41 protein-coding genes and 2 other RNA genes are annotated in these 45,749 nt (G+C 66.4%); 23 read left to right on the top strand and 20 right to left on the bottom strand.

Going from position 1 to position 45,749, the window contains the following annotated elements; all coding sequences use genetic code 11:
• Positions 1 to 388: 388 nt before the first annotated feature.
• Positions 389 to 928, bottom strand: a complete 540-nt coding sequence (locus XcodCFBP4690_RS19960) for a DUF2059 domain-containing protein (protein ID WP_104543787.1) — start codon at positions 926 to 928, stop codon at positions 389 to 391.
• 90 nt (positions 929 to 1,018) lie between these two features.
• On the opposite strand from XcodCFBP4690_RS19960, the gene arfB reads away from it, so the two are divergent.
• The 6 genes from arfB (at position 1,019) to lepB (ending at position 7,291) form a co-directional block, all read left to right on the top strand.
• A complete protein-coding gene (gene arfB, locus XcodCFBP4690_RS19955) occupies positions 1,019 to 1,450 on the top strand; it encodes an alternative ribosome rescue aminoacyl-tRNA hydrolase ArfB (RefSeq protein ID WP_047694425.1) in 432 nt (143 codons plus the stop codon).
• Between the two features lie 2 nt (positions 1,451 to 1,452).
• On the top strand, positions 1,453 to 2,082 hold the full coding sequence (locus tag XcodCFBP4690_RS19950; protein ID WP_104543785.1) for a lysophosphatidylcholine acyltransferase: 630 nt from the start codon (positions 1,453 to 1,455) through the stop codon (positions 2,080 to 2,082).
• Between the two features lie 112 nt (positions 2,083 to 2,194).
• Positions 2,195 to 2,464, top strand: a complete 270-nt coding sequence (locus XcodCFBP4690_RS19945; RefSeq protein WP_104543783.1) for a hypothetical protein — start codon at positions 2,195 to 2,197, stop codon at positions 2,462 to 2,464.
• 199 nt (positions 2,465 to 2,663) lie between these two features.
• Positions 2,664 to 3,674 carry an isoaspartyl peptidase/L-asparaginase family protein gene (locus tag XcodCFBP4690_RS19940; RefSeq protein WP_167394721.1) on the top strand — a complete coding sequence of 337 codons (1,011 nt, stop codon included), beginning with the start codon at positions 2,664 to 2,666 and terminating at the stop codon, positions 3,672 to 3,674.
• A gap of 380 nt (positions 3,675 to 4,054) precedes the next feature.
• The gene (gene dcp, locus XcodCFBP4690_RS19935; RefSeq protein WP_104543781.1) at positions 4,055 to 6,235 is read left to right on the top strand and encodes a peptidyl-dipeptidase Dcp; all 2,181 of its coding nucleotides are present in this window, start codon (positions 4,055 to 4,057) and stop codon (positions 6,233 to 6,235) included.
• 426 nt (positions 6,236 to 6,661) lie between these two features.
• Positions 6,662 to 7,291, top strand: coding sequence for a signal peptidase I (gene lepB / locus XcodCFBP4690_RS19930; RefSeq protein ID WP_104543779.1), 630 nt, complete (start codon positions 6,662 to 6,664; stop codon positions 7,289 to 7,291).
• 89 nt (positions 7,292 to 7,380) lie between these two features.
• On the opposite strand, the gene XcodCFBP4690_RS19925 is transcribed toward lepB, so the two are convergent.
• Complete coding sequence (locus XcodCFBP4690_RS19925; protein ID WP_104543777.1) at positions 7,381 to 8,310, bottom strand: oxidoreductase; 930 nt, start codon at positions 8,308 to 8,310, stop codon at positions 7,381 to 7,383.
• Positions 8,307 to 9,374 carry an MBL fold metallo-hydrolase gene (locus XcodCFBP4690_RS19920; protein ID WP_104543775.1) on the bottom strand — a complete coding sequence of 356 codons (1,068 nt, stop codon included), beginning with the start codon at positions 9,372 to 9,374 and terminating at the stop codon, positions 8,307 to 8,309. Before XcodCFBP4690_RS19920 ends, XcodCFBP4690_RS19925 begins: the two co-directional genes overlap by 4 nt.
• Before the next feature lie 96 nt (positions 9,375 to 9,470).
• Between XcodCFBP4690_RS19920 and XcodCFBP4690_RS19915 the strand changes: the two genes are divergently transcribed.
• A complete protein-coding gene (locus XcodCFBP4690_RS19915; RefSeq protein WP_104543773.1) occupies positions 9,471 to 10,103 on the top strand; it encodes a TetR/AcrR family transcriptional regulator in 633 nt (210 codons plus the stop codon).
• Positions 10,104 to 10,414: 311 nt separating this feature from the next.
• Here XcodCFBP4690_RS19915 and XcodCFBP4690_RS19910 read toward each other — a convergent pair whose 3' ends face one another.
• The 4 genes from XcodCFBP4690_RS19910 to XcodCFBP4690_RS19895 all read right to left on the bottom strand — a co-directional run bounded on the left by XcodCFBP4690_RS19910 (position 10,415) and on the right by XcodCFBP4690_RS19895 (position 14,608).
• On the bottom strand, positions 10,415 to 10,777 hold the full coding sequence (locus tag XcodCFBP4690_RS19910) for a VOC family protein (RefSeq protein ID WP_104543771.1): 363 nt from the start codon (positions 10,775 to 10,777) through the stop codon (positions 10,415 to 10,417).
• A 73-nt stretch (positions 10,778 to 10,850) separates the two neighbouring features.
• Positions 10,851 to 11,576, bottom strand: a complete 726-nt coding sequence (locus XcodCFBP4690_RS19905; RefSeq protein ID WP_104543769.1) for a helix-turn-helix domain-containing protein — start codon at positions 11,574 to 11,576, stop codon at positions 10,851 to 10,853.
• A gap of 246 nt (positions 11,577 to 11,822) precedes the next feature.
• A complete protein-coding gene (locus tag XcodCFBP4690_RS19900; RefSeq protein WP_104543767.1) occupies positions 11,823 to 13,085 on the bottom strand; it encodes a cation:proton antiporter in 1,263 nt (420 codons plus the stop codon).
• 566 nt (positions 13,086 to 13,651) lie between these two features.
• Positions 13,652 to 14,608 carry a LysR family transcriptional regulator gene (locus tag XcodCFBP4690_RS19895; RefSeq protein ID WP_104543765.1) on the bottom strand — a complete coding sequence of 319 codons (957 nt, stop codon included), beginning with the start codon at positions 14,606 to 14,608 and terminating at the stop codon, positions 13,652 to 13,654.
• Between the two features lie 119 nt (positions 14,609 to 14,727).
• Here XcodCFBP4690_RS19895 and aceB point away from each other — a divergent pair, with 119 nt between their 5' ends.
• The 4 genes from aceB (at position 14,728) to XcodCFBP4690_RS19875 (ending at position 21,565) form a co-directional block, all read left to right on the top strand.
• On the top strand, positions 14,728 to 16,344 hold the full coding sequence (aceB, locus tag XcodCFBP4690_RS19890) for a malate synthase A (RefSeq protein WP_104543763.1): 1,617 nt from the start codon (positions 14,728 to 14,730) through the stop codon (positions 16,342 to 16,344).
• A 162-nt stretch (positions 16,345 to 16,506) separates the two neighbouring features.
• The gene (gene aceA, locus XcodCFBP4690_RS19885; RefSeq protein ID WP_104543761.1) at positions 16,507 to 17,802 is read left to right on the top strand and encodes an isocitrate lyase; all 1,296 of its coding nucleotides are present in this window, start codon (positions 16,507 to 16,509) and stop codon (positions 17,800 to 17,802) included.
• Positions 17,803 to 17,992: 190 nt separating this feature from the next.
• A complete protein-coding gene (locus tag XcodCFBP4690_RS19880; RefSeq protein WP_104543759.1) occupies positions 17,993 to 19,069 on the top strand; it encodes a GGDEF domain-containing protein in 1,077 nt (358 codons plus the stop codon).
• Between the two features lie 3 nt (positions 19,070 to 19,072).
• On the top strand, positions 19,073 to 21,565 hold the full coding sequence (locus XcodCFBP4690_RS19875; protein ID WP_104543757.1) for a putative peptide modification system cyclase: 2,493 nt from the start codon (positions 19,073 to 19,075) through the stop codon (positions 21,563 to 21,565).
• A gap of 23 nt (positions 21,566 to 21,588) precedes the next feature.
• Here the strand turns inward: XcodCFBP4690_RS19875 and XcodCFBP4690_RS19870 are convergent, their stop codons facing one another.
• On the bottom strand, positions 21,589 to 21,900 hold the full coding sequence (locus XcodCFBP4690_RS19870; RefSeq protein ID WP_104543755.1) for an NHLP-related RiPP peptide: 312 nt from the start codon (positions 21,898 to 21,900) through the stop codon (positions 21,589 to 21,591).
• A 78-nt stretch (positions 21,901 to 21,978) separates the two neighbouring features.
• On the opposite strand from XcodCFBP4690_RS19870, the gene XcodCFBP4690_RS19865 reads away from it, so the two are divergent.
• Complete coding sequence (locus XcodCFBP4690_RS19865) at positions 21,979 to 23,139, top strand: putative peptide maturation dehydrogenase (protein ID WP_104543753.1); 1,161 nt, start codon at positions 21,979 to 21,981, stop codon at positions 23,137 to 23,139.
• A 94-nt stretch (positions 23,140 to 23,233) separates the two neighbouring features.
• Positions 23,234 to 23,309, top strand: a non-coding RNA gene (locus tag XcodCFBP4690_RS19860) — sX9 sRNA.
• Between the two features lie 82 nt (positions 23,310 to 23,391).
• On the opposite strand, the gene XcodCFBP4690_RS19855 is transcribed toward XcodCFBP4690_RS19860, so the two are convergent.
• The 4 genes from XcodCFBP4690_RS19855 to XcodCFBP4690_RS19840 all read right to left on the bottom strand — a co-directional run bounded on the left by XcodCFBP4690_RS19855 (position 23,392) and on the right by XcodCFBP4690_RS19840 (position 30,617).
• Positions 23,392 to 25,473: a S9 family peptidase gene (locus XcodCFBP4690_RS19855; RefSeq protein ID WP_104543751.1), complete on the bottom strand. Its 2,082-nt coding sequence runs from the start codon at positions 25,471 to 25,473 to the stop codon at positions 23,392 to 23,394.
• 98 nt (positions 25,474 to 25,571) lie between these two features.
• Positions 25,572 to 27,599 carry an acetyl/propionyl/methylcrotonyl-CoA carboxylase subunit alpha gene (locus XcodCFBP4690_RS19850; protein ID WP_104543749.1) on the bottom strand — a complete coding sequence of 676 codons (2,028 nt, stop codon included), beginning with the start codon at positions 27,597 to 27,599 and terminating at the stop codon, positions 25,572 to 25,574.
• Positions 27,600 to 27,832: 233 nt separating this feature from the next.
• A complete protein-coding gene (locus XcodCFBP4690_RS19845) occupies positions 27,833 to 29,443 on the bottom strand; it encodes a carboxyl transferase domain-containing protein (protein ID WP_104543747.1) in 1,611 nt (536 codons plus the stop codon).
• A 10-nt stretch (positions 29,444 to 29,453) separates the two neighbouring features.
• Entirely contained in the window at positions 29,454 to 30,617 is a 1,164-nt protein-coding gene (locus XcodCFBP4690_RS19840) for an isovaleryl-CoA dehydrogenase (protein WP_104543745.1), read from the bottom strand.
• Between the two features lie 128 nt (positions 30,618 to 30,745).
• Here XcodCFBP4690_RS19840 and XcodCFBP4690_RS19835 point away from each other — a divergent pair, with 128 nt between their 5' ends.
• The 3 genes from XcodCFBP4690_RS19835 to XcodCFBP4690_RS19825 all read left to right on the top strand — a co-directional run bounded on the left by XcodCFBP4690_RS19835 (position 30,746) and on the right by XcodCFBP4690_RS19825 (position 32,348).
• The gene (locus tag XcodCFBP4690_RS19835) at positions 30,746 to 31,363 is read left to right on the top strand and encodes a TetR/AcrR family transcriptional regulator (protein WP_104543743.1); all 618 of its coding nucleotides are present in this window, start codon (positions 30,746 to 30,748) and stop codon (positions 31,361 to 31,363) included.
• Positions 31,364 to 31,449: 86 nt separating this feature from the next.
• Positions 31,450 to 31,824, top strand: coding sequence for a DNA-binding protein (locus tag XcodCFBP4690_RS19830; protein WP_167394720.1), 375 nt, complete (start codon positions 31,450 to 31,452; stop codon positions 31,822 to 31,824).
• Entirely contained in the window at positions 31,821 to 32,348 is a 528-nt protein-coding gene (locus tag XcodCFBP4690_RS19825) for an RES family NAD+ phosphorylase (RefSeq protein WP_104543741.1), read from the top strand. Before XcodCFBP4690_RS19830 ends, XcodCFBP4690_RS19825 begins: the two co-directional genes overlap by 4 nt.
• Positions 32,349 to 32,550: 202 nt before the next feature.
• Here the strand turns inward: XcodCFBP4690_RS19825 and XcodCFBP4690_RS19815 are convergent, their stop codons facing one another.
• From XcodCFBP4690_RS19815 to XcodCFBP4690_RS19800, 4 genes are read right to left on the bottom strand one after another with little or no spacing between them, the layout of a single operon-like run.
• Complete coding sequence (locus tag XcodCFBP4690_RS19815; RefSeq protein WP_104543737.1) at positions 32,551 to 32,886, bottom strand: DUF3325 domain-containing protein; 336 nt, start codon at positions 32,884 to 32,886, stop codon at positions 32,551 to 32,553.
• Positions 32,883 to 34,508 carry a PepSY-associated TM helix domain-containing protein gene (locus XcodCFBP4690_RS19810; protein WP_104543735.1) on the bottom strand — a complete coding sequence of 542 codons (1,626 nt, stop codon included), beginning with the start codon at positions 34,506 to 34,508 and terminating at the stop codon, positions 32,883 to 32,885. Before XcodCFBP4690_RS19810 ends, XcodCFBP4690_RS19815 begins: the two co-directional genes overlap by 4 nt.
• On the bottom strand, positions 34,505 to 34,813 hold the full coding sequence (locus XcodCFBP4690_RS19805) for a DUF3649 domain-containing protein (protein ID WP_104543733.1): 309 nt from the start codon (positions 34,811 to 34,813) through the stop codon (positions 34,505 to 34,507). The genes XcodCFBP4690_RS19810 and XcodCFBP4690_RS19805 overlap by 4 nt, the downstream gene beginning before the upstream one ends.
• Positions 34,814 to 34,835: 22 nt before the next feature.
• Positions 34,836 to 35,480, bottom strand: a complete 645-nt coding sequence (locus tag XcodCFBP4690_RS19800) for a DUF4198 domain-containing protein (protein WP_104543731.1) — start codon at positions 35,478 to 35,480, stop codon at positions 34,836 to 34,838.
• 282 nt (positions 35,481 to 35,762) lie between these two features.
• Here XcodCFBP4690_RS19800 and XcodCFBP4690_RS19795 point away from each other — a divergent pair, with 282 nt between their 5' ends.
• The 3 genes from XcodCFBP4690_RS19795 to XcodCFBP4690_RS19785 all read left to right on the top strand — a co-directional run bounded on the left by XcodCFBP4690_RS19795 (position 35,763) and on the right by XcodCFBP4690_RS19785 (position 38,420).
• Positions 35,763 to 36,281, top strand: coding sequence for a c-type cytochrome (locus XcodCFBP4690_RS19795; protein WP_104543729.1), 519 nt, complete (start codon positions 35,763 to 35,765; stop codon positions 36,279 to 36,281).
• Between the two features lie 61 nt (positions 36,282 to 36,342).
• A non-coding RNA gene (locus tag XcodCFBP4690_RS19790) (sX9 sRNA) lies at positions 36,343 to 36,418 on the top strand.
• Between the two features lie 283 nt (positions 36,419 to 36,701).
• Positions 36,702 to 38,420, top strand: a complete 1,719-nt coding sequence (locus tag XcodCFBP4690_RS19785) for an ExeM/NucH family extracellular endonuclease (RefSeq protein ID WP_104543727.1) — start codon at positions 36,702 to 36,704, stop codon at positions 38,418 to 38,420.
• A gap of 93 nt (positions 38,421 to 38,513) precedes the next feature.
• Here the strand turns inward: XcodCFBP4690_RS19785 and XcodCFBP4690_RS19780 are convergent, their stop codons facing one another.
• Positions 38,514 to 38,900 (bottom strand): MerC domain-containing protein, encoded by a 387-nt coding sequence (locus tag XcodCFBP4690_RS19780; RefSeq protein ID WP_104543789.1) that lies wholly within the window; start codon positions 38,898 to 38,900, stop codon positions 38,514 to 38,516.
• A gap of 61 nt (positions 38,901 to 38,961) precedes the next feature.
• Between XcodCFBP4690_RS19780 and XcodCFBP4690_RS19775 the strand changes: the two genes are divergently transcribed.
• Positions 38,962 to 40,287, top strand: coding sequence for a GTP-binding protein (locus XcodCFBP4690_RS19775; RefSeq protein WP_104543725.1), 1,326 nt, complete (start codon positions 38,962 to 38,964; stop codon positions 40,285 to 40,287).
• A 181-nt stretch (positions 40,288 to 40,468) separates the two neighbouring features.
• Here XcodCFBP4690_RS19775 and xopR read toward each other — a convergent pair whose 3' ends face one another.
• Together xopR and XcodCFBP4690_RS19765 are read right to left on the bottom strand one after the other, a co-directional pair.
• Complete coding sequence (gene xopR, locus XcodCFBP4690_RS23300; RefSeq protein WP_104543723.1) at positions 40,469 to 41,725, bottom strand: type III secretion system effector protein XopR; 1,257 nt, start codon at positions 41,723 to 41,725, stop codon at positions 40,469 to 40,471.
• Positions 41,726 to 41,818: 93 nt separating this feature from the next.
• Entirely contained in the window at positions 41,819 to 42,694 is an 876-nt protein-coding gene (locus XcodCFBP4690_RS19765; RefSeq protein ID WP_167394719.1) for an EamA family transporter, read from the bottom strand.
• A 66-nt stretch (positions 42,695 to 42,760) separates the two neighbouring features.
• On the opposite strand from XcodCFBP4690_RS19765, the gene XcodCFBP4690_RS19760 reads away from it, so the two are divergent.
• The 3 genes from XcodCFBP4690_RS19760 (at position 42,761) to XcodCFBP4690_RS19750 (ending at position 45,441) form a co-directional block, all read left to right on the top strand.
• The gene (locus tag XcodCFBP4690_RS19760; protein ID WP_104543719.1) at positions 42,761 to 43,423 is read left to right on the top strand and encodes an alpha/beta hydrolase; all 663 of its coding nucleotides are present in this window, start codon (positions 42,761 to 42,763) and stop codon (positions 43,421 to 43,423) included.
• 78 nt (positions 43,424 to 43,501) lie between these two features.
• Positions 43,502 to 44,596 carry a cell division protein ZapE gene (gene zapE / locus XcodCFBP4690_RS19755; protein ID WP_104543717.1) on the top strand — a complete coding sequence of 365 codons (1,095 nt, stop codon included), beginning with the start codon at positions 43,502 to 43,504 and terminating at the stop codon, positions 44,594 to 44,596.
• A 383-nt stretch (positions 44,597 to 44,979) separates the two neighbouring features.
• Complete coding sequence (locus tag XcodCFBP4690_RS19750; protein WP_104543715.1) at positions 44,980 to 45,441, top strand: MarR family winged helix-turn-helix transcriptional regulator; 462 nt, start codon at positions 44,980 to 44,982, stop codon at positions 45,439 to 45,441.
• On the opposite strand, the gene XcodCFBP4690_RS19745 is transcribed toward XcodCFBP4690_RS19750, so the two are convergent.
• Positions 45,438 to 45,749: integrase core domain-containing protein (locus tag XcodCFBP4690_RS19745; protein ID WP_146091983.1), on the bottom strand; the 312-nt coding region annotated here is incomplete at its 5' end. The genes XcodCFBP4690_RS19750 and XcodCFBP4690_RS19745 overlap by 4 nt on opposite strands.

Genomic DNA, 45,749 nt, shown 5'->3' with positions numbered 1-45,749 from the left:
CGCGGTCACTCAGACCTGTGGGCTATCGGTCGACCACGCCGGCTCTCGACGCCTAATCTGGCAGATCGCCAAGAGATAAGGGGCTCAAGCACGCGAGCGGGAAAGGGGCTCGGGCGCGCGAGCGGAAGAGGCGCTCGAGCGCGACGCCCAATGCTCGCCTCCCCGTGCTGCTTCCTTCCCCCGCCTGCGGGGGAAGGTGCCCGAAGGGCGGATGGGGGCCGGCTCGTAACAGGCGCTCTCCCGCAAAGAGAAGAACGCACCGTGTTCTTCCGTCACCGAACAGGTAGAGCACTGCCGTCACCAACAAGGCAGTCCAATCCCACATCCACACCCGTCGCAGCGATCACGCGGTTCCCACTCCCCAATCTCGATTCTCCAATCCCGCCCCTCAAGGCTTCTTTGCCGGGGCAGGCGTATTGACGATCTGCTCCAGATCCTTCTGCAGATCGGCAAACAGGGGCAGCATCTTCTGCTGGATGGCACCCATCAGGTTCTGGGTCAGCGCCGGGGTCTTGTCCAGCAGGCTCTGGCTGGCCGAACTCTCGTAGAACTCGGCCATCGCCAGCACGTCCTCGCGCGAAAACGAGCGCTTGTAGATGTCCACGTACATCGGCCGCAGCTCCGACCATGACAGCGCCTTGCGCACGGTCTGGCGGGTGCGCTCCTGGATGCGCTGCAGCTGTGCCTGCTGGGCGGCATCGAGCTGGCGCTGCGCGGTGAGCTGGGCGAACTGCTGCTGCTGCATCGCCTCGATCTGCGGCAGCATGGTGTCCAGCATGGTCTGGGCGCGCGAGGCGGCCAGCAGGCGGTTGACGTCGGCATCGGTGGGCGCCTGCGCCTGCGCGGCCGGGGCGGCCAGGGCCAGCAGGGCGAGCAGCCCCAGGCGGCGCGCAAGGGCGCGTACGGCGGCGAGCGAATCGGGTGTCATCGGAGCATCCTGCAGTGGGAACCGGCCGCAGCATACGGGAAGCCGGCGTTTGCGCGCGCATGCATGCCGCTGCCGATACAATCGGCGCGTATGGCCAGCGACCCGATCCAGATCACCCCCAGCCTGACGATTCCGCCCAGCGAACTCGTCGAACGCTTCGTGCGCGCCAGCGGCGCCGGTGGGCAGAACGTCAACAAGGTCTCCACTGCGGTGGAGCTGCGCTTCGATGTGGCCGGCTCGCCGTCGCTGCCCGAGCCGTTGCGTGCGCGGTTGCTGTCGCGGCGCGACCGCCGCATGACCGCCGAGGGCGTGCTGGTGATCGACGCACAGCGCTTCCGCACCCAAGACCGCAACCGCGACGATGCGCGCGAGCGGCTGGCTGAGATCATCAGTGCGTGCCTGTCGGTGCCCAAGCGCCGGGTCGCCACCAAACCGAGTCATGGTGCCAAGCTGCGGCGGCTGGATGCCAAGCGTGAGCGCAGTCAGATCAAGCGTGGACGCTCGGCGTCCCACTGGGAGTAAGCGTGAGTCAACCCGACCCGTCGTTGCCACCGGTAACACAGGCCAACATCCTGCTGCAGCCATCCCCGCCCAGAATGCCGCGTGCGCACGGCCGCTTCGGCCGCTGGCTGGGCCGCACAGCGCTGCGTCTGACCGGCTGGCGCCTGCTCGGGCGGCTGCCCGACGAGCCCAAGCTGGTGATGATCGTGGCGCCGCATTCGTCCAACTGGGACGGCTTTTTGGGCTTTGCGGCCAAGTTCGCGCTGGGCTTCGAAGTGCGCGTGCTGGGCAAGGCGCAGCTGTTCTGGTGGCCGCTGGGCCCGCTGCTGCGCAAGCTCGGCGGCATTCCGCTGGACCGCAGCTCGCCGCAGGGCACCATCGGCCAGGCGGTGCGGCTGATCCGCAATTCCGAGCAGATGTGGTACGTGATCACCCCCGAAGGTACGCGCAAGCGGGTGGAGCAGTGGAAGGCCGGCTTCTGGAAGATCGCCTCCGACGCGCAGGTGCCGATCCTGCCGGTGTATTTCGACTACCCCAGCAAGACCGTGGGCATCGGCGAGCCGTTCTGGACCGGCACCGACATGGCGGCCGACATCGCCGCCATCCGCACCTGGTACCGCCCGTGGCGCGGCAAGCACCGCGATACGTTGTAGGACGAGTCGCGGCACGTGCGTGTGAGTCCACCCAGTGCCGCGGCTGCTTGGAAACACGATGCGGTGCGCGGCAAGGCAATCAGGCCTGCGAGCACAGGAAGAGAGTGTTCGAATGAACATCACCCTAGAACAGTTGTTCGCATTCGCGTTGTATGAGCTCCGGCGCCTGCTGGCCGGGCACCTCGGAAGCCAGAGTGAATCGCCTCCATCGGTGCGTGCCGCCGCGCACCTGGCGTATGCACTGCACAACGATGCGGAGGCGGTGCTGCAAGGCCGGTCGTTCGATCCCGAGAGTGAGGTCACCAGGCTCGGAGCGGTGGATCGCATGTTGGGGACGAGGTTTCAGCAACGACTGTCCCATGCAATGCGCGATCTTCCCTGAAAGACGCGCAGGCCAGATGTTGTTCATTGGTTGGCTGCTTCAGCTTTTGCGTGATTCGTGCAGCACCCCACTTTGGCGCTGCGGTTACTTGCAACCGAACGTCTCGCTCGAAGCCGAACATGTCCTGCTCGCTTGCGACAGAGAGCAGGCCCGTGCCCGCCCCACCGAGTATCTTGATCACTTGCAAGGAGGAAACACCATGATCAGCTTATCCGTCCGTGCGCTCTGCCTGTCCTTGCTGCTCTGTACCGGCCCGGCGCTCGCAGCCACGCCGATGCTGGTGATCCACGGCGGTGCGGGCGTGGAGAAATCCAGCCTCTCGCCCGACGAACAAGCCCAGGCCCGTGAGGCGATGCAACGCGCGCTGCGCGCCGGGCATGCGGTGCTTGATCGCGGCGGCAGTGCGGTCGATGCAGTGGCCGCCACCATCACCGTGCTGGAGGATGCGCCGCAGTTCAATGCCGGGCGCGGTGCGGTGTTCACTCACGACGGCAAGAACGAGCTGGACGCGGCCATCATGGATGGCGTCAGCGGCAAGGCCGGGGCGATTGCCGGCGTGCACACGGTCAAGAACCCGATCCAGCTGGCGCGCCGCGTGATGGACCGCTCCAGGCACGTGATGCTGGTCGGCGACGGCGCCGAGCAATTCGCGCGCGAGCAGGGCGTCACCCTGGTCGATCCAAGCTATTTTCGCACCGACAAGCGCTGGCAGCAGCTGCAGAAGGCGCTCAAGGCCGAGGCCGGCGACCGCCAGGCGCAGGCCGCGCTGGAGCTGGAGACCGCCAGGCATTTCGGTACCGTCGGCGCGCTGGCGCTGGACCGCGACGGCCATCTGGCCGCCGGCACCTCCACCGGCGGCATGACCAACAAGCGCTACGGCCGCGTCGGCGATGCGCCCATCATCGGCGCCGGCACCTATGCCAATGCGCAGTGCGCCGTCTCCGGCACCGGCTGGGGCGAGTTCTACATCCGCGCGGTGGCGGCCTATGACATCTGCGCGCGCATGAAATACGCCGGGCACTCGTTGCAGCAGGCGGCCGAGGCGGTGATCGACCAGGAAATTCCCAAGGCCGGCGGCGATGGCGGCGCCATTGCGCTGGACGCGCAGGGCAACATCGCGTTTCCGTTCAATACCGAAGGCATGTACCGCGGCTGGATCGGCGCGGACGGCACCCCGCATGTGGCCATCTTCAAGGACGAGGCGCTGTAAGGACGCGCTGCGTGCCGGTGCGGGGCGCTCGCCGCCTGGCAGCATTGGCGCAGCTGGTGCCGACGACCTCCAGCCGGCGGCTGTCTCCAGCCCCCGCCCGCCGGCTGCCTTGCGTGCGCGGCAGCCGCCGCGGACAGCCCCGCCTCGCCTGCAGCCGAACGACCTCGCCCAGCCACTCTGCCCGCAAGTCGCGCACCGCAAGCTCGTCGTAGCTTCCCCGCTCCCGCTCGTGGCTCCACCCTTCTCCCGCCTGCGGGAGAAGGTGCCCGAAGGGCGGATGAGGGCGCCGTTCAGCGGCCCCAGCCAACGGCACATGCCGGAGCCGCGCAAACCCGCTAGCGTGACCGGCTGCCGTACCAACCACTCAGGAATTACACGCCATGTCGCGTACCGTCGTTCTGGCCGCTGCCATCACCCTGGCACTGGCCGCATGTTCTGGAAAAGAGCCGTCCGGTAAGGAGTCCACCCCCGTGTCCGAGAACACCGCCACCCCCGCCGCCGATGCCGCGCCGAACCCGCTGCTGACCGCCAGCACATTACCGTTCCAGGCGCCGCCGTTCGACAAGATCAAGGACGCCGATTACCTGCCGGCCTTCGAGGAGGGCATGCGCCAGCACCTGGCCGACATGCGCAAGATCGCCGACAACAACGAGCCGCCCACCTTCGACAACACCATCGAAGCCATGGAGCGCAGCGGCGAGACGCTCACGCGCGTCTCGCGCATCTTCTTCGGGCTGGTCCAGGCCGATACCAGCGACGCACGCCAGAAGATCCAGGAAGAGATCGCGCCCAAGCTGGCCGCACACCAGGACGAGATCAATCTCGATCCCAAGCTGTTCGCGCGCGTCAAGACGCTCTACGACCAGCGCGATACCTTGAACCTGGAGCCGGAACAAAAGCGCCTGCTCGAGCGCGATTACGAAGAACTGGTGCGCGCCGGTGCGCAACTGTCCGATGCCGACAAGGACAGCCTGCGCAAGCTCAACGTGGAAGAAACCACCCTCTCCACCCAGTTTCACACCCGTCTGGTCGCCGCCTCGGCCGCCGGTGCGGTGGTCGTGGACGACAAGGCCCGGCTCGACGGCCTAAGCGAGGGCGATATCGCCGCCGCCGCCGATGCCGCCAAGGCGCGCAAGCTCGACGGCAAGTATCTGCTCACCCTGCAGAACACCACCCAGCAGCCAGTGCTGGCCTCGCTGAAGGACCGCCAGCTGCGTGCCGAGGTGCTCAAGGCCTCTGAAACCCGCGCCGAAAAGGGCGATGCCAACGACACCCGCCAGACCATCCAGCGCCTGGCCCAGCTGCGCGCGCAAAAGGCCAAGCTGCTGGGCTTCGACAACTACGCCGCCTACAGCCTGGGCGACCAGATGGCCAAGACCCCGGAGGCGGCGCTCAAGCTGCTGACCGACACCGTGCCGGCCGCCACCGCCAAGGCACGCCGCGAAGTGGCCGAGATGCAGAAGGTCATCGACGCGCAGCGTGCTGATGCAAAGACCGGCGATTTCAAGCTCGCCGCCTCCGACTGGGACTTTTACGCCGAGCAGGTGCGCAAGGCCAAGTACGACCTGGACGAATCGCAGATCAAGCCGTACTTCGAACTGGACAACGTGCTGCAGAACGGCGTGTTTTACGCCGCCACGCAGCTGTACGGCATCACCTTCAAACAGCGCACCGACATCCCGACCTACCACGCCGATATGAAGGTGTATGAAGTCTTCGATGCCGACGGCAGCTCGATGGCGCTGTTCTACACCGACTACTTCAAGCGCGACAGCAAGTCCGGTGGCGCCTGGATGGACGTGTTCGTCGAACAGGACGGCCTCACCGGTGCCAAGCCGGTGGTCTACAACGTGTGCAACTTCACCAAGCCGGCCGCTGGCCAGCCGGCGCTACTGAGCTTCGACGACGTCACCACGCTGTTCCACGAGTTCGGCCACGCGCTGCACGGCATGTTCTCCAAGGTGAAGTACCCCTCGATCGCCGGCACCAGCACCTCGCGCGATTTTGTGGAATTCCCCTCGCAGTTCAACGAGCACTGGGCCTCCGATCCTAAGGTCTTCGCCAATTACGCCAAGCATTATCAAACCGGCGCAGCGATGCCGGCCGAGCTGGTGGAAAAAATCAAGAAGGCCAAGACCTTCAACAGCGGCTACGCCACCACCGAATACCTGTCGGCCGCGCTGCTGGATCTGGCCTGGCACACCCAGCCGGCCGACGCACCGCTACAGGACGTCAGCAAGTTCGAGGCCGATGCGCTGAAGCGCTTCAAGGTGGACCTGGCCGAAGTGCCGCCGCGTTACCGCAGCACCTATTTCGACCACATCTGGGGCGGCGGTTACTCGGCCAGTTACTACGCGTACTTCTGGTCGGAAGTGCTCGATGACGATGCGTTCGAGTGGTTCAAGGAAAACGGTGGACTGACCCGCAAGAACGGCGACACCTTCCGCGCCAAGATCCTCTCGCGCGGCAACACCGTCGACCTGGCCACGCTGTACCGCGATTTCCGCGGCAAGGATCCCAGCGTGAAAGCGCTGCTGGAAAACCGTGGCTTGACCGAGTGAGGCACCTGCGTGCACGACGCACGCGGCTGCCAGCGATGAACTAAGACGGGATGGCCTTGCGGCCATCCCGTTTTTCCTTGCGTCGTTGGCAAGGCTCCCAGCGTGAAGACGCTGCTGGAAAACTGTGGATCGACCGAGTAAACGTTGCATTGCTGCGAGGCCGGTCGCATGCACGACCTGTCGCCCGCACACCGGAATGGGATAGCCATGCGCCATCCCGTTTTCGGGTGTGCGGATCGAGCGGGCATGTTGCGGCGATGCCGCCTGCAGACACAACGCAGGCAGCAATCGCCGTGAGCCAGGAAGAGGCAGGTCAGCGACCGATGCCGCCCACGCTGCCATGCCTTTCGTCACTATCGCCGCTTGCCATGCAGGCGCATCGTCGCCTCGAGCCGACGTGGCTCGCTGCCGCCCGACAGGTCTGTCATGCCCTTATCGCATTCCCCTTCCTCCCGTTGGCAGCGCGCTGCCCGCTGGTCGCGCAAGGAGCTATTGCCACTGCTCGTCATGCTGGTGCTGCTGACCGCCGCGCGCTCCTCGTTCGCCAATCACTACCAGGTGCCGACCGGCTCGATGCAGCCGACGCTGCAGCCAGGCGATCGCGTGGTGGTCGACATGCATGCCTATGGCTGGCGGTTGCCGCTGAGCAACCACGTCCTCATCGAGGGCGCACACCCGCAGCGCGGCGAGGTGGCGGTGTTCGATTCGCCACGCGACGGCACCCGCCTGATCAAGCGCGTGGTGGCGGTGGCCGGCGACCGCGTGGATCTGCACGATGGGCATCTGTCGATCAACGGGCAGCCGCTGCAGATCGGCGACGACCCCACGCGCGAACGTTTCGGCACGCGCATGGCGCAGTTGGGCCTGGATGCAGGCGGCGGGCCGGATCTGCAGGATGTGCAGGTGCCGGCGGGCAAGCTGCTGGTGGTGGGCGACCATCGCGGCAACAGCCTGGATGGACGTTACTTCGGGTTCGTCGATGCCGCATCGGTGTATGGCAAGGCGGTGGCGGTGTATTACCGGCGCGGCGACGGGCTGGAGTGGATCCGGCTGTAAGCAGCGCAGCGATGGCCGCGTTTCACCGCGCCGTCCTGCGCATCCATGCCCTGCGCGCAGGGGGGGCGCGCCCACTGCTCCGCCTCAGGTCAGAACATCTCTCCGGTCAGCGTGCATGAGGCTTCCCACAGGCGTGCCGCCACCTCCGGGTCCTGTGCCTGGCGGGCCACGCTGGCCGGGGCCGGGCTGCCCTTGAGCTCGAACAGACCGTCCGGGCCGTAGTAGCCGCCGGCCTGTGCCTGCGGCGCGGTTGCCGCATACAGCGTGGGCAGGGCGCCGGCCGCTGCGCTCTGGCTGATGGCCGGACCCAGCCATCGGGTGAGCAGGTCGATCGCCGTGCGGCGACCTCCAGCCGCCGGCCCATTGGCGATCAAGGCGGTCTGCGCGATGCCCGGATGCGCGGCGACTGCGCGCAGTCCCCAGCCGTGCGCATCGCTGCGCCGCTGCAGTTCGATGCTGAACATCAGCATCGCCAATTTGGACTGGCCGTATGCCTTCCAGGCGCGATAGGGGCGTTCGCCCTGCAGGTCGTCGAAGTCGATGCGCGCCGAGCGATGGGCAATGCTGGACAGGTTCACCGCGCGCGGTGCCGAGGCGGCGCGCAGCAAGGGCAGTAGCCGTGCGGTGAGCGCGAAATGTGCCAGGTAGTTGCTGCCCAGCTGCAGCTCCATTCCGTCGGCGGTGGTGCGCCGCTGCGGCGGCGCCATCACGCCGGCGTTGTTGATCAGCAGGTCCACGCGTGGCTGCTGCGCGCCCAGCCGTTCGGCGAATGCGCGCACCGATGCCAGCTGCGCGAGATCCAGCGCCTCTACACGCACATTGGCATCCGGATACCGGGCAAGCAGCGCCTGCTGCGCCGCCTCGCCCTTGTCGGGATTGCGCGCGGTCAGCACCAGGCTGGCCCCGGCACCGGCCAGGGCCATCGCGGTCTCAAAGCCCAGCCCGCCGGGACTGGCCCCGGTGATCACGGCCACCCGCGCCCGCTGCGGCGGCAGGTCGGCCAGCGTCCAGCCGCTCATTGCGCCAGCGGCTGCGATTCGGGAAGCGTGCGCCACCAGCGCGCGCCGGTGGCCGGCTGGCGCAGATCCACCCGCTCGCCCATCTGCGGGGTAGTCAGCGGCAGGTTTGCCGCTGCTGCCAGCGTCACGATGCGCTCGAACGGGTCGGACCAGACATGCATGGCCAGGTCGAAGGTGCCGTTGTGGATCGGCAGCAGGGTGCGGCCGCCGATATCGATGCATGCCTGCAGGCTCTGCTCCGGCTGCATGTGCACATCCGGCCAGAGTGGGTCGTAGGCGCCGTTTTCGATCAGCGCCACATCGAACGGCCCCAGGCGCTGGCCGATCGCCTTGAAATGCGGGCCGTAACCGCCGTCGCCGCTGAAGAACACGCGCAGGTCGGCATCCTGGATCGCCCACGAGCACCACAGCGTGCGGTCGCGATCGAACAGCCCGCGTCCGGAGAAATGCCGCGACGGTGTGGCGGTGAGCGTAAGGCCATCGACCTGCACCGACTGCCACCAGTCCAGCTGCCGCACCTTGGCCGGATCCACGCCCCAGCGCACCAGCAGATCGCCCACGCCCAGCGGCGCGACGAACACGCCAACGCGGTCGGCCAACGCACGGATGGTGGCGCGGTCCAGGTGGTCGTAATGGTTGTGCGACAGGATCACCCCGGCCAGCGGCGGCAACGCATCCAGTGCGATCGGCGGCGCGTGGAAGCGCTTGGGCCCGGCGAACGCAAACGGCGAGGCGCGCTTGGAAAACACCGGGTCGGTCAGCCACAGGCCGCCACGCAGCTTCATCAACACGGTGGAATGGCCCAGCCGGAACAGGCTGTGATCCGGCGCGGCCTGCAACTGCGCCGCAGTCAACGGCGTAACCGGCAGCGCCTGCGACGGCACCGTGTGGGCCGGCTTGTTGAACAACACCTCCCACAGCAAGCGCAGCCCGCCCAGAACCCCGGGGGTGCTCAGCGAGGTCGGCAGTGTGTTGCGAAAGCGCCCATTGCGAAATTGCGGCGAAGCGGCGTGCGATGCGGCGTGGGGCAGCTGACGGGACTGGGTGAGCACAGCAGGTTCCATCGTTGGGGAGGGGCGAACACGGAAGCTGCAGTGAACTTGCACTACACAGTGTAGTTTTACTCGGCAAATGTAAACTGACGGGTGTAACATGCAGCCATGTCCAGTTCATCCGATTCGGCCCCGGCGCCGCAGCGGCTCACCGACCGCAAGCGCCACGCCATTGTTGAGGCGGCCATCGCACAGTTCCGCCAGCACGGGTTCGAGGCCACCAGCATGGATCGGGTCGCCGCCGCCGCGGGTGTCTCCAAGCGCACCGTCTACAACCATTTCCCCAGCAAGGACGCCTTGTTCGGCGAGATCCTGCGCGGGCTATGGCAACGCAGTGCCGAGGCGGTGAGCCTGGCCTATCGCCCAGACCAATCATTGCGCACGCAGTTGACGCAATTGCTGCAGCAGAAGCTGCGCCTGCTCGACGATGCGGCCTTCATCGATCTCTCGCGCGTGGCCATTACCGAAGGCATCCACTCGCCGGAGCGCGCACGCGCGCTGCTGGCGCAGCTGGGTAGCAAGGAAGAGGGCACCACCACCTGGCTGCGCGCTGCGCAGGCCGATGGCCGCCTGGCGCCGGTGGACCCGGAATTCGCCTCGCAACAGCTGCAGTCGCTGATCAAGGGCTTTGCGTTCTGGCCGCAGCTGGCGATGGGCCAGCCGCCGCTGTCGGCCGACCAGCAGACACAGGTGGCCGAGTCGGCGGTGGCGATGTTCCTGGCGCTTTACGGGCGCACGTAAGCGCCGCTTGCAACATGGCGGCGCGTACGCAGGCGGGTGCGGCCCTACGCCCGGAGGCGGCCATGCCGCTCTCACCTTGCGCGCTGTTCGTGCCGTCCATGCGCCGCTGGCTGACCTGCGATGTTCTGCCTGCCGCTGCAGTGCAGCTGTGCGCACCGGCAGGCATCGTCCAGCATCCACATCGCGTTCGAGCACGCTGCGTGCACGCAGGCGCACCGGCAATGCCCAACGTGCCTGTCGCTGGCTGCGTACCTGCACCGTGGAAGGCTGGGAACGTCTACGCGCAGTCGGCGGCAGCCATGTCGCGCGGCTCACGCGCCAGCAGCATCCTGGGTCCACACCGCCAGCGCGTAGCCGTGCGGGTCGGTGAAGTGGAAACGTCGCCCGCCCGGGAATGCGAACACCGGGCGGGTGATGGTGCCGCCAGCGGCTTCGATGCGTGCCTGGGAGGCGGCCAGATCGTCCGAGGCCAGGACCACCAGGGCGCCACCGGGCTGCGGCGCTCCGTGGAAGAAGCCGCCGCTCAGGCGGCCATCGCGGAACTCGCAATAGTCCGGGCCATAGTCCTGGAACGTCCAGTCGAACGCCGCAGCATAGAACGCCTTGGCGGTGGCGATGGAGGTCACGGCAAATTCCAGATAGTCGATACGGTGCTGCTGTGCGCTGTGTTGCATGGCGATGTCCTCGCGGTCGGTGGCTGCACAGCGTGCCTCGCGCAGCGCCCCTGCGGCTTGGCGAGAACGGCCATCACTGCGCGTGCTGCTGCACCAGCTCGCGGGGACTCAAACCGGCCAGCTGGCGGGCATCGCGCACCAGATGCGGCGCATCGCCATACCCGGCCTCCAGTGCAGCGGCGGTCAGCGTGGGCTGGCTGCCTGCCAGCCGCAGGAAACGCTGCAGCCGCAAGATCCGCTCCAGCGTCTTGGGGCCATAACCGAACGCGGCGTGGCAGCGCCGCCGCAGCTGACGCTCGCTGATTTCCAGGCTTGCGCACAACACAGGCAGGCGCGGTGCCGCAGGTCCGGCCAGCTGGGCGAAAGTGAACGCCATCTGCCGATCCACTGGCGCTGCGCGCTGCAGACACAGCGCGTGCAATGTCTGCACCGCGTCGGCGCCATCGCGCAGCTGCTGTCGCCAGTCGCCCGCATGGCGGCCCCACAGCGCATCCAGTGCCACGCGCTGGTCGGCGATGTGGTGCAGCGGGATGCCCAGCACACCGGCAGCCGCGCCTGCCGTCAATCGCACGCCGGTGAGCACGTTGCCGGCGTCCACGCAGGCCATGGTCGCGGCATGGTCGGGGCCGGCGACGAACAATGAAGCACCATCCCAGATCAGGTCGACACAGCCGTCGGGCAACACCCGTACCGGCGCACTGGCCACACCTTGCCGATAGCGCCAACTGCAACGCAGCTGGGTGCGCAACTCGGGTGGCGGTAGCAGTTGCGTGTAGCGGGATTGGGTGTCTGGGGACATGGCGGCAGCTTGTGGCAAAGCGCGTCTAGGCAGCGGTGAGGACGAAGTGTGCCGAGATGCCGATGCCACAGATGCGGCCACCGGACAGAGCGAAGATCATTGCATCCGCGTGCAGATGGTAGTGAGGATGTGTCACTTCCCGTATGGATGCGATCACCCGTCGGCCAGCGCGGCGTCAACCCCAGATCGCATACCTGCACGCGCGCGCTGACGCAACGTCGGCAGCGCAGCACGGCAGAGACCGCTTCAGTGGCCCGAGCGGCGCGGTTCGATGCTGCTGGCCGAGGCCGCGTGGCGGCGGCCATGGAACAAGGCCACCATCGGCGACGTCATCACCGTGGTTACCAGTGTCATGCCGAACAGCAGCGTAAACAGGTCCGGACCGATCACGCCACTGTCCAGGCCGATCTTGATCACCACCAGCTCCATCAGGCCGCGTGCGTTCATCAGCGAGCCGACGGTGAGACTGTCGCGCCAGTCGTGGCCACTCAGGCGCGCGCCCAGCGTGCAGCCGGCGAGCTTGCCGGCCACCGCCACGCCGATCACCAGCAGCAGGCCGGCGATCCCGGCGCCGGCAAACGCGCTGAGGCTGGTGGCCTGGCCGGCAACGGCAAACAGCACCGGCATCAGTAAGGCGATCGCCAGCGGTTCGATGCGTTCGGCCAGATGCTCCAGCAGGTGATCTTCGCGCGGCAGGCAGATGCCGAATACGAATGCGCCGAAGATCGCATGCAACCCGATCCATTCGGCCGCCGCGGCGCAGCCGAGCAGGCCGATCAGCACCCACACCAATGTGCTCGATGCATAGCGCCCATCGGGCGCGCGTGGCTTGAGCAGGCGTGCATACAGCGGCTTGAGTGCGCCGAACACGATCGCGAGCAAGATCAGCGCGCCGACTGCGGTGAATGCGACGCCGCCATGCGCGCTGGTGCCGGTGAGGGTGAGCACCACAGCCAGGAAGATCCACACTGTGGCATCGTCGATCACCGCTGCACCCAGTGCCAGGCGCCCTGCCGGCGTGCGGGTCATGTTGCGATCCTTGAGGATGCGTGCCAGCACCGGAAACGCGGTGACCGACATCGCCGCGGCAATGAACAAGGCGAACGACCAGAAGCCGATGCCGTGCGGCCCATAGCGTGCAAACAACCACGGTGCCGCGGCCAGGCCGAGCAGCAACGGCAACACGATTCCTGAAATGCCCACCATCACCGATGCGCGGACCTGCGCACGCGTGCCTTCCGGTGCACGCAGCTCCACGCCGACGATGAACATGAAAAGCACCACGCCGATGTTGGCCAGGCCAGACAGCGGCGGCAGGCTATTGGCCGCGAACACCACGCCATGCGCCTGCGGAAACCAGGCACCGAAAGCGATCGGGCCCAGCAACAAACCGGCTGCCATTTCGCCGATGACCGGCGGCTGCCCGACGCGTTGCAATAGCGCGCCGCATCCGCGCGCCACGCCCAGAATTACTGCCAACTGCACCAGCAACAAGGTCGTTGGATTCATTGCCCGAAAGCTCCATTGGTTGAGTCGGCTCGGCCGGAACGGCGATCGCGCTGTGCAAGAGCGGCCTCTCCCCCGATCGGCCGCATTGCACTGTACTGCATCGACACCCGACCGTGGCCCTGATGGCCGCCCCGCGGCTGCGCCAACGTCGCAGGGCTGATGTGCCTCTCTCCGAGCGGACGCGTGCTGCACGTCTGCGCTGGATATTTGCGGTGTCGCCGCAGCGACCATGCAAGTGTTCTTGGGTCCGCTTTCAGCTCAGTGGATCGTTGCGGCCAACCACTGCGTTGCGCCGGCACAGCGCCTGCATCGGCACGAACGCCTTCAGGGCTGTGTTCACTCAGGTTGCAGCGCCGCGTACCGCACACAACCGCGCGCATGCGGCAAGCAGCGCATGCCGTTGCGCCAGCAGTGCGCCTGCATCGGCACAAACATGGACAGGATTGTTTCCGCTGAAGCTGCAGTGCGGCACACCGCGTGTACGCGGAAAATGGTGCATAGGCAGCGTCGTCTCCATGCACGCAGGTAATGTCGAACCCGATAGCCTCGCCGCAGCGGTGGGCCCCTCAACGCTCGGAATCACCGCCTTCGTCGTAGCCGCGCGGGGTGAACAGATCCGGCTGGATCAGTTCGATGAAGGCGCGCGCCTGCGGCGACAGGTACTTGCCCTTGCGCACCACCACGCCGTAGCTGCGGGTGGGGAAAAAATCCTTGAGCGAGCGCGTGGCAAGCCGGTCGCGATCGGCATCGGTCACACAGATCGCGGTGACGATGGAAATGCCCATGCCCATCGCCACGTATTGCTTGATCACCTCCCAGCCGCCCACCTCCAGCGCCACCGTGTACGGCACGCGGGCCTGCTGGAAGATCAGGTCGACCAGGCGGTAGGTGACCTGCCGGCGTGGCGGCAGGATCAGCGGATATGGCGACAGATCCTGCAGCGTCACATTGGCCTTGCGCGCCAATGGATGATCGGGCGGGGTGATCAGCAATTGCTCGAAGCGATACACCGGCGCGTAGGACAGGTCGGCCGGCACATCCAGCATCGAGCCGACCGCCAGGTCCACCGCATCCTCGCGCAGCAGGTCGGTGCCGTCGGCGCTGATGGCGTTGTGCAGGGTCAGCCGCACATCCGGGTGGCGCGCGCGGAAGTTCTCCACGATGCGCGGCAGCAGGTACAGGATGGTGGAGCTGTTGGCGGCGATGGTGAGGTCGCCGGCATCCAGCCCGCGCACCTTTTCGCGAAAGCTGGCCTCCAGCCCGTCCAGGCTTTCCACCAGCGGCAGCGCCATGTCGTACAGCAGCTGGCCCTCGCGGCTGGGCGCCAGGCGTCTCCCGGAGCGCTCGAACAAGGGCACCCCCAGATCGCGCTCCAGCGCCTGCAGCTGCAGCGTCACCGCCGGCTGACTGACGTAGAGCGCCTCAGCGGCCCGTGAGACAGACCCCAGGCGCACCGTCTGGCAGAACGCACGCAGGGGCTTGAGCCGGTCAGATTTGTAGGAAAAACGCGGAGTTGGCGCCACCGGACAGTTGTCAATGAGTAAAGTATAAGTTGAGCTTATTTACAGCATTGATAAAACTGCTTTGTCAAATACTGGCTGTCGGCGCACGGTGCAGGTCCGGACGCACAAGGATCTCCCACATGTCTGCCACCGCTTTCGCCTCACGCCCCACCGACCGCGCCACGCCAGGTCTGTCGCTGACCACCCAGGTTGCAGGGCAGGCCGAGCTACTGCCGCCGGCCGCGCTGGCCCTGCTGGTGTCGTTGCACCGCGCCATCGAACCGGGCCGGCAGCAGCGCCTGGCACAGCGGCGCGCACGCCAGGCCGCGTTCGATGCCGGCCAGTTGCCCGACTTCCGCGACGACACCCGCGCCATCCGCGCCGGCGACTGGCGCGTGGCTCCGCTGCCGGCGGCGCTGCAGGACCGCCGTGTGGAGATCACCGGCCCCACCGATCCGAAGATGGTCATCAACGCGCTGAACTCCGGCGCCAAGGTGTTCATGGCCGATTTTGAGGATTCCACCGCGCCCACCTGGCGCAACCTGCTGGCCGGCCAGCGCACCCTGGCCGCCGCCGTGCGCGGCGATCTGAGCTTCGATGCCCCCAATGGCAAGCACTACGCGTTGCGCCCGGAAGCCGAGCGTGCCGTGTTGATCGTGCGCCCGCGCGGCTGGCACCTGGACGAAAAGCACGTTCATATCGACGGCCAGCCGCTGGCCGGCGGCCTGTTCGACGCGGCGCTGTTCGCCTTCCACAACGCCCGCACGCTGCTGGCCAAGGACCGCGGCCCCTACCTGTACCTGCCCAAGCTGCAGAGCATGGAAGAAGCCGCGCTGTGGGAGACCGCACTGTCGCACATCGAAGCGATGCTCGGCCTGCCGCATGGCCAGATCAAGGTCACCGTGCTGATCGAAACGCTGCCGGCGGTGTTCGAGATGGACGAGATCCTGCACGCGCTGCGCGAACGCATCGTCGGGCTCAATTGCGGGCGCTGGGACTACATCTTTTCGTATCTGAAAACCTTCCGGTCGCACCGCGACCGCGTGCTGCCCGAGCGTGGCCAGGTCACCATGACCCAGCCATTCCTGAAGGCCTATTCGGAGCTGCTGATCAAGACCTGCCACCGCCGCGGTGCGCATGCGATGGGCGGCATGGCCGCGCAGATCCCGATCAACCACGACGAGGCCGCCAACGAACAGGCCATGGCCCGCGTGCGTGCCGACAAGCTGCGCGAAGTCAGCGCCGGCCACGACGGCACCTGGGTGGCGCACCCGGCGCTGATTCCGGTGGCGATGAAGCTGTTCGACGAACACATGCCCACCGCGCACCAGCAACACGTGCTGCGCAACGATGTGCAGGTGACGCGCGACATGCTGATCGCCCCGTCCCCCGGCACCATCACCCGCACCGGTTTCGAAGGCAATGTCGAAGTCTGCGTGCGCTACCTGGCCGCCTGGCTGGATGGCAACGGCTGTGTGCCGATCCATCACCTGATGGAAGACGCCGCCACCGCCGAAATCAGCCGCGCGCAGCTGTGGCAATGGCTGCATCACGGCCAGCACCTGGACGATGGCACCGCCATCGATCAGCCACTGTTGCAGGCCAGCCTGCGCGCGCTGCCGGCGCGGCTGGGAAGCGCAAGCACGCTGCCCGGCGCTGCGCGCATCGATGAGGCGATCGCGCTGCTGGAAGAACTCAGCCGCGCCGATGAACTGGCCGACTTCCTCACCGTGCCGGCCTATCGCCTGATCGACTGATCGCCCGCTGCAGCCGCCTCAACGCTGCAGCGCTCACCTCCACGCTCCACACCGCCCGTTGCGCACCTGCGCGCAACGCAAGGCCTCGCCATGCCGCGTGCCGCGTCATGCACGCGTTTCCTTTCCCGTTCCATCCGTCGTACCTCTTCAGGAGAACGCAAGATGAGCACTGCACTGCAAAGCGCCGACCACCTGCAGCAGGACTGGGCCAGCAACCCGCGCTGGGCCGGCATCACCCGCAACTACACCGCCGCCGACGTGGTGCGCCTGCGCGGCACCGTGCACGTGGAGCACTCGCTGGCCCGGCTGGGCGCCGACAAGCTGTGGACCTCGCTGCACGCCACGCCCTTCGTCAACGCCCTGGGCGCGTTGACCGGCAACCAGGCCATGCAGCAGGTCAAGGCCGGGTTGAAGGCGATCTACCTGTCCGGTTGGCAGGTGGCCGCCGACGCCAACCTGGCCGGGCAGATGTATCCGGACCAGTCGCTGTACCCGGCCGACTCGGTGCCGGCGGTGGTCAAGCGCATCAACAACACCTTGCTGCGCGCCGATCAGTTGCACCACGCCGAAGGCGACGACAGCATCGATTTCCTGCAGCCCATCGTGGCCGATGCCGAAGCCGGTTTCGGCGGTGTGCTCAACGCCTTCGAGCTGATGAAGGCGATGATCGAGGCCGGTGCCGCCGGCGTGCACTTCGAAGACCAGCTGGCCTCGGTCAAGAAGTGCGGGCACATGGGCGGAAAGGTGCTGGTGCCCACCCGCGAGGCGATCGAAAAACTGAACGCCGCGCGCCTGGCGGCCGATGTGCTGGGCGTGCCGACCGTGCTGATCGCCCGCACCGATGCCGAAGCGGCCGATCTGATCACCAGCGACGTGGATGCCAACGACCGTGCATTCACCACCGGCGAGCGTACCGTCGAGGGCTTCTTCAAGACCCGCAACGGACTGGACCAGGCCATCAGTCGCGGGCTGGCCTATGCGCCGTATGCCGATCTGATCTGGTGCGAAACCGGCAAGCCCGATCTGGAATTCGCGCGCGCCTTCGCACAGGCCATCCACGCCAAATTCCCCGGCAAGCTGCTGGCCTACAACTGCTCGCCGAGCTTCAACTGGAAGAAGAACCTGGACGACGCCACCATCGCCAAATTCCAGAAAGAGCTGGCGAGCTACGGCTACAAGTTCCAGTTCATCACCCTGGCCGGCTTCCATGCCTTGAACCACAGCATGTTCCAGCTGGCGCATGGCTACGCGCGGCGGCAGATGAGCGCCTTCGTCGAGTTGCAGCAAGCCGAGTTCGCAGCGGCGGACCTGGGGTTCACTGCGGTCAAGCACCAGCGCGAGGTTGGCACCGGTTATTTCGACGCGGTGACTCAGGCCATCCAGCAGGGTCAGTCCTCCACTACCGCGCTGCGTGGCTCAACTGAAGAGGAGCAGTTCCACGGCGAGAAGGCGGCCTAGCCTGCAGCAGGTCACCGCATGTCGCCACCCTGGGAGGGGGAGGGACTCGGGAAACCGAGTCCCTTTTTGCCTCCGATACCCGTCATTTCGTCTCTTACTTGATGAGAAACACTGTGATGTGGTGCTGAACAGACGGCTACGGTAGGATTTGTCCACGGGCTAACGTTGCAGGCCGGCCTAAGGAAGAGGGATGACTTGCCATAACACCGCAGGTGCGGTCGAACCGACCGGAAGCGTTGCCAAAACGCTGTCCGACGGGCTGCATGCGTCGATGACAGCCGACGAGCTGGCGTTCTTCGCCCGCTTCGGTCGTACCCGCGATATCGCGGCAGGCCAGGCCTTGTTCGAGCGCGGTGCGGTTGGCACGCAGATGTTCATCGTGATCAGCGGACAGATCGATCTGGATTTCGGCGAAGACCTGATGCTCAAGCATCTGGGGCCCGGCGAATTCTTCGGCGAACTCGGCTTGCTGATCGGCGACCATGCGCGCAGTGCCGGCGCCAGCGCCTCGATGGACAGCCGCCTCATCGAACTGGCGCACACCGATTTCGAACGGCTCGTGGATCACGACCCATCGATGGTGGCGCATTTCCTGCGCCGCTCGATCGTGCGCGTGGTCAACAACGAGCAATTGCTGATCCGCCAGCTGCGCCGTCGCAACCACGATCTGGAAGCGGCGCTGGACAATCTCTACGTCACCTCGCACCAGCTCAACCACACCGAAGAACTCAGCCGCACCGATGAGCTCACCGGCCTGCACAACCGCCGCGGGCTGTCGCTCCATCTGCAGGAATGCCGGCGCGCCGGCAATGTGCCCGGCGTGGGGCTGATCCTGATCGATTGCGATCGCTTCAAGCGCATCAACGACGAATTCGGCCATCTGGCCGGCGACCGCGTGCTGCAGAACGTGGCGCATGCGCTGCGTTCGGTGATCGCCGAAGGCGACCTGGCCTGCCGCCTGGGTGGCGACGAGTTCTGCGTGCTGGTGGCGCAGGGAACTCCGGAGCTGGTGCACCACATCGGCGAGTGCATCGTGCGCGCGGTGGAAGCGCGGCTGTGCAACGGCCAGGGCGAGCAGGGCTGCTCGGTCAGCGTCGGGCTATGCATGATCGATGCGGATGCGGCCTGGAACGACTGGTACACGCTTGCCGACAGCGCGTTGTACGAAGCCAAGCGTCAAGGCGGCAACGTGCTGTGCACGCACGACGCGCTCGCCATGACCACCGCGTCGCTTCCCGGCCTTGCACGCAAACCGGATACCCGCTGAGCCATGAGCGCCCGCACCCACGCACGCAAGGACGCGTCGTCGGAGGCGATCCAGGCGCCGCGCCTGCGCACCCTGCTGCTGACCGACCTGTGCGATTCGACCGCGCTGGTCGAACGCATCGGCGACAATGCCGCCGCCGTGCTGTTCCGCGAGCATGACCGCCTGGTGCTCAAGCTGCAGCAGCAGTGGCGCGGCCGCCTGATCGACCGTTCCGATGGCCTGTTGCTGCTGTTCGACCGCCCCATCGACGGGCTGGGCTTCGCGCTGGACTATGCCCGCGGCCTGAAGGCGATGAGCGAGAGCCATGCGCAGACGCTGCGCGCCCGACAAGGCCTGCATGTCGGCGAGGTACTGACCTGGCGCAACAGCGACGAGGCGGTGAGCATCGGCGCCAAACCCCTGGAAGTGGAAGGGCTTGCCAAACCCACTGCCGCGCGCCTGATGTCGATGGCGCGGCCGGGGCAGATCCTGATCTCGGCCGTCGCCGAATCGCTGACCCATCGCGCTGCACGCGAACTGGGCGAGCGCGCCGAGCGCATCCTGTGGAAATCGCACGGCCGCTGGCGCTTCAAGGGCGTGCCCACGCCGATGGAGATCTACGAAGTCGGCGAAGTCGGCCTGACCCCGCTGCGCGTGCCGAAGAATTCGGCCAAGGCCTGGCGCGACATCCCGCTCTGGCGCCGGCCGGCAGCGTTGTTGGCCGAGGTGTGCGTCGTACTGGCGGTGGGAATCGCTGTGTGGTTCTTCCTTCGCCCGCAGCCGGCGATCGCCTTTGCCGAGCGCGACTGGGTGGTGGTGGGAGACCTGCACAACCTGACCGACAGCGCGCTGCTGGATGAACCCCTGCAGCAGGCATTACGGCTCAGCTTGCAGCAATCCAAGCACGTCAATCTGATTTCCGAAAAACGCGCGCACGACATGCTCGAGCTGATGAAGCAAAGCGAGCGTGCCAAAGTGGACCGTGCGCTCGGTGCGCAGGTTGCGATGCGTGCCGGTGCGAAGGCCTTGATCTTGCCGAGTGTCGCGGATATCGGCGGCAACCTGCGCTTCACCGTCGAGGTGGTGGATCCGGCGACCCAGGCAACCGTGTACATGTACAAGTCCGAAGGGCGCGGGCAGCGGTCGCTGCTCACGTCTGTCGACACCGTGAGCGCCAATCTGCGCGAGGGGCTCGGCGAAACGCTTGCGTCCATCAAGGCGAATTCCGCGCCACTGCCACGCGTGTCCACCGCCAACATGGATGCACTGAACGCGTTCGCGCTGGCCCAGCGCGAATTTGGTGTTGGCCATTATCTGCGTGCGCGTGACTATTACCTGAGGGCTGTCGAACTCGACCCGACGTTCGCCTTGGCCAATGTCGGCGTGGCGCGCTGCTATTTCTATCTTGAAAAGACCTCGGTCGGCTTGCCGTATCTGGAAAAGGCACTGAGCCTCAGGGCCAAGTTGCCTCCGCGTGAGCAGGTCTATCTGGATGCGTGGTATGCGCAGATCAAGGACCCGGCAAATGCCTATGAGAAATGGATGCAGATGGCCAACCTGTATCCAGACGATTTTGCCGCAGCTGAAAACACTGCATACGCACTGGAAGTTCGTAATCGATACGCAGAGGCGCTGGTGTATGCCAAGCGCGCAGCGACATCCCGCTACGACTTCGATCCTCTCTCGCTCGAGCTGGTTGGACGCATGCAACTCGCATTGGGCAAGACCCGCGAAGCGCTGGCCACCTTCCGGTCGGCAAGGACTTCCGGGTTGGCATCGGCGGCAGTGTGGGAGGCGGTGGCCCTGGCAGTGCTGAGAGACTTTTCCGCCGCCCATGCCTCGTGGCCTGCAGAGGGGCGCCTGGATGTCGCGTATTTCGATCAGGTATCCATCTACCTCGACGAGCATCGCAGCGACAAGGCGCTGCCGGAAATGGAGCGCATTTCCAACGCGATCGATCGCAGCTCATCGCGTTACCCGCAATCGCTGGTCGCCAAGGCTTCGACACAATACGCACAGGGCGAGCATGCCAATGCCATGCAGACCATCGACTCGGCGGTACCGGCGGCGCTTGCGGGTATTGCCAACAGCCAGGAGGGCGTTGCGCAGCGCACGCATGCGGTCGTTGCGGCATCCCTCGCGCTCATCGGACAGCGAATGGGCCACGGTGAAACCGCCAGGACGGTGTTGAAGGCGCTCTTGGCCAAGCCGACGTTGGCACAAATGCCTTCGGTCGCGGAAATGGTCCTGCTCATGCAGGCACGCACGGCGCTTCTGGAGGGGCATGCGCAAGAGGCCATTGGACTCTTGAAGCCACGGCTTGATGGAAACGAGGCCTACCAATACCACGTGGTACTCAAGGAAGCTTACATCGCACTGGGAGATCAGCAAGCTGCTGCCGGTGAATCGACATGGCTGAAAGCGGCGCATGGCCGAGCATATGCAGAGTTCGGCGGATGCGGATGGTGCCAGCAGCCCCTGAATGTCTTCGACGCGGCGATGGTCGACGGCAGGTAGCAGAGCTCCCTGCCGTGGCGAACTTACTTCTTGAGCTGCGGCGAAGAGCCTGACGGTACGTTCAAACGGATGGGTTGCATGTTGACCGCCGACGTCAGACTGGCCTGGATGTCATCACGTGCCTGCGCGATGGTGGCCTTGTCGGCCAACGTCTCGACCTTGAGCCGGGAAGCCATCAGCTCGACATCTTCGGAGGGATAGCCGACCTGCAGCAGCGCTGCCTTGGTGTCGGTCTTGAACAGCTCGCGGAAGGCATCGTCGGTTGCCAGAAGGTCCAGCAGCGTGTGGGCTGCTTCCGGTTGCAGGGGGGCTGGGCGCTCGTTGTTCTCGTTCATGCTGGTCACTATGGGAAATCTTCAAGAAATCTAATTCCAGACCGTTAGAAGATCAATCTTCGACAAGAGCGTTGGACCATGCGGGTGAGGCGGTGTGCGGTTGTCTATGTTGAGCCCAGGGAACGGATAGGAATCGATCTGCTGGATCTATGTGCGGGCGGGGCCGGTGCCTCGCGGACCCGGGAATGGGTTGCGCTTGCACCGCACCTGGGCGCCGAATGCGTACTCACCGACGATGAAATGCTCGCGCTCGGTCGCAGCAGTCCTAGCCAGTGGCAACCCCCAGGCCTGGTAGGAGAGCCAGTAGTGGTGCAGTCGTTGTTAGACCAGGGCTTGTTACTTGCAGACGGCCCAGGCCGGAACCCGGCGCACGATCGCGACCAAATGCAGCGTAGAAGTCAGTGGCATCCGCTGGCAGCCACGTATCACGCCTTCACTCGATGGGACAACGTGGATTCGGCCCAAGCTGCCAAGGATGCCGGCGCTGAGACCTCGGCGGCACTGTTGAAGGCGTTTGGCCCACCACCCCCGGAACAAGTCGTGCGCGGTCGCCCTGGCCGGATCGCGCTGACGCGGGGGGGCGATGGGTACCTGGACAAGCTGTTGCGTCAGCGCACGACCTGCAGGAACTTCGACGCCGATCGACAGATGGAGTTTGCGGATTTCTCAAAGGTGATCGAGCGCGCCTTCGCCGCAAATGCGGTGCTGCAGGCAGATGCGGACACTGTTTTTCTGAAGCGATCGAGTCCCTCTGGCGGAGGCCTGCATCCGCTCGATGCTTATCTGATCGTCAGGAACGTATCGGGCATTACCGATGGCCTGTACCACTATCTTCCGATCGATCACGCACTGGAGCCGCTGCACGTCGAAACGTCGAATCTTCAGGACGTGGCGTTGACCATTGTTGCCGGACAGGATTGGTTCTCCGGGGCACAGGTGATCGTGGCGCTGTGCCCTCGGTACTACCGCAATTTCTGGAAGTATCGCGTACATGCCAAGGCATATCGCGCACTCAATCTGGAGGCGGGACATTTCTCGCAAACGCTGTACCTGGCGGCCACGGAGGTGGGCCTGGGGGCGTTCGTCACCTGCGCGATCAACGAGGTGCAGGTTGAAGCCCTGATCGGACTAGAACCCATCATGGAGGGCGTTCTGGCAGTGTGCGGATTTGGTATCCGCGCAGATCTCATGCAGACGATGGAACTGGATCCGAACAACGAAGTGTGGGCCTGCCACTAGCCCGTCGCAGCCGAATGCAGACCGATTCGGTAGGAGCAGCCAACAGCACTACTGCGCCGCCGCCAGCCGGGCGCGGCCGGTGCTCGGGATCGGCATGCAGCAGTTCTACACTCCGGTTCTTCCGTTCCGTCCGTACCCACCTGACGACTGTTCGCTACGTTTTTTTACCCACTTCAAATAGCGTCGATGAGCCGGCGACAGGACGTCGCCGGCCGTACTGATGCTGTCCGCTCATGCGGTAACCGAATGCGGCTACTGCCTTATCGCCTGCGTATGCGTCTTCAGCGCTTCGGGCAGGCCCTGCACCTTCTCCGCGCCTTCCGGGACGGTGATGCTGGAGCCGTCGAGATCCGAGCCGATCGGCTGCACGCGGCCGCCCAGGCATTGGCCGAGGAAGGCTTCGGTCACCGCGCTGAATGCCTTGATATTTTCTGGGCGCTGGAAGCCATGGCCTTCGTCGGGGAACAACACGTAGGTCACCGGAATGTTCTTGGCCTTCATCGCGTTGACGATCTGGTCGCTTTCGGCCTGCTTGACGCGCGGATCGTTGGCGCCCTGGCCGATCAACAACGGCTTGCTGATCTTGTCTACATGCGTGAGCGGTGAGCGCTCGGTCAGCCATTGCTTGCCTGCGGTGGTAGCTGGGTCGCCCATGCGCTTGGTGAACTGCTTGTACTGGCCTGCCCAATACGGCGGTATGGTGCCGAGCAGCGTATTGAGGTTGACGGGACCGACCAGATCCACACCGCACTTGAAGACATCGGGGGTGAAGGTCAGGCCAACCAGCGTGGCGTAGCCACCATAGCTGACCCCAAGGATGGCGACTTGGTCGGGCGTAGTCACACCCTGCTTGACCGCCCATTGCACGCCATCCAGAAGATCGTCGTGCATCTTAGCTGCCCATTCGCCATTACCGGCATTGATGAAGGCCTTGCCGAAGCCGGTGGAGCCGCGGAAATTGACCGAAAGCACTGCGTAGCCGCGATTGGCCATCCATTGCTGGAACCTGCCATAGCCGTAGCTGTCGCGTGCCCACGGGCCGCCGTGCACGAACAGCACCAGCGGTACCGGCTTGTCGGCCTTACCGTCGTGATTGGCGTCGGCTTCAGCAGGCAGGGTGAGGTAGCTGACCAGCTTGAGGCCGTCGCGTGAGGTCAACTCCTGCGGCCACATCGGTACCAGCGGCTTGCCATCGAGCGCCGGGCGCGTGGAGAACAGTTTGGTGAGCTTGCCGCCATCGGCGCGATCGTAGCGGTAGTAAGTCAGCGGCGTTTCTGCTGCCGAATAGCCGACGATCCAGATGCGATCGTCGAGCGTGCGTGCGGCAACGCTGGCATCGCCGGCGCCCAGGGATTTGAGTTTCTGCAGGTCTGCCGCAACGCCGGTATCCAACGCCTTCCACTCTTCACGCAGGTAGTCGGTCGATACCGCCTGCACCACGCCGGTCTTGGGGTCGTTCAAGGTGGCACCGACGTCGGCGAGCGGGCTTTCGAACAACAGCGTGCGTGCATTGCTGGCCGTGTCGATGGCGTACAGGGCGGCGGTATCGCGATTGCGCGAATCCTGCATGTAGAGCGTCTTGCCGTCGTCGGTCAGCCCGTCGGGCAAGGTGTTGGCGACATCTTCGAATGGAATGCGGTCCACAGGCTTCCAGCCCTTGCCATCGGGTACCAGCAGTTCCCGGCCGGCGTCGTCGGTGGCACGCGTGGCGTAACGCAGCTGGAAGTTTCCATCCAGCAGATAGGAGTCCAGGCTGTCAGTGTTCTTCTGCACCAGGGTGCGCTTGCCCGAGGTCAGGTCCACCCGGTACAGGTCATGCCACTTGGGATCGCGGTCGTTCATGCCGACCATGATCGCGTCCGGGTGTTGCGCGCTGATCCGGTACACCTCGGCATTGGTCTTCTTGAACGGGGTGAGATCGGTGCTGCTGCCATCGGCGAGATTGATCGCATACAGATGGAAGTCTTCGTCGCCGCCGGTGTCGCGCAGGTACAGCAGCGTATCGGGCCGATGGGTCCAGAAATAGGCGCGGATACCGCGCGCGGTGTCCTTGGTGATGGCGCGCGCCTGGTCCGGCGCATCCACCGGCGCGACCCAGACATTGAGCACGCCGTCCAGCGGTGCCACCCAGCTGAGGTATTTGCCATCCGGACTGATGCTGACGTTGGCGCGCTCGGGGTTGCCGAACAGCGCCTCACGGGTGATCAGCGCCGGTGGCGTCGCAGCTGCGCTGGCCGCCGGTGCGGGAGCGGGATGCTTCTCGGTGGGTGCGGTCTTGTCGTTGCAGGCGGACAGTGCCAGCAGCATGCTGGACACGAGGAGCAGGCGTTGCATGAAGCCTCCGGTGGGAACACGGCCAGGCCAGCCGCCATCGCACGCTAGAGGCACGCGTCACGTTTGCCTACCTGCCGTTGGTCATCCCGGCTGCCGCGCTACGCAGATGCGGACACGAATTCCACCAACGCGACACCATCGGCCACTAGTTCGCCCTCGGCGACCAGGTAGCGTTTGACCGTGCCGTCGCTCGGAGCGTGCAAGGTGTGCTCCATCTTCATCGCTTCCAGCACCACCAGTGCCTGTCCGCGGGTGACCGGCTGGTCGACCGCGGCCACCAGCGAGACGATGCGGCCGGGCATCGGTGCGGTCAGCCCGCCGGCATCGTGGGCGGGTTGATCGGCCTCGACCAGCGCGTCGTGATGGTGGAAGACGGCCCGTTGCATGGCACCGATCAGGGTCAGCGTGGTGCCATCGCGCAGCGCCTGCACCTGCCATTGCCGGCCATCCACTTCCACGCGGACGTGTTGGTCCTGCGCGTGGTAGCGCAGCGTGTGGGTCTGGTCTGCCTGCGTCACCTGCCAGGCGTCGCCGTGCCGGCGGATGCCAAGGTCGCGGCGCTCGCCGGCGGCTTCCAGCTGCACGCGCTGCGCCGCATGCGCACCGATCCGCCAGCCATCGCCGGCCTGCCACGGCGAAAACGGGTCGGCCGGGTCGGGCGCGGGTTGGGGCAGTGACGCGGCGACCAACACCGCGGCAACACACCACCAGGCGTCATCCGGTGCCACTGCAGCCGGGAACAGCGCTGCCTGCTCGCGCTCGATCAAGCCGGTATCCAGATCGGCGGCTGCGAACGAGGCGGTGTCGATCAGTCGCCCGAGAAAGGCGCTGTTGGTGGTGACACCGACGGCGTGTACCTGCGCCAGCGCAGTGCGCATGCGCGCCAGCGCGGCGGGGCGATCGACATCCCAGACGATCAGCTTGGCGATCATCGGGTCGTAGTACGGGCTGATGGTGTCGCCCTGCTCGACGCCGGCATCCAGGCGCACGTGTGCGCTGGCGGCCGGCAACTGCAGCTGGCGCAAGGTGCCGGTGGAGGGCAGGAAACCGCGGTCGGCATCTTCGGCATACAACCGCGCTTCCAGGGCGTGCCCGGTGATCTGGAGCTCGTGCTGGCGGCGCGGCAGCGCCTGGCCGGCGGCCACGCGCAGCTGCCACTCCACCAGGTCGGTGCCGGTGATCAGCTCGGTCACCGGATGCTCCACCTGCAGGCGGGTGTTCATTTCCATGAAATAGAAATCGCCATCCGGGCCGGCGATGAACTCTACGGTGCCGGCGCCGACGTAGCCCACCGCGCGTGCCGCATCCACTGCCGCCTTACCCATCGCGGCACGGCGTGCATCGGTCATGCCGGGTGCGGGCGCTTCTTCCAACACCTTCTGATGCCGGCGCTGCACCGAGCAGTCGCGCTCGAACAGATACACCACCTCGCCCTGCGTATCGCCGAACACCTGGATCTCGATGTGGCGCGGACGCTCGACGTATTTTTCCACCAGCACATGCGCATTGCCGAAGGCCGACTGCGCTTCGCGCTGGCAGCTCGCCAGCGCCTGCGCGAAGTCGGCGCTGGCATCGACCCGGCGCATGCCCTTGCCGCCGCCGCCGGCGCTGGCCTTGATCAGCACCGGGTAACCGATCGCGTCGGCCTGCGCACGCAGGAAGTCCGGCGCCTGCTCGTCGCCGTGGTAGCCGGGCGTGAGCGGCACGCCGGCGCGTTGCATCAAGGCCTTGGCCGCGCTCTTGTCGCCCATTGCGCGGATCGCGGTTGCCGGCGGGCCGATGAAGACGATGCCGGCCTGGGCGCAGGCCTCGGCAAAGCCGGCGTTTTCCGAAAGAAACCCATAGCCGGGGTGGATCGCCTGCGCGCCGCTGGCGCGTGCGGCGTCCAGGATCGCCTCGCTGCGCAGATAGCTCTGCTGCGCGGGCGCTGCGCCGATATGGATGGCCTCATCGGCCAGGCGCACATGCCGCGCGTTGCGGTCGGCGTCCGAATACACCGCCACGGTGGCAATGCCCAGCCGGCGGCAGGTGGCGATGACCCGACAGGCGATCTCGCCGCGATTGGCGATCAGGATCCTGTCGAACGGGCGCTGGCGCGCGGTGGCGATGGAAGGCTGCTGGGTCATCGGTTCGGTCTCTGCACATCGCCGGCGTGGCGGGTGGTCGTGCAATCAGGGGGTGCGATGGAAAGCGGGTGTCTGTGCGTGAGGGGCCAGGGCGTTGCTGCGGCATGCCTCCAGTGCGATCGAATGTGCTGGCAGTGGCCCAGAACCGCTGCACACCTGCAGCACAGGCCAGGAAACGATGCGGATCGGCTCGCGCGCCTGCATGCGCCATGCCCGGCTGCGCACGCGCCCGCTCACATCCGGAACACGCCGAACCGCGTGGGTTCGATCGGCGCATTCAATGCCGCCGACAGGCCCAGCCCCAGCACGCGGCGGGTATCGGCCGGGTCGATGATGCCGTCGTCCCACAGCCGTGCGCTGGCGTAGTACGGATGGCCCTGCTGCTCGAACTGCGCGCGGATCGGTGCCTTGAAAGCGTCTTCCTCCTCGCCCGACCAGGCGCCGCCCTTGGCCTCGATGCCGTCGCGGCGCACCGTGGCCAGCACGCTGGCGGCCTGTTCGCCGCCCATCACGCCGATGCGCGCGTTCGGCCACATCCACAGGAAATTGGGCGAATAGGCGCGGCCGCACATGCCGTAGTTGCCGGCGCCGAACGAGCCGCCGATCACCACGGTGAACTTGGGTACCTTGGCGCAGGCCACCGCCATCACCAGCTTGGCCCCGTCCTTGGCGATGCCGCCATGTTCGTACTTGCGGCCCACCATGAAGCCGGTGATGTTCTGCAGGAACACCAGCGGAATGCCGCGCTGGGCGCACAGCTCGATGAAGTGCGCGCCCTTGAGCGCGGACTCGGAAAACAGGATGCCGTTGTTGGCGATGATGCCCACCGGGTAGCCGTGCAGATGTGCAAAGCCGGTGACCAGGGTGCTGCCATAGCGTGGCTTGAATTCGTCCAGGCGCGAGTCGTCGACGATGCGGGCGATCACCTCGCGCACATCGAAGGGCTTGCGGGTGTCGGCCGGAATCACCCCATACACCTCATCGGCCGCATGCCGCGGCGGCAGCGGTGCACGCAGTGCCAGCGGCATGGGCGGCTTGCGCCAGTTGAGATTGGCAACGATGGCGCGCACGCGCGCCAATGCCTGCAGGTCGTTGTCGGCGAAATGGTCGGCGACACCGGAGATACGCGTGTGCACGTCGGCGCCGCCCAGTTCCTCGGCGCTGACCTGCTCGCCGGTGGCGGCCTTGACCAGCGGCGGGCCACCCAGAAAGATCGTGCCCTGCTCGCGCACGATCACCGTCTCGTCGCTCATCGCTGGCACATACGCACCGCCAGCGGTGCACGAGCCCATCACGCAAGCGATCTGCGGGATGCCGTTGGCCGAGAGATTGGCCTGGTTGTAGAAGATCCGCCCGAAGTGATCGCGGTCGGGGAAGACTTCATCCTGCAGCGGCAGGAAGGCGCCGCCGGAATCGACCAGGTAGATGCACGGCAACCGGTTCTGCTGCGCGATCTCCTGCGCACGCAAGTGTTTCTTCACCGTCATCGGGTAGTAGGTGCCGCCCTTGACGGTGGCATCGTTGGCCACGATCACGCATTCCACGCCGGACACGCGGCCGATGCCCGCCACCACGCCGGCGCAGGGCACCTGGTCGTCGTACATGCCGTGTGCGGCCAGCGGCGCGATTTCCAGCAAGGCGCTACCCGGATCCAGCAGCGCATCGATGCGCTCGCGCACCAGCAACTTGCCGCGCGCGCTGTGCTTGGCGCGTGCGGCGTCGCTGCCGCCAAGCGCGGTCTGCGTCAACGTGCGGCGCAGGTCCTCCACCACGGCGCGCATGGCCGCGGCATTGGCCTGGAAACTGTCGCTGCTGACCTGCAGCTGGCTGTTGATCACGCTCATGGTGGCTCCGTCAGGCGGTGCGTTCGAACAGCTCGCGGCCGATCAGCATGCGCCTGATCTCCGAGGTGCCCGCGCCAATCTCGTACAACTTGGCATCGCGCCACAAGCGCCCGGTGGGGTAATCGTTGATGTAGCCATTGCCGCCCAGCACCTGGATCGCCTGGCCGGTCAGCCAGGTGGCCTTTTCGGCGGCGTACAGGATCGCGCCGGCTGCGTCCTGGCGCGTGGTGCGCCCGGCATCGCAGGCGCGCGCCACCGCGTACACATAGGCGCGGCAGGCGTTGAGGCCCACGTACATGTCGGCCAGCTTGGCCTGCATCAACTGGAAGGTGCCGATCGGCTCGCCGAACTGCTTGCGCTCGTGCACGTACGGCAACACCACGTCCATGGCTGCGGCCATCAGCCCCAGTGGCCCGCCGGCCAGCACCACGCGTTCGAAATCCAGCCCGGACATCAGTACACGGACGCCGCCGTTGAGCGTGCCGAGCACGTTTTCCGCCGGCACTTCGCAATCGGTGAACACCAGCTCGCAGGTGTTGGAGCCGCGCATGCCCAGCTTGTCGAGCTTCTGTGCGGTGGAAAAGCCCGGCATGCCCTTTTCGACGATGAAGGCGGTGATGCCGCGTGCGCCGGCGTCCGGGTCGGTCTTGGCGTACACCACCAGCACATCGGCGTCGGGGCCGTTGGTGATCCACATCTTGTTGCCGTTGAGCACGAAGCGGTCGCCCCGCGCGTCGGCACGCAGCTTCATCGACACCACGTCCGAGCCGGAGCCGGCCTCGCTCATCGCCAGCGCGCCCACGTGCTCGCCGCTGCACAGCTTGGGCAGGTAGCGCTGCTTCTGTTCGTGGCTGGCGTTCTTGCGTAGCTGGTTCAGGCACAGATTGGAGTGTGCGCCATACGACAGCCCGATCGCGCCGCCAGCACGCGAAATCTCTTCCATCGCCACCACGTGCGCCAGATAGCCCATGCCGCTTCCGCCGTACTCTTCTTCGACGGTCAGGCCGAGCAGGCCTTGTTCGCCGAACAGGCGCCAGAGCTGGGCGGGGAACACGTTATCGTGGTCGGCTGCCGCGGCCAGCGGAGCGATATGGTGGCTGGCGAAGGCGGCGACGCTTTCGCGCAGCAGATCGATCTCTTCGCCAAGCTCGAAATTCAAGGACGGCACATGCATGCAGCAACTCCACAGGGATCGGGACGTGCCGGGTGGGAGCGGGCGGGCCGCGCGGCGGATGTGGGCAGCCTAGCGGTCTGCGACAAAAAAGTGAACTAAAATTCAACTATTGAACCCAGAATCACACCATGGCTTATCGACGCTCCGCCCTGATGGAAGAACGCCTGGCCGGCAATCGCGAACGCATCTTGCAGGCGGCGCGGGTGCTGATTGCCGAGGGCGGCTACCGCAATGCCCCGATCACGGCAGTGGCGGCCGCCGCCGGCGTTTCAACCGGGCAGATTTATCGGCATTTCCCGTCCAAAGCCGAGCTTTTCGTGGAAGTCTTGAACGCCGCCGTGCAGCGTGAGATGACCATCCTGCGCGCAATTGCCAGCACCCAGGCCCCAGCGAGCGAGCGCCTGCGCGGTGCCATCGCCACCTTCGTACGGCGCGCGCTGGCCGGGCCGGCACTGGCCTATGCCTTTATTGCCGAGCCGGTGGAAAGCGAGGTGGACGCCGAGCGTATCCGGGGTCGCCGCCTGTTCGGCGAGGTGTTTCGGCAGCTGCTGGCTGAAGGCGTGGCGGCCGGAGAATTTCCCGAACAGTCTCTGGATGCGGCGGCGGCCTGCATCGTCGGCGCCTTTACCGAAGCTCTGGTTGGGCCGATCGCGCCCAGTCGCGGCGACCCGCAGCAGGGAGAACAGCTGGTGGAAGCGATCTGCGGCTTCTGCTTGCGTGCAGTGGGGGCAAGTCAGCCGATCTGACACTGCACTGACCGGGCGCCACACTATGCTGGATGGATGCGCAGGACTGTGCATATACTGTGCACGTTCCCTGTCCGAGCACACCCATGGTCGCCGTCCTCAATCCCCTGTCCCTGACCGAGCGGTTGCGCGCGCCCGATCGCACGATCCTGTCGCCTTCGGCCATGGCCGGCCTGCTGGAGCTGTCGCAGCAGGAGTTGGCCGAGCTGGCCGGCGTACACCGCAACAGCCTGCGCGTGCATCCGGAAAGCCCGCGCGTGCAGGATCTGTTGCGCAACCTGTCGCGGTTGCTGGTGGCCATGGCGCAACTCCAGCCGGACGAGCGCCAGCTGGTCTTCCATCTGAAGAACACCCCGATCCCCGCATTCGAATTCGCCACCTTGCTCGAAGTGGTCAAGCAGGGCCGCACCGACGATGCGCTGACCTACCTGCGCACCGTGGCCGCCGGAGCGGCTGGTTGAAGCTGAGCGCCCCGGCGCACTGCACGCTGTATCGCGCCTTCACCCCGCGCTGGGCCGCCGAGCCGTTGAGTGGCGCCGGTGCTGCACGCTCGGGCGGGCGCTTCAGTCGCTTCGGCCAGCCGGCGCTGTACCTGTCGCTGCAGCTGGACACCGCAGCGGCCGAATATGCGCAGGCTGCGCCGTTCCTGCCGCCGTTTACGTTGGTCAGTTATGCCGCGCAGCTTCCGGCGCTGGCCGACCTGCGCCTGCTCGATGCCAGCTGGGACGCTCTGTGGGCCGACTGGACCGACGATTGGCGCAAGGCCCTGGTCAACAAGGTCGAACCGGTGAGCTGGGTGCTTGGCGACCTGCTGCGCGAGGCGCAGGTTCCCGGGGTGATCTTCCCCAGCATGGCATTGCCGGATGGCGTCAACGTGGCGCTGTTTCTGGACATGCTGCAGCCCGAACAGGTGCTGCGCGTGCTCGATGACGGCCGCCTACCACGCGATGGGCGCAGCTGGGGCGACCCGCCGACTGCGATGTAGCCGTTGCGCGTCGCATGCACCGCAGCTGCAGGTGCGTGCCGACGATCGCGTGTGGCATCTGCAGCTGCGCTGCGACCAGTACGCCGCAATCCAAGCTTGGACGATTGCCTGGCGTGTCCGTCCGCACAGCGAGGGCAAGCATGTACAGGCGTTGAGCATCCCGGCACAACGCCACCAAGGCCGTGACGCCATCGCGATGGGCTCAACCTGCCAGCAGCTGCGCCATGCCCGCTAGCACCGGCGCGATGAGTGCCGCCGGCAGGATCAGGCCACGCCGATACGGCAGCAGCCACAGTGCCAGCACGGCAGCGGCCGCGGTCAGGCTGCCCAGCCACAGCACCGGCCCGATGCCCCAGGCCTGCGCGTGTACGGCCAGGCCAAAGGTGAACAGCAACAGCAGCCAGCCCACCACCAGCAACTGACGCGTGCGCGCAGTGCCCAGGCCGCGACCACGCACCTCGTGCTGATGCTTCTCCATCGCCAGGCATAACGCGGCGAAGCCGGAAAAATTCAGCGCCAGCAACAGCAGCACGTTCATGCGCCCTCCTGCACCGGCACGCGGCTCTGCGGCGCAGGCGCGGCAGGCACCGCGGCCGCGCGGTGGCGGCGTGCAGCCGCCGATTGAGGCGCGGTCCAGTGCTGCAGCCGCCAGCCGGCGATGCCCAGGCAGAGGCCCAGCCCCAGGCACACCAGGTCCACCCCGGCCAGCATCCATTGGCCGGCCGGCAGCGTCACGCCCAGATGCACATCGGTGGTGATCGCGTTGAGCAGCGGCACCAGCGCAAACAAGGCGCCGCCCAGATACAGCTGCCAGCTCCACATCGCACGCCGCGGCCACACGAAGGCTGCCAGCAGCGCCGTCGCCCAGGCGGCGAAGAACACATGCGCCTCCATCGCCGCGCGCCCGTCCAGCGCCACCGGCAGCAGCCGGTTGGCCCAGAAGAAACTGGCGAAGGCGATCGGCAAGCCGGCCACGGTGCCGATGTTGAGCGCATCCACCAGGCGCAGGCCGAATCCTATCCGCCCGGCCTTCAGATGCTTGGGCCGTTCCTTCACCGCCCACATCACCACGCCGCTGGCCACCATCAGGCAGCCCAGCAGGCCGGAGCCGAAGAACAGCACGCGCAGCCATGGGCCGGCGAAGTGGGCGATATGCAGGCCCACCATCACCCCGCGCGTTTCGCTGGCACCACCGGGCGCTCCGCTGCGTTGCAGGGGTTGGCCAGTGATGCCGTCGTACAGGATGGAAGGCGCGTTGCTGGAGAGCCTGGCAGCGACCTGGCTGACGCCGACCGCGGCATGCGCATCGTTGGGCAGCGACACCGCCACGTTGCCGATCTGGGCACCGTGCAGGTCGCGGCGCGCACGCTCTGCGAACTGCTCCAGCGGCAGCAGGCGCGCCGGCGTGCCGGCCGCCTGCCGCGAGTCGGCCACGCGGTTGGCCGACTCGTCGTAGAAGCGCATTTCATCGCCTGCATAGCGGGCCTTGATGCCCCATGGCAGGTACATGAACATCAAGGTCACGATGCCGGTGTAGGTGATCATCGCGTGGTACGGCAGCGCGGTCACCGCGCTGACATTATGGAAATCCAGCCACGAGCGCAGGCCCTTGCCCGGGCGGAAGGTGAAGAAGTCCTTGAAGATCTTCTTGTGGGTGATCACGCCGCTGATGATGGCCACCAGCATGAACATCGCGCAGAACCCCACGATGTAGCGCGCCCACACGACCGGCACGTAATGCAGGTCGAAATGCAGCCGATAGAAAAATTCGCCGCCCAACGTGTCGCGCGCGGCGATTTCCTTTCCGGTGGCCGGGTCGATGTTGGCATTGCCGTACAGTTGCCGGCGTCCGGCAGGTTTGCCGTCGGCGGGCGCGGGATTCTGCCAGTACATGCTGACCACCGGCGTGCGTGCATCCGGCAAGCTGATGTTCCAGCTCAGCGCATCGGCCGCATGGGTCTGCAAGTACTGCTCGGCGCTGCGCAGCGCGGTGGCCGTGCTCACCGTGGTGGTGGGCAGCTCCGGGCGCATCCAGCGGCTGACTTCGTCGCGGTAATAGCTGGCGGTGCCGCCCATGAAGATCAGCAGCAGCACCCACCCGACCAGCAGGCCGGTCCAGGTGTGCAGCCAGGCCATCGACTGGCGGAACCCCTGCTTCATGCCGCGCCTCGTTGCAGCCACGCGGCCAGCGCGAACAGCAGCGCCGCCGGCACCGCGATGCCGGCCCAGGCGCGCCAGAGGCTGGCGGTGGAAAATGCCCACAGCGGCGCGCAGGCGCACACCACGATGCCGAGCAGCATGCTGGTCAACACCGCCTCGCTGCGCGGCATCGGCAGTACCAGCGCCAGCACCAGATTGGTGGCGCTGGCCAGCGCATAGCCGCCGAAGATGGCGGCCAGGGTGCGCGACAGCACGCCCAGCCAGGGGCGTTTGAACCAGGCCAGCGGTCGGGCGGCGGTCGTCATGCGGGGAACGGCGTGGCAGCCGTTACTCGGCCTGGAAGGTCAGCGTGCTGATGTGGTGCACCAGCGTGACCTGCTTGCCGGCGATCTCGCGCTTGACCGGTTCCTTGGTGTTGACCACCAGGATGTGGCGGCCGGGGCGCAGCGTCGGCAGGGTGACCTGGCCCTTGGCATCGGAGGTCAGCGTCTTCTGCCACTTCTGCGGGTCGATCACGGTGACTTCGGCCTTGGGCAGCGGCTTGTTGCGGTACATCACGGTGAGCGTGTTGCCGTTGGCAGTGGTGGGAACCAGTTCCAGATCCAGCTTGGCCGAGGTGGTGGCGCGTCCGGCACGTGCGTAATAACTCACGGTCTCGAAGCCACCGGCTTCGCCCTTCCACGGTTCGAACACGCTGTCGTCGCTGAGCCAGGCATCGCCGCTGCCGGACAACGGCGCGGTCAGGAACTCGCTGCCGCGCTGCAGGGCGCCGGCCTTGCCGGCGGTGCCGAACACGCTCGGCTTGACCACGCGCTTGATCTCGTCATGGCCGTGGTCGAGGGTTTCCTGCGCCGGCTCGCCGAAGTAGATGCGTACCGGGCCGCTGCCATCGCGCTCGATCCAGATTTCGTGGGCCTGGGCGGACAGACTGATGCTGGCCAAAGCCAGGCAGGACAGCAGGAAGGACTTCATGGCGGCGACTCCTCAAGGGCGGGACCGGCGAGGCGAGATCCGCGCCGCCGAGTGTTGTTGGGAATGATACGCAATTCCCACAATGCAGACCAATGCGCGTATGCGGCGTTGCGGCAATTCTCCAGCGGGCGCGAGCGTGGATGCCGACAGCAGCGCCAGCCCACCGGGGGTGCAGCGCACATCGGAGGCGAAACTGTCATGCACGCTGGTCAGACTGGCCTGAACTGTGCTCTATACTCCGGCGCTAGCAGAGGTCTTCGACCAACAGCCAGGGGTGAGCGCGTGCGGAATTACGACCTCGAGTTCCTGAAAAAATTCTCGATGGTGATCGGTTTACTGGTGGTGATCACCCTGGGGCTGATCGCCCTGGCAGCTTATTTGCAACGTGCCATTCCCGACGAGGTCTCACCCACTGCCGCCAAACGCGTGCAGCAACGCATCGCGCCGGCCGGCGCCGTCTACGCGGGCACCACCGGTGCGGCCGCGCAGGCCGCAGCGCAGGCCGCAGCGCTGGCCAAGGCGGCGTCGCAGTCCGCCTACGGCGGCACCACCGACGGCAAGACCATCTACGACAACCTCTGCACCGCCTGTCACACCACCGGTGTGGGCAAGGCACCGACGCTGGACCACGCGCACTGGGATGCGCGCATCGCCCAGGGCAAGGACACCTTGTACAAGCACGCGATCGAGGGCTACACCGGCCCGGATGGCGGCATCATGCCGCCCAAGGGCGGCAACCCGGCGCTGACCGAAGAGCAGGTGCGTGCCACCGTCGACTGGATGCTGGGCAATCTGAAGTAAGAGCAGCTAGCAAAACGACTGCGCGGCCGCCAGGCGGGCGCGGTCGGTGCTCGGAATCGGCATGTACCACTCGTACACTGCGGTTCCTCCGCGCCGTCCGCACCCAGCTGACGACCGCTCGCTACGTTTTGTTGGCCGCTCTAAGCCCCCGGCCGGCGGGGAGCCTGGGGAACAGGGCTGCAGTTGCGCTGCATTGCCTGGCCGAGCGGCCTGGCTGTTGTTCGCCAGAGCGGGCGTGGTGATCGCAGACGGTGGTGCAGGCTCGAGCGACCAGGCGCGACGCCGTTGCCTCGCGCTCGTGTGGAGATTCCGCCTGGCGTCACTTCATCGCGGTTTGCTAGCCTGTTTCCGCGCTTTCGTTGTCACGCGCCGCCTTTCGGGCGGCGTTTGTATTTAGTCCACCCTTGATGGAGTCGTTCGATGTCGCCTCGCCCGCTGGTTGTGCTCGGTCTGGTCGGTCTACTGGCTCCACTGCTGTGCAGCGCCGCCGATGGCGCCGCGCAGCGGCTCTCGATCGCCGACGTGCAGGGCGAAGACAGCCGCAGCCCGTACGACGGCCGCGTGGTGGAGGTGGAGGGCATCGTCACTGCCGATACGCGCGTCGGGTTGGCTGGCCTGTTCGTGCAGCAGCCCGGCTTCGAGCCGCGGCGCTCGCATGGGCTGTTCGTCACCGGCGCCGGCGATGCGCAGGTGAGTGTGGGCGATCGCGTGCGCATCGTCGGCACGGTGCGCGAAGTGTCGGCCGGTGATCAGGCCAGCCTGACCAGCATGGACGCCAGCAGCATCGAGCGGCTCGCCAGTGGCCAGCCGGTGCCGGTGCGCATGCTCAGCGGGCCACCCGCCAACTGGGAGGCGCTGGAAGGCGAGCATGTGCGCATCGCGGCGCTGACGCTCAACGGCAGCGACCGGCTGGACACCTACGGTGAACTGATTGCCGGCTTCGGCGGGCGGTTGTGGCAGCCGACCGAGCTGGCCGCGGCTGGCACGCCGGCGTTCGCCCAGGTGGAGGCGGACAACGCGCGTCGCCGGGTGTTGCTGGACGACGCCCGCAACGGACGCAACCCCAGGACGGTGTCCTACCTGCCCGCCGATGCGGTGCTGCGTAGCGGCAGCCTGCTCAAATCGGTCGATGGCATCGTCGATCAGCGCTACGACGGGCAGTACCGCATCCAGGTGCTGGCTCCGCTGACCCTGCCGGCCATGCCGGCCGCGGTGGCGCCGCAGGTGGGCGGGGATCTGCGCATCGCCTCGTTCAACCTGGAGAACTTCTTCAACGGCAATGGCCGCGGCGGCGGTTTCCCGACCAAGCGCGGCGCCCGCACGCCCGAGCAGTTCCAGGCGCAGCTGACCAAGCTGGTCGCCACCATCGTGCCGTTGCGCGCCGATGTGGCCGCGTTGATGGAGCTGGAAAACGATGGCAACGACGGCGACACCGCGGTGGCGCAACTGGTGGCTGCGCTCAACGCCGCCGGTACCGACAAGGATTGGCGCTTCGTCGATACCGGCAGTGGCCCCGGCGACGATGCGATCCGGGTCGGCATCATCTACCGCAGCAGCCAGCTCACCCCGGTCGGCAAGCCGGCCACGCTGACCGGCGGACCGTTCGATGGCCATAGCCGGGTCCCGCTGGCGCAAGCATTTCACAGCACCCGCGGGGCGACGTTCGTGGTGGTCGCCAATCACTTCAAATCCAAGGGCTGCGGCAACGCCAGCGGCGCCGACGCCGACCAGCACGACGGCCAGGCCTGCTGGAACGCCACCCGCACCGAATCGGCCAAGCGCCTGCACCAATGGCTGCAAACCGACCCCACTGGCGCGCAGACCAAGCTGGCAGTGCTGTTGGGCGACTTCAATGCGTATGCGATGGAAACGCCGATGCGCAGCCTGCGCGCCAGCGGCTGGCAGGACGCGTTTGCAGTGGCCGGGGTGAAGCAGCCCTACAGCTACGTCTACGACGGTATGAGCGGGCGCCTGGACCATGCCTTGCTCAGCCCGGCAATGGCCAAGCAGCTGCGTGGCGCGGTCGAATGGCATGTCAACGCCGATGCGATGGACGACGCCGGCTATGCCAAGCGCAACCTGCCCGGCCCGTGGCGCAGCTCCGATCACGATCCGGTGCTGCTGGGATTCTCGCTGTAGTCGGTGGGTCGGTGCGGGCGCCTGTGTAGGTGCTGCTCTTCGCATACGACCGCGCAGGTGCCGATGGCCGCCTGATCGATCGCGCTGCCCTGCTCACGCAGCGCAGCTGCCACGGCGACGGCGCAGCCGCAGGTTGAGCACGTGCGCGCTGGCCAACAGCAGGCTGGCGGTCACCGTGATCGGTGTTTCCAGCCGTTCGCCAGCGAGGCCGCTGGCGCCCAGCACCAGGCCGGTCAGCCCGCAGCCGGCCAAGGCCCATACCGCGGTCGGTAGCGCATGGCGCCGATGCGTGCTCCATAGCGCGTAGCCGCTGAGGGGCACGGCGACCGTCGCAAAGATCACGTGCACCCACTCGGCCTGATTCCAGGCCCCCAGCAGCGGAAGAGCCGCTGCCAGCAGGGGCAGCGCAAGGCAGTGCAGCAGGCACAGGCTGGACAGCGCGATGGCCGAGCTGTCGAAGAAGGAAGTGGGGGCCCGCATGGCATCGGTCTCGGCGATCAAGTGTTATATAGTAACACTTCATTTCCCCGAGGTTGTCCGGATGTCATCGTCCTCCGTCCGCGATTCGCGTCTTCCCGTCACTGTGCTGTCCGGCTTTCTGGGTGCCGGCAAGACCACCTTGCTCAACCGCATCCTGCACAACCGCCACGGGTTGCGGGTGGCGGTGATCGTCAACGACATGAGCGAAATCAATATCGACGCGCAGCTGGTGCGCGACGGTGGGGCGGCCCTGCGCCGCACCGAAGAGACGTTGGTGGAATTCAGCAATGGCTGCATCTGCTGCACGCTGCGCGACGATCTGCTGCAGGAGGTGCGACGCCTGGCCGAGCATGGCCGCTACGACTACCTGCTGATCGAATCGACCGGCATCGCCGAGCCGATGCCGGTGGCGGCCACCTTTGCGGTGCGTGATGCCGACGGCTTCAGCCTGTCGGACGTCGCCCGCCTGGACACCATGGTGACCGTGGTCGATGGCAGCGGCTTCCTGCGCGATTTCGGTTCGGCGTCCACGCTCGCCGAGCTGGGCCAGCAAGCCGGCCCGGACGACACGCGTGGGCTGGTGCAACTGCTGGGCGAGCAGGTGGAATTTGCCGACGTGCTGGTGATCAGCAAGTGCGACCGTATCGATGCGGCGCAGCGCCAACGCCTGCGCGCGGTGCTGCGTGCGCTCAACCGCGAGGCGCAGATCGTGGAGGCGGCCCATGGCGAGGTGCCGCTGCACCACCTGCTCGATACCGGCAGGTTCGACTTCACCCGCGCGCAGCTGGCGCCGGGCTGGATGCAGGAACTGCGCGGCCAGCACACCCCGGAAACCGAGCAATACGGCATCAGCAGTTTCGTGTATCGCGCACGCCGGCCGTTCCACCCGCAGCGCTTCGCGCGCGTGGTGCACAGCGGTCTGCCGCAGGTGATTCGCAGCAAGGGCTTTTTCTGGCTGGCCAGCCGCATGGATTGGGTCGGCGAGCTGTCCAGCGTGGGCGGCGCCACCCAGACCAATGCGGCTGGGTTCTGGTTTGCCGCGCGCCACCGCGTGGATGCGCACCTGCAGGGTCAGCCGGTGGCGATCGGCATGACGCCGTTGCCGTATACCGATATCGGCTGGCAGCGGCAGCAGATCCGGTGCTGGACCGCACCGCTGCCGCAGCCGCATGAAGTCGGCGATGCCAGCGAGTACGCCGCCATGCAGCGGCTGTGGCACCCGCTGTGGGGCGATCGCCGCCAGGAACTGGCGGTGATCGGCGTGGAGATGGATGCGCCACGCACGCGCGCGGCGCTGGATGCCTGCCTGCTCAGCGACCAGGAATTGCGCCAGGGCCCGGCGCACTGGCAACTGCTGGACGACCCGTTTCCGCACTGGCAGCGTTGATGGCGGTGCGGATCATGCCGCGGACAGCCGTTCGCTCCTGTTTCCGACGTTGTTTGCCGCAGGACTGCATCTGCATCCGCATCTGCAGCGCGGGCTGCGGATGCGTCGCCAGGTGCTGGCGCCGCATGACTTGCCTGTGGCCGCCATGCAGGGCGCCCTTCACACAGCGCTGTGCGGATCGTCAGTAGTAACCGTTGTCGAGTGCCTCCTGGTGGGCATCTCTTTCTTCTTCGAGGGACCGTCGACGCTCGTCGGCAGTGGTGGGGATGCTGGCCATCAGGCGCGGCGCTCCCAAGCGTTCCAACTGATCGTCGGTGCTCCTGACGATCTGTTCCAACGCAAGCATGTTCTGGTAGCCCTGCATCATGCGTTGCAGGCGTCGTACCTGGTCTTTGGGTGCGTTGCTTTGCTTCAGCGACTCCAGGCGCCGCTCCGCGCGTGCGTAGTTTCTGGCCAGGGCGTCGGCGTCGACAAGCTTGCTCCGTGCCTTGAGCACTTCACGCCGGTTGTGCTGCATGACGTCCATCTGGACGATGGCCAGGCCGCTGGTGGTGGTCTGCGGTGCGCAGATGTCTTCCATTGGTGCCAGTGCGACCAGTAGCGCTTCCAGCTGACTATCGCGGACCTCGTTGCGCAGGGCGATCAGGGCCGCACGTGTCTTGAGCAGTTGCTGCTCCTCGGGAGTTGCCTCGCGGTCCTCCATAAACAGCTGCTTTTGAATATCGCTGCACTGCCTGGTGATCTCCTCCAGTTCCCGATTCAGGCTGCGCAACGAGGGACGCCGTCCGAGCCGTGGATCCGGGGATGACTCCGACGACTGCGAGGGCTTGGACGTGATCGGCACCGAATGCGATGCCGGCTTGCCGTGCTGCAATGGCTGGTCCTCGTCCCGGCGCATTCTTTCGGGGATGGGAGGGGGCATTCTCCGATCGACGGGGCGTTGTGGCCCCTGCGGTTGCTGCGCACGCACGGGCTGGGGCGGAACCCATGCCCCCTGCCTTGCGGGCGGCGCCTGCCGCGGTTGCGGTTGCGGTTGCGGTCGCTGCGCATGCGCATGCGCATGCGCATGATCCGTTCTGTCCGGCATGGACGACTGGCGATACTGATCGACGCGTGCTTGCCGCCCGTGCATCTGCTGCGTGCGACCGGGCGTCACCGCTGGCGTGTGCGCAGGTGGGCTGTCCACTGCTTCAAGGGTTGGAGAGCCCATGCACGTCAACGGCAGTTGCTTGCGCAACGATGCCAGCGATCTGCGCGCGGAGGCGAGCATGCCGCGATGGGATGTCGACGCGCCCTGTGCTGCCGTGGGCTTGGGGGCATGAGACAGCGGGTGCTGTGGTGAGGCGGTTGGAATTAACGGCGTCGTATCGGTCGAGTGGGGGCTGTGCGGTTCCGGCGCGACGCGATGGCGGCTGCTGAATAGCGGAATAAAGCGCATCACACTCTCCCATGGCTCGCCTCCATGGTAGGCATCGCTGCCTATCCCTCAAGGCGAGTCGCGAATCGGAGTCGCGCCGACCGAATGTCTTCGTCAGCCCAAACGCATCCCCCAGGCGATCGCAGCGATTGCCGGGGCCGCCAGCAACAGCCCCACCCATCCGCGGTGGCCGATGCGCTCGCCGAACCCGAGTTTGCCGACGAGCGCTCCCAGGATGACCACACCCAGATTCATGCTGGCGAAGACGGTGGCCGGGCTATGCGGCAGCAGCTGGTGGGCGCGCACGTAACACAGGATATTGCCGAAATTGAGCGCGCCAAGGAGCACGCCGGCGAGCAGGTTGCGAAAGCCCCAATGCGCAGCACCGCCCCTGCGGATGCCTTGCAAGCCAAGCATCAGCAAGCATGCCAGGGCAAAGCACAGCGTCAATGACGTCAACGACGGCGTACCGGCCTGCGCGATGTGCTTGAGCAGCAGATCGATCAGGGCAAAGCCCAGCCACACTCCCGCCAGCCATGGCCAGCCGATCGAGGCCGGCGCTGCATCCGCACCGGCGTCGTGACGTGGCCGGTGCAGGATGCAGACGATGGCCAGCAGACCCAGCCCCAGCCCCGCCAGCTTCCAGGCATTGACCGGTTCGCCGAAGAGCGTGAAGGCCGCCGCCAGCGAGAGCAAGAGCGACAGTCGTTGTGCGATGTCGGCACGTACGATGCCGGCGGTGGCGACCGCGCGTGCCAGCAGCATGAAGACCGAAGGCAATGCCACCGCCAATGCGACCAGTGCCAGCCAGGGCGTGGTCGGCGCGCGCAGCGCGTCCAGTGACGGATGCAGGGTCAGCCACGCCAGCAGCGCGGCGGTGGCGTAATTCCAGGTGATCGCCTGCGCCGCGTCCAGGCGATAACGCGGCAGCAGCTTGAGAACCACCGACACCAGGACACTGCAGACAACGGCAAACAGCAGAAAATGCATGGGCAACGCAACGAAGTGTGCAGGCAGGGCGATGAACGCGGCCGGCGGGGCGGCTATTATGACGGCATGTCCAATCCCCCATTCCCCACCGAATCGGCTGCGTTGACGCTGGACGGCCCGGTCGGCCCGCTCGATGTCGCCGTCGATCTGCCCGAGACCGATGTCACCGCGCAACCGGTCACCGCCATCGTCTGCCATCCGCTCTCCACCGAGGGCGGCAGCATGCACAACAAGGTCGTCACCATGGCCGCGCGCGCGCTGCGCGAGCTCGGCATCACCGTGGTGCGCTTCAACTTCCGCAGCGTCGGCAATTCTGCCGGCACGTTCGACCATGGCGAAGGCGAGCAGGACGATCTGCGCGCGGTGGCCGAGTGGGTGCGTGCGCAGCGGCCCGGCGACACACTGTGGCTGGCCGGTTTCAGCTTCGGTGCATATGTGTCGCTGCGCGCGGCCGGCGCGTTGGCGCCGCAGGCGCTGATCTCGATCGCACCGCCGGCCGGGCGCTGGGATTTCAGCGACATGCAGCCGCCGGCACAGTGGCTGGTGATCCAGGGCGATGCCGACGAGATCGTCGATCCGCAGGCGGTGTACGACTGGCTGGAAACGCTGGAACAGCAGCCCGAGCTGGTGCGCATGCCCGACACCAGCCACTTCTTCCACCGCAAATTGATCGACCTGCGCGGTGCGATCCAGCATGGTGTCCGGCGCTGGTTGCCGGCCGCTGTCTGACCGCGGCACGGCCCATGCGCATCGCCTGCCGATGCGCCGTTGAGCGGGCATGGCAGCTGCCGTCCGCGGAGAACCGCAATGAGTGAAATGACCCCGTCGCAGCGTTACGCCGCCGGCGTACGACGTGGCGACTGGCGCGCCGACCCCGCCCAGCAGGCGGCCCTGGCGGAACTGGACCGCATCCACGAGGCGCTGCTGGACAGCGCGCAGGACGGCTGGCTGGACCGGCTGTCGGCCTTCTGGAAAAAGCCCGAGCCGGTGCGTGGCCTGTATTTCTGGGGTGGAGTGGGGCGCGGCAAGACCTTCCTGGTGGACCTGTTCTACGACGGCCTGCCGATCAAGCAGAAGTACCGCACGCATTTCCACCGTTTCATGCGCGGCGTACACGAGCAGTTGCGCGAGCACGCCGGGCAGAGCGACCCGCTGGCCCGGATTGCCCAGCAATGGCGCGAGAACCTGCGCGTGCTGGTGCTGGACGAGTTCTTCGTCACCGATATCGGCGATGCGATGTTGCTGGCACGGTTGCTGGAACGCCTGTTCGCCGAAGGCGTGACGCTGGTGACCACCTCCAATACCGCGCCGGAAAATCTCTACGCCAACGGCCTGCAGCGCGACAGCTTCCTGCCGGCAATCGGCTTGCTACAGAAATTCTGCGTAGAGCTCTACGCCGAGGGCACCGAGGATTACCGCATGCGCGCGCTGACGCGCTCGCCGGTGTACCGCGCGCCGCTGGATGCGCAGGCCGATCACTGGCTATTGCAGCGCTGGAGCGAGCTGAGCGGCAATGGCGAGCCACGCGCGGGCAATATCGAGATCGAAGCGCGCAAGATCCCGGTGCGTGCGCGCGGCAAGAGCATTGCCTGGTTCGATTTCGTCGCGCTGTGCGAAGGCCCGCGCGGGCCGGCCGACTACATCGAGATCGCACGCGAGTTCACCACGGTGCTGTTGGGCGGCATTCCGCACTTCGACCGCATGAACGAAGATGCCGCGCGCCGCTTCGTCAACCTGATCGACGAGTTGTACGACCGCCACGTCAACCTGGTCTGCACCGCGCAGGACGCTCCGCCGGGTCTGTACAGCGGCCAGCGTCTGGCCGGTGCCTTCGAGCGCACCGCCTCGCGCCTGATCGAGATGCAGAGCGCGGAGTATCTGGCCACCGCGCACCGGGCGTAAGCGGCGTTCGAGCTGGCGGCTGCGGTCTCGTGGTCGCACCGCCTGGTTTGCGGCGTTCGGTGCATTGGCCGAGGCCGGGAGCCGCCCGGTCGGCCAGGACATCGGCAGGCGTGGCCGGCTTCGGCTGCGACGACGCACCTGCGTGAGGGCGTTGCGTCGGGCAGCGAGCGGGCCGCCGCGACAGGCGGCCGCAACCTGGGCATTGCACCATCGTTGACTGCATGCCCGGCATGGCCCAAGGCGACCGATGTAAATCTGCTGCACCCATCGCAATAACGCACCGTGGCCTATGGTCCAGGGATGACGAATCCGGCGGGCCTTCCGATCAGGTCCCAGTCAAAAAGTCGCTTGCAATTAAATAGCGCGCTATGTAAATTGCAGCCATGGACACCGCACCCACCAAGACCGCCCGCACCGACGCACTGCTGCAGCTCGACCATCAGCTGTGCTTTGCGCTGTATTCGGCCAACCTGGCGATGCACAAGCTCTATCGCGGGCTGCTCAAGGCGCTCGATCTCACCTATCCGCAGTACCTGGTGATGCTGGTGCTGTGGGAGACCGACGGCCGCAGCGTGTCGGAGATCGGCGAGCGGCTGTATCTGGATTCGGCCACGCTGACGCCCTTGCTCAAGCGGCTGCAGGCCGCCGGCCTGGTGACGCGCACCCGTGCGGCCAGCGACGAACGCCAGGTCATCATTGCGCTGACCGACGCTGGACGCGCGCTGCGCAGCAAGGCCGGCGGCGTGCCCGAGCAGGTGCTCTGCGCCTCGGCCTGCTCGCTGGACGAATTGCGCCAACTCAAGCACGACCTGGAAAAGCTCCGCACCGGCCTTGGCACGGCCTAGCTGTGTAAACCCACCACGTTGTTCAGTGGAATGTGGATGCGGGAGATGGGTGGGCGTTTTCCGAGACTGGCATGGGGCCGATGCCAGTTGTAGTGATGGAGCCAGGGCAATAGGTGCGCGGCACGTTGCTCGGAGTTGTCGTAGCGGTGGGCATAAGCCCACTCGCGCAATGCCGTCTGGATGAGGCGTTCTGCCTTGCCGTTGGTGCGTGGGGTATAGGGACGGGTGCGGTAGTGCCTGAGGTTGAGGCGCCGGATGGTGCGGGCGAAGGCCTTGGAGCGATAGCAGGCGCCGTTGTCGGTCAACAC

The organism is Xanthomonas codiaei (genome assembly GCF_002939785.1).
GTDB lineage: Bacteria > Pseudomonadota > Gammaproteobacteria > Xanthomonadales > Xanthomonadaceae > Xanthomonas > Xanthomonas codiaei.
The sequence above is the reverse complement of the archived record's forward strand: the minus strand, read 5'-3'. Positions and strand labels throughout refer to the sequence as shown.

What these genes read in the sequence shown, in the direction of transcription:
- XcodCFBP4690_RS19960 (WP_104543787.1), bottom strand. Translation starts at nt 928, where the DNA reads ATGACACCCGATTCGCTCGCCGCCGTACGCGCCCTTGCGCGCCGCCTG.
- arfB (WP_047694425.1), top strand. Translation starts at nt 1,019, where the DNA reads ATGGCCAGCGACCCGATCCAGATCACCCCCAGCCTGACGATTCCGCCC.
- XcodCFBP4690_RS19945 (WP_104543783.1), top strand. Translation starts at nt 2,195, where the DNA reads ATGAACATCACCCTAGAACAGTTGTTCGCATTCGCGTTGTATGAGCTC.
- XcodCFBP4690_RS19940 (WP_167394721.1), top strand. Translation starts at nt 2,664, where the DNA reads ATGATCAGCTTATCCGTCCGTGCGCTCTGCCTGTCCTTGCTGCTCTGT.
- dcp (WP_104543781.1), top strand. Translation starts at nt 4,055, where the DNA reads ATGTCGCGTACCGTCGTTCTGGCCGCTGCCATCACCCTGGCACTGGCC.
- lepB (WP_104543779.1), top strand. Translation starts at nt 6,662, where the DNA reads ATGCCCTTATCGCATTCCCCTTCCTCCCGTTGGCAGCGCGCTGCCCGC.
- XcodCFBP4690_RS19925 (WP_104543777.1), bottom strand. Translation starts at nt 8,310, where the DNA reads ATGAGCGGCTGGACGCTGGCCGACCTGCCGCCGCAGCGGGCGCGGGTG.
- XcodCFBP4690_RS19920 (WP_104543775.1), bottom strand. Translation starts at nt 9,374, where the DNA reads ATGGAACCTGCTGTGCTCACCCAGTCCCGTCAGCTGCCCCACGCCGCA.
- XcodCFBP4690_RS19915 (WP_104543773.1), top strand. Translation starts at nt 9,471, where the DNA reads ATGTCCAGTTCATCCGATTCGGCCCCGGCGCCGCAGCGGCTCACCGAC.
- XcodCFBP4690_RS19910 (WP_104543771.1), bottom strand. Translation starts at nt 10,777, where the DNA reads ATGCAACACAGCGCACAGCAGCACCGTATCGACTATCTGGAATTTGCC.
- XcodCFBP4690_RS19905 (WP_104543769.1), bottom strand. Translation starts at nt 11,576, where the DNA reads ATGTCCCCAGACACCCAATCCCGCTACACGCAACTGCTACCGCCACCC.
- XcodCFBP4690_RS19900 (WP_104543767.1), bottom strand. Translation starts at nt 13,085, where the DNA reads ATGAATCCAACGACCTTGTTGCTGGTGCAGTTGGCAGTAATTCTGGGC.
- aceB (WP_104543763.1), top strand. Translation starts at nt 14,728, where the DNA reads ATGTCTGCCACCGCTTTCGCCTCACGCCCCACCGACCGCGCCACGCCA.
- aceA (WP_104543761.1), top strand. Translation starts at nt 16,507, where the DNA reads ATGAGCACTGCACTGCAAAGCGCCGACCACCTGCAGCAGGACTGGGCC.
- XcodCFBP4690_RS19880 (WP_104543759.1), top strand. Translation starts at nt 17,993, where the DNA reads ATGACTTGCCATAACACCGCAGGTGCGGTCGAACCGACCGGAAGCGTT.
- XcodCFBP4690_RS19875 (WP_104543757.1), top strand. Translation starts at nt 19,073, where the DNA reads ATGAGCGCCCGCACCCACGCACGCAAGGACGCGTCGTCGGAGGCGATC.
- XcodCFBP4690_RS19870 (WP_104543755.1), bottom strand. Translation starts at nt 21,900, where the DNA reads ATGAACGAGAACAACGAGCGCCCAGCCCCCCTGCAACCGGAAGCAGCC.
- XcodCFBP4690_RS19865 (WP_104543753.1), top strand. Translation starts at nt 21,979, where the DNA reads ATGCGGGTGAGGCGGTGTGCGGTTGTCTATGTTGAGCCCAGGGAACGG.
- XcodCFBP4690_RS19855 (WP_104543751.1), bottom strand. Translation starts at nt 25,473, where the DNA reads ATGCAACGCCTGCTCCTCGTGTCCAGCATGCTGCTGGCACTGTCCGCC.
- XcodCFBP4690_RS19850 (WP_104543749.1), bottom strand. Translation starts at nt 27,599, where the DNA reads ATGACCCAGCAGCCTTCCATCGCCACCGCGCGCCAGCGCCCGTTCGAC.
- XcodCFBP4690_RS19845 (WP_104543747.1), bottom strand. Translation starts at nt 29,443, where the DNA reads ATGAGCGTGATCAACAGCCAGCTGCAGGTCAGCAGCGACAGTTTCCAG.
- XcodCFBP4690_RS19840 (WP_104543745.1), bottom strand. Translation starts at nt 30,617, where the DNA reads ATGCATGTGCCGTCCTTGAATTTCGAGCTTGGCGAAGAGATCGATCTG.
- XcodCFBP4690_RS19835 (WP_104543743.1), top strand. Translation starts at nt 30,746, where the DNA reads ATGGCTTATCGACGCTCCGCCCTGATGGAAGAACGCCTGGCCGGCAAT.
- XcodCFBP4690_RS19830 (WP_167394720.1), top strand. Translation starts at nt 31,450, where the DNA reads ATGGTCGCCGTCCTCAATCCCCTGTCCCTGACCGAGCGGTTGCGCGCG.
- XcodCFBP4690_RS19815 (WP_104543737.1), bottom strand. Translation starts at nt 32,886, where the DNA reads ATGAACGTGCTGCTGTTGCTGGCGCTGAATTTTTCCGGCTTCGCCGCG.
- XcodCFBP4690_RS19810 (WP_104543735.1), bottom strand. Translation starts at nt 34,508, where the DNA reads ATGAAGCAGGGGTTCCGCCAGTCGATGGCCTGGCTGCACACCTGGACC.
- XcodCFBP4690_RS19805 (WP_104543733.1), bottom strand. Translation starts at nt 34,813, where the DNA reads ATGACGACCGCCGCCCGACCGCTGGCCTGGTTCAAACGCCCCTGGCTG.
- XcodCFBP4690_RS19800 (WP_104543731.1), bottom strand. Translation starts at nt 35,480, where the DNA reads ATGAAGTCCTTCCTGCTGTCCTGCCTGGCTTTGGCCAGCATCAGTCTG.
- XcodCFBP4690_RS19785 (WP_104543727.1), top strand. Translation starts at nt 36,702, where the DNA reads ATGTCGCCTCGCCCGCTGGTTGTGCTCGGTCTGGTCGGTCTACTGGCT.
- XcodCFBP4690_RS19780 (WP_104543789.1), bottom strand. Translation starts at nt 38,900, where the DNA reads ATGCGGGCCCCCACTTCCTTCTTCGACAGCTCGGCCATCGCGCTGTCC.
- XcodCFBP4690_RS19775 (WP_104543725.1), top strand. Translation starts at nt 38,962, where the DNA reads ATGTCATCGTCCTCCGTCCGCGATTCGCGTCTTCCCGTCACTGTGCTG.
- xopR (WP_104543723.1), bottom strand. Translation starts at nt 41,725, where the DNA reads ATGCGCTTTATTCCGCTATTCAGCAGCCGCCATCGCGTCGCGCCGGAA.
- XcodCFBP4690_RS19765 (WP_167394719.1), bottom strand. Translation starts at nt 42,694, where the DNA reads ATGCATTTTCTGCTGTTTGCCGTTGTCTGCAGTGTCCTGGTGTCGGTG.
- XcodCFBP4690_RS19760 (WP_104543719.1), top strand. Translation starts at nt 42,761, where the DNA reads ATGTCCAATCCCCCATTCCCCACCGAATCGGCTGCGTTGACGCTGGAC.
- zapE (WP_104543717.1), top strand. Translation starts at nt 43,502, where the DNA reads ATGAGTGAAATGACCCCGTCGCAGCGTTACGCCGCCGGCGTACGACGT.
- XcodCFBP4690_RS19750 (WP_104543715.1), top strand. Translation starts at nt 44,980, where the DNA reads ATGGACACCGCACCCACCAAGACCGCCCGCACCGACGCACTGCTGCAG.